This window comes from Centipeda noxia ATCC 43541, from assembly GCF_000160555.1.
GTDB lineage: Bacteria > Bacillota > Negativicutes > Selenomonadales > Selenomonadaceae > Centipeda > Centipeda noxia.
The window spans coordinates 304,433-355,668 of record NZ_GG749281.1 but is presented as its reverse complement, the minus strand read 5'-3'; the positions used below and the strand labels follow the sequence as shown (position 1 = coordinate 355,668).

Annotated in this window: 44 protein-coding genes and 1 riboswitch; of the genes, 13 read left to right on the top strand and 31 right to left on the bottom strand. The window is 60.3% G+C overall.

What is annotated here, in order from left to right; all coding sequences use genetic code 11:
* The first annotated feature begins 246 nt into the window (after window positions 1–246).
* Window positions 247–1,539 carry an ATP-dependent Clp protease ATP-binding subunit ClpX gene (gene clpX, locus HMPREF7545_RS08595; RefSeq protein WP_006695345.1) on the top strand — a complete coding sequence of 431 codons (1,293 nt, stop codon included), beginning with the start codon at window positions 247–249 and terminating at the stop codon, window positions 1,537–1,539.
* Between the two features lie 86 nt (window positions 1,540–1,625).
* Here clpX and HMPREF7545_RS08590 read toward each other — a convergent pair whose 3' ends face one another.
* On the bottom strand, window positions 1,626–3,890 hold the full coding sequence (locus HMPREF7545_RS08590) for an anaerobic ribonucleoside triphosphate reductase (protein WP_040571329.1): 2,265 nt from the start codon (window positions 3,888–3,890) through the stop codon (window positions 1,626–1,628).
* A gap of 206 nt (window positions 3,891–4,096) precedes the next feature.
* On the opposite strand from HMPREF7545_RS08590, the gene trpS reads away from it, so the two are divergent.
* From trpS to aepY, 10 genes are read left to right on the top strand one after another with little or no spacing between them, the layout of a single operon-like run.
* Complete coding sequence (trpS, locus tag HMPREF7545_RS08585) at window positions 4,097–5,107, top strand: tryptophan--tRNA ligase (protein ID WP_006696423.1); 1,011 nt, start codon at window positions 4,097–4,099, stop codon at window positions 5,105–5,107.
* Entirely contained in the window at window positions 5,107–5,841 is a 735-nt protein-coding gene (locus HMPREF7545_RS08580; protein ID WP_006695341.1) for a phosphocholine cytidylyltransferase family protein, read from the top strand. Before trpS ends, HMPREF7545_RS08580 begins: the two co-directional genes overlap by 1 nt.
* Before the next feature lie 16 nt (window positions 5,842–5,857).
* On the top strand, window positions 5,858–7,153 hold the full coding sequence (gene aepX, locus HMPREF7545_RS08575) for a phosphoenolpyruvate mutase (protein ID WP_006696425.1): 1,296 nt from the start codon (window positions 5,858–5,860) through the stop codon (window positions 7,151–7,153).
* On the top strand, window positions 7,153–7,860 hold the full coding sequence (locus HMPREF7545_RS08570; protein WP_006695339.1) for a class I SAM-dependent methyltransferase: 708 nt from the start codon (window positions 7,153–7,155) through the stop codon (window positions 7,858–7,860). Before aepX ends, HMPREF7545_RS08570 begins: the two co-directional genes overlap by 1 nt.
* A 6-nt stretch (window positions 7,861–7,866) precedes the next feature.
* Window positions 7,867–8,580 (top strand): class I SAM-dependent methyltransferase, encoded by a 714-nt coding sequence (locus HMPREF7545_RS08565; RefSeq protein WP_006695338.1) that lies wholly within the window; start codon window positions 7,867–7,869, stop codon window positions 8,578–8,580.
* Window positions 8,577–9,674 carry a 2-aminoethylphosphonate aminotransferase gene (locus HMPREF7545_RS08560; protein ID WP_006695337.1) on the top strand — a complete coding sequence of 366 codons (1,098 nt, stop codon included), beginning with the start codon at window positions 8,577–8,579 and terminating at the stop codon, window positions 9,672–9,674. The genes HMPREF7545_RS08565 and HMPREF7545_RS08560 overlap by 4 nt, the downstream gene beginning before the upstream one ends.
* A gap of 29 nt (window positions 9,675–9,703) precedes the next feature.
* Complete coding sequence (locus tag HMPREF7545_RS08555; RefSeq protein ID WP_006695336.1) at window positions 9,704–11,821, top strand: sulfatase-like hydrolase/transferase; 2,118 nt, start codon at window positions 9,704–9,706, stop codon at window positions 11,819–11,821.
* 60 nt (window positions 11,822–11,881) lie between these two features.
* Window positions 11,882–13,993, top strand: a complete 2,112-nt coding sequence (locus HMPREF7545_RS08550; RefSeq protein ID WP_050752701.1) for an alkaline phosphatase family protein — start codon at window positions 11,882–11,884, stop codon at window positions 13,991–13,993.
* Window positions 13,990–16,140: a sulfatase-like hydrolase/transferase gene (locus tag HMPREF7545_RS08545; RefSeq protein ID WP_006695334.1), complete on the top strand. Its 2,151-nt coding sequence runs from the start codon at window positions 13,990–13,992 to the stop codon at window positions 16,138–16,140. The genes HMPREF7545_RS08550 and HMPREF7545_RS08545 overlap by 4 nt, the downstream gene beginning before the upstream one ends.
* 9 nt (window positions 16,141–16,149) lie before the next feature.
* On the top strand, window positions 16,150–17,265 hold the full coding sequence (gene aepY, locus HMPREF7545_RS08540; protein WP_006695333.1) for a phosphonopyruvate decarboxylase: 1,116 nt from the start codon (window positions 16,150–16,152) through the stop codon (window positions 17,263–17,265).
* 86 nt (window positions 17,266–17,351) lie between these two features.
* Here aepY and HMPREF7545_RS08535 read toward each other — a convergent pair whose 3' ends face one another.
* The 8 genes from HMPREF7545_RS08535 to secA all read right to left on the bottom strand — a co-directional run bounded on the left by HMPREF7545_RS08535 (window position 17,352) and on the right by secA (window position 26,631).
* Window positions 17,352–17,753: a protein-export chaperone SecB gene (locus HMPREF7545_RS08535; protein WP_006695332.1), complete on the bottom strand. Its 402-nt coding sequence runs from the start codon at window positions 17,751–17,753 to the stop codon at window positions 17,352–17,354.
* An 11-nt stretch (window positions 17,754–17,764) separates the two neighbouring features.
* Entirely contained in the window at window positions 17,765–17,977 is a 213-nt protein-coding gene (locus HMPREF7545_RS08530) for a hypothetical protein (protein WP_006695331.1), read from the bottom strand.
* A complete protein-coding gene (locus tag HMPREF7545_RS08525; RefSeq protein WP_050752699.1) occupies window positions 17,974–18,567 on the bottom strand; it encodes a hypothetical protein in 594 nt (197 codons plus the stop codon). The genes HMPREF7545_RS08530 and HMPREF7545_RS08525 overlap by 4 nt, the downstream gene beginning before the upstream one ends.
* 47 nt (window positions 18,568–18,614) lie before the next feature.
* On the bottom strand, window positions 18,615–19,718 hold the full coding sequence (gene csaB, locus HMPREF7545_RS08520; protein WP_006695329.1) for a polysaccharide pyruvyl transferase CsaB: 1,104 nt from the start codon (window positions 19,716–19,718) through the stop codon (window positions 18,615–18,617).
* Between the two features lie 118 nt (window positions 19,719–19,836).
* On the bottom strand, window positions 19,837–21,885 hold the full coding sequence (locus HMPREF7545_RS08515) for a DUF5693 family protein (RefSeq protein WP_006695328.1): 2,049 nt from the start codon (window positions 21,883–21,885) through the stop codon (window positions 19,837–19,839).
* A gap of 51 nt (window positions 21,886–21,936) precedes the next feature.
* Entirely contained in the window at window positions 21,937–22,611 is a 675-nt protein-coding gene (locus HMPREF7545_RS08510; protein WP_006696436.1) for an LmeA family phospholipid-binding protein, read from the bottom strand.
* 44 nt (window positions 22,612–22,655) lie between these two features.
* Window positions 22,656–23,762 carry a peptide chain release factor 2 gene (gene prfB / locus HMPREF7545_RS08505; RefSeq protein ID WP_006695326.1) on the bottom strand — a complete coding sequence of 369 codons (1,107 nt, stop codon included), beginning with the start codon at window positions 23,760–23,762 and terminating at the stop codon, window positions 22,656–22,658.
* Window positions 23,763–23,991: 229 nt separating this feature from the next.
* Window positions 23,992–26,631 carry a preprotein translocase subunit SecA gene (gene secA, locus HMPREF7545_RS08500; RefSeq protein ID WP_006695325.1) on the bottom strand — a complete coding sequence of 880 codons (2,640 nt, stop codon included), beginning with the start codon at window positions 26,629–26,631 and terminating at the stop codon, window positions 23,992–23,994.
* Window positions 26,632–26,964: 333 nt separating this feature from the next.
* Between secA and HMPREF7545_RS08490 the strand changes: the two genes are divergently transcribed.
* Window positions 26,965–28,407, top strand: coding sequence for an ArnT family glycosyltransferase (locus tag HMPREF7545_RS08490; protein WP_050752697.1), 1,443 nt, complete (start codon window positions 26,965–26,967; stop codon window positions 28,405–28,407).
* A 75-nt stretch (window positions 28,408–28,482) separates the two neighbouring features.
* On the opposite strand, the gene HMPREF7545_RS08485 is transcribed toward HMPREF7545_RS08490, so the two are convergent.
* Window positions 28,483–29,376: a LysR family transcriptional regulator gene (locus tag HMPREF7545_RS08485; protein WP_006695322.1), complete on the bottom strand. Its 894-nt coding sequence runs from the start codon at window positions 29,374–29,376 to the stop codon at window positions 28,483–28,485.
* A gap of 237 nt (window positions 29,377–29,613) precedes the next feature.
* On the opposite strand from HMPREF7545_RS08485, the gene HMPREF7545_RS10255 reads away from it, so the two are divergent.
* The gene (locus HMPREF7545_RS10255; protein WP_006696441.1) at window positions 29,614–29,778 is read left to right on the top strand and encodes a hypothetical protein; all 165 of its coding nucleotides are present in this window, start codon (window positions 29,614–29,616) and stop codon (window positions 29,776–29,778) included.
* A 143-nt stretch (window positions 29,779–29,921) separates the two neighbouring features.
* On the opposite strand, the gene hypE is transcribed toward HMPREF7545_RS10255, so the two are convergent.
* The 21 genes from hypE to HMPREF7545_RS10430 all read right to left on the bottom strand — a co-directional run.
* Complete coding sequence (gene hypE, locus HMPREF7545_RS08475; RefSeq protein ID WP_006695320.1) at window positions 29,922–30,929, bottom strand: hydrogenase expression/formation protein HypE; 1,008 nt, start codon at window positions 30,927–30,929, stop codon at window positions 29,922–29,924.
* Entirely contained in the window at window positions 30,919–32,028 is a 1,110-nt protein-coding gene (hypD, locus tag HMPREF7545_RS08470; RefSeq protein WP_006695319.1) for a hydrogenase formation protein HypD, read from the bottom strand. The genes hypE and hypD overlap by 11 nt, the downstream gene beginning before the upstream one ends.
* Window positions 32,025–32,264 (bottom strand): HypC/HybG/HupF family hydrogenase formation chaperone, encoded by a 240-nt coding sequence (locus HMPREF7545_RS08465; protein WP_006696444.1) that lies wholly within the window; start codon window positions 32,262–32,264, stop codon window positions 32,025–32,027. Before HMPREF7545_RS08465 ends, hypD begins: the two co-directional genes overlap by 4 nt.
* 79 nt (window positions 32,265–32,343) lie before the next feature.
* The gene (gene hypF / locus HMPREF7545_RS08460; RefSeq protein ID WP_006695317.1) at window positions 32,344–34,686 is read right to left on the bottom strand and encodes a carbamoyltransferase HypF; all 2,343 of its coding nucleotides are present in this window, start codon (window positions 34,684–34,686) and stop codon (window positions 32,344–32,346) included.
* A gap of 2 nt (window positions 34,687–34,688) precedes the next feature.
* The gene (locus HMPREF7545_RS08455) at window positions 34,689–35,222 is read right to left on the bottom strand and encodes a HyaD/HybD family hydrogenase maturation endopeptidase (protein WP_006695316.1); all 534 of its coding nucleotides are present in this window, start codon (window positions 35,220–35,222) and stop codon (window positions 34,689–34,691) included.
* Window positions 35,219–35,893, bottom strand: a complete 675-nt coding sequence (gene hypB / locus HMPREF7545_RS08450; protein WP_040571343.1) for a hydrogenase nickel incorporation protein HypB — start codon at window positions 35,891–35,893, stop codon at window positions 35,219–35,221. Before hypB ends, HMPREF7545_RS08455 begins: the two co-directional genes overlap by 4 nt.
* Before the next feature lie 4 nt (window positions 35,894–35,897).
* On the bottom strand, window positions 35,898–36,236 hold the full coding sequence (locus tag HMPREF7545_RS08445; protein WP_006695314.1) for a hydrogenase maturation nickel metallochaperone HypA/HybF: 339 nt from the start codon (window positions 36,234–36,236) through the stop codon (window positions 35,898–35,900).
* Window positions 36,237–36,238: 2 nt separating this feature from the next.
* Complete coding sequence (locus HMPREF7545_RS08440; RefSeq protein ID WP_006695313.1) at window positions 36,239–36,481, bottom strand: heavy-metal-associated domain-containing protein; 243 nt, start codon at window positions 36,479–36,481, stop codon at window positions 36,239–36,241.
* Between the two features lie 225 nt (window positions 36,482–36,706).
* Complete coding sequence (gene cybH, locus HMPREF7545_RS08435) at window positions 36,707–37,390, bottom strand: Ni/Fe-hydrogenase, b-type cytochrome subunit (RefSeq protein WP_006695312.1); 684 nt, start codon at window positions 37,388–37,390, stop codon at window positions 36,707–36,709.
* A 12-nt stretch (window positions 37,391–37,402) separates the two neighbouring features.
* Window positions 37,403–39,316 carry a nickel-dependent hydrogenase large subunit gene (locus HMPREF7545_RS08430; protein ID WP_006695311.1) on the bottom strand — a complete coding sequence of 638 codons (1,914 nt, stop codon included), beginning with the start codon at window positions 39,314–39,316 and terminating at the stop codon, window positions 37,403–37,405.
* Window positions 39,313–40,401, bottom strand: a complete 1,089-nt coding sequence (locus HMPREF7545_RS08425; protein ID WP_006695310.1) for a hydrogenase small subunit — start codon at window positions 40,399–40,401, stop codon at window positions 39,313–39,315. Before HMPREF7545_RS08425 ends, HMPREF7545_RS08430 begins: the two co-directional genes overlap by 4 nt.
* A 265-nt stretch (window positions 40,402–40,666) precedes the next feature.
* Window positions 40,667–40,833, bottom strand: a riboswitch (molybdenum cofactor riboswitch).
* A gap of 101 nt (window positions 40,834–40,934) precedes the next feature.
* Window positions 40,935–41,747 carry a hypothetical protein gene (locus tag HMPREF7545_RS08420; protein WP_006695308.1) on the bottom strand — a complete coding sequence of 271 codons (813 nt, stop codon included), beginning with the start codon at window positions 41,745–41,747 and terminating at the stop codon, window positions 40,935–40,937.
* Between the two features lie 16 nt (window positions 41,748–41,763).
* The gene (locus HMPREF7545_RS08415) at window positions 41,764–42,687 is read right to left on the bottom strand and encodes a M23 family metallopeptidase (protein ID WP_006695307.1); all 924 of its coding nucleotides are present in this window, start codon (window positions 42,685–42,687) and stop codon (window positions 41,764–41,766) included.
* A 97-nt stretch (window positions 42,688–42,784) separates the two neighbouring features.
* On the bottom strand, window positions 42,785–43,306 hold the full coding sequence (locus tag HMPREF7545_RS08410; protein WP_006695306.1) for a DUF4446 family protein: 522 nt from the start codon (window positions 43,304–43,306) through the stop codon (window positions 42,785–42,787).
* 40 nt (window positions 43,307–43,346) lie between these two features.
* Window positions 43,347–44,363 carry a ParB/RepB/Spo0J family partition protein gene (locus HMPREF7545_RS08405; RefSeq protein WP_006695305.1) on the bottom strand — a complete coding sequence of 339 codons (1,017 nt, stop codon included), beginning with the start codon at window positions 44,361–44,363 and terminating at the stop codon, window positions 43,347–43,349.
* Complete coding sequence (locus HMPREF7545_RS08400; protein ID WP_006695304.1) at window positions 44,350–45,114, bottom strand: ParA family protein; 765 nt, start codon at window positions 45,112–45,114, stop codon at window positions 44,350–44,352. Before HMPREF7545_RS08400 ends, HMPREF7545_RS08405 begins: the two co-directional genes overlap by 14 nt.
* Window positions 45,115–45,176: 62 nt before the next feature.
* Window positions 45,177–46,139, bottom strand: a complete 963-nt coding sequence (pfkA, locus tag HMPREF7545_RS08395; protein WP_037372476.1) for a 6-phosphofructokinase — start codon at window positions 46,137–46,139, stop codon at window positions 45,177–45,179.
* 150 nt (window positions 46,140–46,289) lie between these two features.
* Window positions 46,290–47,612: a replicative DNA helicase gene (gene dnaB / locus HMPREF7545_RS08390; protein ID WP_006695302.1), complete on the bottom strand. Its 1,323-nt coding sequence runs from the start codon at window positions 47,610–47,612 to the stop codon at window positions 46,290–46,292.
* A gap of 39 nt (window positions 47,613–47,651) precedes the next feature.
* Window positions 47,652–49,754, bottom strand: coding sequence for a S16 family serine protease (locus HMPREF7545_RS08385; protein ID WP_006695301.1), 2,103 nt, complete (start codon window positions 49,752–49,754; stop codon window positions 47,652–47,654).
* Window positions 49,755–49,876: 122 nt separating this feature from the next.
* A complete protein-coding gene (rplI, locus tag HMPREF7545_RS08380; RefSeq protein ID WP_006695300.1) occupies window positions 49,877–50,323 on the bottom strand; it encodes a 50S ribosomal protein L9 in 447 nt (148 codons plus the stop codon).
* On the bottom strand, window positions 50,295–51,236 hold a 942-nt coding region (locus tag HMPREF7545_RS10430; RefSeq protein ID WP_006695299.1), incomplete at its 5' end, for a DHH family phosphoesterase. The genes rplI and HMPREF7545_RS10430, both read right to left, overlap by 29 nt.

The window sequence follows — 51,236 nt, the reverse complement described above, 5'->3', positions numbered from 1 at the left end:
GATCAAGACAAAAACAGTGCTCACCAAGAGCACTTTCCCGCATCAGCGCGACTGTCATAATATAACACGCTCATATTCTTTCGTCAAGTATATTTTCAAGGTTTTTCATTATTTTTGCATATTATATTTTTCTTTCCATATAATATTTATCGATTGCGCGTTGATTGTTCCTTGTTTCTTTCATTTGCCTATGGTATTCTATGATAGAATTTATCCAAGAGAAATGTCCCCTGAAAGGAAATTGATATGCCGAAAAATCCGGTAAAGCATCAGTGCAGCTTCTGCAAGCGCATCATCGACGTGCGCGATCAATACGATATGCCGATCTACGATCCGAATACAGGCTTTGCAATCTGCAAGGACTGTGTGCGTGAGATCAACCGTTTCCTCGACGAGCACGACGCGTCCGTCTCCTCGGAGGAGCGCACATCGTTCCGCATGCAGCTCGACGACGTGCTCGAAAAGACGCGCCCGCACCTCATCAAAGAGTATCTGGACTCCTATATCATCAAGCAGGATCGCGCGAAAAAGATCCTCGCCGTCGCGGTCTACAATCACTATAAGCGCATGAAGTACGGCTACGAAAAGGAAGGCGAGGAGACGGAGATCGAGAAGTCGAACGTCATTATGCTCGGGCCCTCGGGCTGCGGCAAAACGGCACTGCTCTCCCATCTCTCGAAGCTCCTCGACGTGCCGTTCACGGTGACGGACGCCTCGAGCCTCACGGAGGCGGGCTTTGTCGGCGCGGATGTCGAGGTGGCCGTGCGCAATCTCTACTACGCGGCGGACAAGGACGTGGAGCGGGCAGAGCACGGCATCATCTATCTCGACGAGTTCGACAAGATTGCGCGCAAGTCCGGCGCGAACAACTCCATCACCGCCGACCCCGGTCACGAGGGCGTACAGCAGGCACTGCTGAAGATGCTCGAGGGCAGCGTCGTGGAGTTCACGGCGCGCGGGCAGCGCAAGCATCCGGAGGCGCCGACCATCAAGGTGGACACGAAGAACATCCTATTCATCGTCGGCGGCGCGTTCGTCGGCATCGAGAAGGTGATCTCCAAGCGCCTCAAAAAGGGCAATGTCTCCATCGGTTTCGGTGCAGAGGTGCGCGGCAAGGACATCGAGAAGGAGTTCGATACGCTCATTCATCAGGTGACGCCCGAGGATCTGATGGAGTACGGCATCATCCCCGAGATCATCGGGCGTCTGCCCGTCATCTGCACGCTGGAGACGCTGGATGAGGACGCCCTCCTGCGCATTCTCACCGAGCCCATCAACGCGCCCGTACGTCAGTACGAGAAGCTGCTCGCGATGGACGGCGTGGAACTCGTCTTTACCGAGGACGCACTGCGCGCCGTCGCAAAGAAGGCGATCGAGCGCAAGACCGGCGCGCGCAGCCTCAAGGGCATCATCGAGGAGGTCATGCTCGATGTGATGTTCGACATCCCGCGCGAGACCGCCCCGCGCCGAGTCACCGTGACGAAGGAATGCATCACGGAGGGCGCGGCCCCGATCGTCGAGGTCGCAGCGGCGGGATGAGAAATTTCATCTAAAAACAGTCGACGAAAAAGAGCGCATCGCGTGCGTTGAGAATGGCACGCGATGCGCTCTTTCTGTTGATTTGTTTAGTCCTTCATACGCGGCAGGGTCATCGTGCCGAAGGCTTTTTCCTTGCGGTGGCAGTGCGGGCACTCATTCTCGATGAGTCCCGTGTAGCCGCAGACGGGATCGCGGTCGACGGGGTGGTTGATGGAGAAGTACCCCATATCCGCGTCGTGCATGGCGCGCACGACCTTCTCGAACGCCTTGACGTTCTTCGACGGATCGCCGTCCATCTCGATGTAGGCGATGTGTCCCGCGTTCTCGAGCGCGTGGTACGGTGCCTCGATTCGGATTTTGTCGTAGGCGCTGATTTCGAAGTAGACGGGCACATGGCTGGAGTTTGTCATGTAGGAGCGGTCGGTGACGCCCGGGATATTGCCGTACGCCTTCTTGTTGGCACGCTGGAACTGTCCCGCCGTGCTCTCCGCCGGGGTGCCGAACGTTGACCAGTTGCGGTGCTCCGCCTCCGTGTAGGCGTCCGTGCGTTCGCGCATATGCCCGATGATCCGAAGGCCGAGTTCCTGCGCCTCCTCGCTCTCGCCGTGATGCTTGCCCGTGAGCGCGACGAGGCACTCGGCAAGGCCGCAGAAACCGATGGAGAACGACGCGTGCTTTAAGAGGTCCTTGATGGAGTCGACGGGGCTCGCTTTCTCGCTGTCGAGCCAGACGCCCTGTCCCATGAGGAACGGATAGTTGTAGACATGTTTTTCCTCGATGACCTTCAGACGGTCGAGGAGATAGTCGTGGCAGAGTTCGATGTAGTAGTCGTAGAGCTCCCAGAATTTATCGAGATCGCCCTTTGCCTCGAGCGCGAGCTTGGGCAGGTTGATCGTCGTAAAGGAGAAGTTGCCGCGGCTGCCCGACTGCTCGGGGCCGTTGACGTTGCTCATGACGCGCGTGCGGCAGCCCATCGTCGCAACGCAGCTGTTGTAGTCGCCGGGCTTGTAGTACTGGAGGTTGTACGGCGCATCGATGTTGACGTAGTTCGGGAAGAGCCGGCGCGCACTGACGCGGCAGGACTCGATGAAGAGGTCGTAGTTCGGATCCTCGGGGTTGTAGTTGACGCCCGCCTTCAGCTGGAATACGGAGATCGGGAAGATCGCCGTCTCACCGTTGCCGAGGCCGTTCCAAATGGCGCTGAGCACCTCGCGGGTGACGAGGCGCCCCTCGGGCGAGGTGTCCATGCCGTAGTTGATGGAGCTGAACGGCACCTGAGCGCCCGCGCGCGAGTGGAGTGTGTTGAAGTTGTGGATGAGCGCCTCCATCGCCTGATGCGTCTCCTCCTCGACGCTCTCACAGGCGAGCTGATAGATCGTATCCGCATCCGCCTCGAGCTCCTGTGCGACCGGCGTCTCAAACGCTGCGCTGTAAACGACGTTCAGTGCGCGCTGCAGTTCTGCACGCGCAAGCGCCGCCCGCTCCTCGTCCTGGTTCTCCGCGTAGACGCAGACGGCGAAATCGAGCTCATGGCGCAGTGCCTTTTTGAACGCTTCATGGGTGAACTGCCCGCGTCCGAGACGGTAGAGGAGCGCCTTCCACGCCTCCTCGACGAGCGCCTTGCGGAAGGACTTTTTCACGCCGTCCGCCATCGCGTAGTCAAATGCGTTGATGCTCTGCCCGCCGAACATGTCATTCTGGTTCGACTGGATCGCGATGCACGCGAGGCTCGCGTAGGCGCGAATGGAGTTCGGTTCACGCAGGAAGCCGTGTCCCGTGGAGAAGCCGCCGTGGAAGAGCTTCAGCAGATCGATCTGGCAGCAGTTGAACGTGATGAGCGAAAAGTCCTTGTCGTGAATGTGGATGAAGTTCTCGCGGTCCGCCGTCGCGTAGCGCTCATCGAGCACATAGTTGTCGACGAAGTGCTTCGCCCCCTCCGCGCCGAGTTTCAGCATGATGCCCATGGACGCGTCCGTGTTGATGTTCGCATTGTCGCGCTTGAGGTCGGAGTCAACGGCATCGGCGAAGAAGATGTCGCGATAGCTCGCCATGAGGTGCTTTTGCGCAAGACGGCGCTGCGCGTGGCGCTGGCGATAGGTGATGTAGCGGCGCGCGATGTCGTAGAAGCCGTGCGCGAGCAGCTGCTTCTCGACGAGATCCTGGATCTCCTCGACGCTGATCTCCGCGCGGTTCTCGAACGACGCCTCGACCGCCGCCGTCACCTCGTCGATCTCGAGCGCTGTCATCGGGTGCACATACTCCTTGCTCGCCGCCGCAATCGCGTTGAGAATCTTCGCGCGGTCATAGGGCACCGCGTGCCCCGCGCGCTTCGTTACCGTCGTCACTGTCATGAATAGAACTCCTTTAAAATATACTATATCTTGTGGTTGTCGTTCCTTGATACGGAACATATTGTAACAGAGCCGCGGATGATACGCAAGATATTTTTCAATTTTTCTCTGCTGCCCGTGCACGCTCCCCTGCCATTCTTTCTTTGCGTATCATCGTCCGATGGTATATAATGAAACATTATATCATGTTAAGAGGGGATCACTTTATGAACGACACAAATGCAGCCGCCTCCCGCCGCAGGATCATCCTGAGCGGCATCCAGCCCACCGGCACATTCACCCTGGGCAATTATCTCGGGGCGGTGAAGAATTGGCGGCAGCTGCAGGAGGAGTATGACTGCTATTATTTTGTCGCCGACCTCCACGCGCTCACGGTCTACCACGATCCCGCCGCGCGCAGGAAAGCGAGCCGCGAGGCGTTCGCTCTGCTGCTTGCGTGCGGGCTCGATCCCACGAAGAGCCTCGTCTTCATCCAGAGTCACGTGCCCGCCCACGCGCAGATGGCGTGGATGCTCTCCTGCCTCAGTCCGTTCGGCGATCTCTCGCGCATGACGCAGTTCAAGGACAAGTCGGCGAAGCACCCCGAGGACATCAATGCGGGGCTCTTCACATATCCTGCGCTGATGGCAGGCGACATCCTGCTCTATCAGGCGGACTACGTGCCCGTCGGCGCGGATCAGACGCAGCATCTCGAGTTCACGCGGAACATCGCCGCGCGGTTCAACCACATCTACGGCGAGACGTTCCGCCTGCCCGAGGGGTATTTCCCGAAGACAGGTGCACGCGTCATGAGCCTCGCGGAACCGACGGCAAAGATGAGCAAGTCGGACGAGAACGCCAAGGCGACGATCTTCATCCTCGACGATGAAAAGACCATCCTGAAGAAATTCAAATCCGCCGTCACGGACAGCGAGGCCCTGGTTGCGTTCCGCGAAGGAAAAGACGGCATCAACAATCTGATGACGATCTACTCCGCCGTGACGGGGAAATCCATGGAGGCGATCGCGGACGAATTCAGCGGCAAAGGCTACGGCGACTTCAAGACAGCGGTCGGCACGGTCGTCGCCGAGGAGCTGCGCGAGATCCGCGAGAACTACGCCCGGCTCCTCAAGGATGCGGCGTATCTCGACGCCGCCATCATGGACGGCACGGAACGCGCCTCACAGATCGCAGAGAAGACGCTCCGCAAAACGATGCGCAAAATGGGCCTCGTCTGATGAGTGCGCATCGCGTGACGCGCGCCGTCATCCTCGCGGCAGGACGCGGGACACGCCTCGCACCGCTGACGGATCATATGCCGAAGCCTCTCGTCCCCGTGAACGGGCGTCCGATCATCGCGACAATTTTAGATGCGCTTAATGATGCGGGGATTTCGTCGATTACTATTGTGCGGGGCTACGCTGGCGCAGCGTTCGACATGCTCCGCGCAGAGTACCCGCATCTCTCCTACATGGACAATCCCGACTGGGCGACGGCAAACAATATTTCATCCGTTGCGCGCGCAGGGCGGGCGGGGCTTCTCGAAGACAGCTACGTGATCGAGGGCGATCTCTATCTCGCGCATCCCGCCGTCATCACATCCATGCAGGAGCGCTCAAACTACATTGCGTTTCCCGTTGCAAAGACAGACGACTGGTGTTTCGACACGGACTCGGCCGGGAAGATCACACACATCGATACGGCGAGCGATCACCCGTGCCATCAGATGCTCGGGCTGTCGTACTGGACGCCAGAGGACGGACGGCGGCTCGCAGCGTGCGCGAACGAACTTTACAAGGAGGAGCGTTACCGCCAGCTCTACTGGGATGAGATCATGCTGAAATACTATCCGCACGAATGCGACGTATATATCAGGGAATGCGCGCGGGAGGATGTGTGGGAGATCGACACCGTGGAGGAGCTCAGGGCACTCGAGGAGCGCGTAAAGGGCAGCAAAAAGCCAATGGGATAGAGGGAGAATGAAAGTTATGAAACGTGTTTACACCTGCTTCTGCACCGACATCATCCACGAGGGACACCGGAACCTCCTTCGCGCTGCGGCAGAACTGGGCGCGGTGACCGTCGGCGTGCTCTCCGATCCGGAGATGGTGCGCTACAACCGCTTTCCGACCAAGGCGCTCGCCGAGCGCATGGAGATGATCCGCGTGCTGCCCGAGGTCGCAGAGGTCGTCGTACAGGAGCACATCATGTACGACGAGATTCTCGATCAGCTGCGCCCCGACTACGTGGTGCACGGGAGCAACTGGGCGCAGGGGCCCGAGTCCTCGATCCGCAAAAACGTGCTCGCCTGCCTCGCACGCTATGGCGGCGAGCTCGTCGAGCCGCCGTATACCGAAAGCAAGGAAGTCCGCAACATCGACTGGCGCATGCGCGAGCAGCTCGCGATGCCCGAGGCGCGCCGCGGGCGCCTGCGCCGCCTGCTCGAGATCGTCCCCATTGTAAAGACAATCGAGGTCCACAACGGCCTCACAGGACTGATCGCAGAGAAAACCGTCGTTGAGAACGACGGCGGGCTCGACCAGTTCGACGCCATGTGGATCTCGAGCCTCTGTGACTCGACCTCGCGCGGCAAACCGGACATCGAGCTGATCGACCTCTCTGACCGCATCCAGACCATCAACGAGGTCATGGACGTCACGACGAAGCCCATCATCCTCGACATGGACACGGGCGGCACAGCGGAGCATTTCGCCTACAACGTCCGCACCCTCGAGCGCATCGGCGTCTCTGCCGTCATCGTCGAGGACAAGACGGGCGCAAAGCGCAACTCCCTCTTCGGCACGGAGGTCGCACAGACGCAGGACACGATCGAAAACTTCTCCGAGAAGATCGCCGCAGGCAAAGCGGCGCAGCGCACCGAGGAGTTCATGATCATTGCGCGCATCGAGAGCCTGATTCTGGAAAAGGGCATCGAGGATGCGCTCGCGCGTGCAGAGGCCTATGTTGCTGCAGGCGCAGACGGCATCATGATTCACTCGCGCGCCAAATCGCCCGATGAGGTCATCGCGTTCTGCGACGCCTTCCACACGAGCCACCCCGACGTGCCCATCGTCGCCGTCCCCTCCTCCTACAACACCATCACGGAGGCGGAGCTTGCAGCGCACGGCGTGCGCATCGTCATCTACGCAAACCAGCTCACGCGCAGCGCCTTCCCCGCGATGGAGAACGCGGCGCGCTCCATCCTCGTCCATCACCGCGCGCACGAGATCGACGCCGAGCTCCTGCCGATCAAGGACATCATCCGGCTCATCGAGGTGGTATAGTGACAAATGAATGGAAGGCGGTCTGGAACCGGCGGCAGGCGGAGACAGACACCCTCACGGGGAGCTGGCAGAACATCTTTCTCGAGCTGAAACGGCTCAACGGATTTGACGTTGTGGACGGCGGCATCCCGCTGGACTCGCTCCTGATGCAGGGACGGCGGATCAGAGAGCTGCTGCATCTGACGGAGGGCATGAGCGTCTACGACGTCGGCTGCGGCGCGGGGGCAAACCTCTATCTCCTCGCGCGCAGCGGCATCGCCGTCGGCGGCACAGACTACGCCCGTCCGCTCGTCGAGATCGCACGCAGCGTGCTTCCTGCGGCGCGCGAGCTCACCTGCGGCGAGGCGGATGCCTTCGACACAACCATAAAATATGACGCTGCACTCTCCAACAGCGTCTTTTCATATTTTCCCGATGAGGCTTTTGCCGCGCGCGTTCTCACGCGCATGCTCAAAAAAACTGCGGGCGCGATCGGCCTCATCGACATCCACGACGCAGATAAAGAAGAAGAATTCCTCGCCTACCGCCGCGCCGCCATCCCGGACTACGACGAACGCTACAAGGGCCTCGGCAAGCTCTTCTACCGCCGCAGCTTCTTTGAGGACTTCGCCCGCGCGCACGATCTTCGCATCGAGTTCCCCGCCATCGAGATGGAAGGCTATTGGAACACCCCGTTCGTCTTTCACGTATTCCTGTATCGAAAGTAGGTCACCGTGGACAATAAATGGAGAGCCATTTGGAATCGCAGAAAGCCCGGCACAGGAAAGCTGTCGGGGAACTGGGAGGACATTTTCCTCGAGCTCAAGCGCCTCAACGGTTACGATGTGATGGGAGAAGGCATCTCACTGGATGCCTTCCTCAACGAATACGCACAGACAAAAGAACTGCTCCGCCTCACCAATGATTCCAGCGTTTTTGAAGTCGGCTGCGGGACAGGTGCAAACCTCTATCTGATGCAGCGTGATGGGATGACCGTCGGCGGAACGGACTACGCCGAGGGACTTATCGAGACCGCACGCACGGTGATCTCATCCCCGGTAGAGCTATACGCCGGCGAGGCGGACGCCATCAGCGTCGATCAGAAATACGACGCCATCTTTGCCAGCGGCGTATTCCCCTACTTCCCCAATGACGACTACGCCGTCCATGTCCTCAACCTCATGCGGGAAAAGAGCCGCGGCCCCATCGGCATCATGGGGCTGCATGATATTGAAAAACGCGAAGACTACCTTGCCTTCCGTCGGGCAAATATTCCCAACTACGACGAGCTGTATAAGGGTCTGCAGCGGCACTTCTACACACACAGCCTCTTTACCGACTATGCATCGGCACATGGACTGCGCATCGCATTTCCTTCCATGGAGCTCAAGGGATACTGGAACACGCCGTTCATCTTCAACTGCTTTATGTATCGGAAGTCATCATGAATATCAAGCGAAACATTCTGCTCAACCCCGGCCCCGCAACGACCACAGACATGGTCAAGGCGGCGCAGCTCGTCCCCGATATCTGTCCGCGCGAGCGCGCGTTCGGCGATCTCATGCGTCAGCTCGGCACGGATCTCCTCAGGGTCGTCCACGCCGATGCAGCAGACTGGACGACCGTACTTTTCTGCGGGTCCGGCACGATCTGCATGGACGCCTGCGTGAGCTCGCTCGTGCCTGCGGACAAAAAACTCCTCATCGTCAACAACGGCGCCTACTCCGCACGTGCTGCGGCGATGGCGCGCGCCTATGCCGTGCCGCATATCGATCTGACCTTCCCCATTGACGAGCTGCCCGACCTCGCCGCCGTTGAGCGCACGCTCAACGAGCATCCCGACATCGCTGCCGTCTACACGACGCATCAGGAGACGGGCACGGGCATCCTGAACCCCGTGCGCGAGATCGGCGCCCTCGCCCATGCGCACGGCGCGGTCATGATCGCGGACACGATCTCCACCTATGCGATGATCCCGTTCTCCGCGGACGAGATGAACATCGACGTCTGCATGTCCTCGGCGCAAAAGGGGATCCAAGGCATGACAGGCCTCTCGTTCGTCCTCGCAAAAAAAGCGGTTCTCACGGCGGCAAAAGCCTATCCCGTACGCTCGTACTATACGAACCTCATCATGCAGTACGAGGGGTTTGAGGAGACGGGCGAGATGCGCTTCACTCCGCCCGTACAGACCGTCTACGCGGCAAAGCGCGCACTGATGGAGTACTTCGTCGAGGGAGAGGAGAAGAAATGGGCGCGCCACACGCGCGTCGCAAACGCCATCCATGAGGGGCTTGCGCAGCTCGGTCTCAGCGAAGCCATCCCGCGTGAAATCCAGTCGGGGCTCGTCGTCGCTGTGAAGTACCCGTCGGCGGACTTCGACTTTCTCCGCGTGCACGACTACTGCTATGAACGCGGCTATACCATCTACCCGGGCAAGATGCAGACGGCATCAACGTTCCGCCTCTGCGCCCTCGGCGCGATCGATGCGGCGGATATCCACGGCTTCTTCCGCGTATTCGAAGAGGCACTAAAGGCTCGATAACCAACAGGAGAACGGCAGGAGAGGGATAAATGCAGGACGATTTCACCGTATTCTGGCGCAACGACGAATACGCATATAAGCTGTTTTACGATCTCCTCGACCGCTCCGAGCACGGAGCATACGATGATGATTTCCTCGTCCAGCTCGCCGCTTACCGCGAAGCCGCCCCGGATTCCGAGCGCGCGGATATCTTTGCCGCGCGCTATTTGCTTGCGCAGAACGATCCTGCAGGCGCCGCAGTCTGCGGGATGCGCGCACATGAGAAGCGTCCCCAGAGCGCGGCGGCATGGAGCGTTCTTGCCGCTGCATACCGGCAGCTGGGGAATGCAGCGGAGGCTGCGGTATTCGAGGCCTATGCGCATCGCTTCGCCCAGGCGCCCCTGCCCGCCTGGCCAACAGAGCTGAATGACGCGGTGCTTGCGCGGCTCACGCGCGCGATGAACGGCTGCCTCGACGCGCCGCTCGCAAAGAAGCGTGCCGTAATCGAGAACCATGCACTCACACTGCGCCCCGACGTCTTTGTCGGCGAATATCTGCCGGTCACGGTTCCCGCGGGCAGCGAGCGTTTCTGGGTCGCCGCCTATGCCGATCGGGGCTTTCTCTCGGACCGCGGCTATATGATTGCGGACGCGCGGACGAAGGACTGGTTTCAGGACAACGTCTGCCGCGATTTCCCCTTTGACCTGCAAAAGGCGCGCGCGGTCAGCGGCACGGTCCAGATTGCCGTGCCCGAGGGACGCACGGCGATCCTCCCGGTCGGCGGCACGGCGCCCCTGCAGGAGCTGATCGCACAGACGCCGTCCCATGATGACCAGCTCGCCTACCTCGGCAAGTGGTCGTACAGCCATCTGCGCCTCGCGGAGACGACGACGCTGACCTGCGAGGACGGCACGTCGTTCGCCGTTGGAACGCCCATCCTCCTCGGCCACAGTCCCGCGCGGAAAAAACTCGTGCTGAACATCCTCGTGGATGCGCTCCCATGGAATGTCGTACGCGAGCATTTTGCCGCATGGATGCCGAGCATCGCACGCTTCTTTGCGCGCGGCACGATCTTCGACCAGCATTTCTCCACATCGGAGTACACGTACCCTGCGCTGCCCGCGATCGAGACGGGACGGTACGCCCATCACACGCAGCTCTTCGATGCGGAGGCAAGCCATGAGCTCGCGCCCGAGATCCTGACGCTCGCGGAGTGCATGAAGGACCTCGGCTACTATACGGCGGCGCCCATGACCTCCCCGGACGGCGTATACAACGGCGTCATGCGCGGCTATGACCGGCTCATCACCGCAACGTGGCAGCTCCCCTCACTGATCGGCGCCGACCGCATGATCCGCCATATCGAGGCATTCGGAGAGGCCGATCTCTTCGCGTTCCTCCACCTCTCCGACGTGCATCCGTGGGATGCGATGGGCTTTTGCTTTGCGCCCGCGGTCGAGACGCGTCTGCCGCTCAGCCAGCGGCTCTTTGCCTGGGAGAAGGCGACGGCGAGCGTCCGTCTGCCCGATTTCGAGATCTACAAGGCACAGTTCCATGCGGGTCTGCGCGAGGTCGACCGCAATATCGGCGGGCTTCTCTCCTATATCGAAAATCACTACGCCGACGATGAATATATTGTAAGTCTTTACTCCGATCACGGGAGCTCGGTCTTCACGCCGCGTGCGGAGGGGGCGGAGCTCGATGTCATCGGCGAGAACTCGACGTGCGCAGCGTGGATGATGCGCGGCGCGGGCGTGCCGGAGGGCGTGCGGGCACAGGAGCTGACAAGCATTGCCGACCTCTATCCGACGCTTGGGCATCTCTGCAGCTTCCCCGTCTCCCCCGACATCGACGGCCGTCTGCCGGCGGTGTTCGGCGGCCGGGGGCGCGACACGGTGTGCTCCTTCTCCATGTATCCGGGGCAGACGTACAAGCTCGCCATGCGCACGCACGAGTACGCGCTGCGCCTCGAGACGCGCGGGCCGGTTCTGGGCGACGGTACGGCGGACTTTGCGGATGCAGCGGTCGGCATCTATCCGCGCGGCCACGAGCTGGAGCATGATCACGCACTGGACAGCGCGGAGCTGCGCGCCTTCTTCTGGCCGCGGGCGCGCGATTTTGTCCGCGGTTTTGCAAACAATGCAGAGTATTTTTCGCCGCAGAATTGATCCCCGCTCCTGCTTTTGCGGCAGAAGGCAGAGCGGAACCACATCGGAAAGGAGGTCTCCATGACGGACGATTTCAGCACATTCTGGCAGAACGACGCGCGCGCTTACGCGCTGTTCCAGGACCTCCTCGGGCGGTCGGAGGACGATGCCTATGACGATGATTTCCTGGCGCAGCTTGCGGCCTATCGGGAGGCGTCGCCGGACTCCGAGCGCGCAGACATCTTTGCCGCGCAGTATCTCCTCGCCAACGGCGATGCGGAGGGCGCTGCGCTCTGCGGGGAGCGTGCATTTCGCCGCCGTCCGGTGGAGCCGGCGGTGTGGCAGGTGCTCTCGCGTGCCTATGCGGCGCTCGGACGCTATGCAGATGCGCTTGTCATGCAGGGCTATCCGCTGAATTTCTTCAAGGTGCCGATCTCCCTGAACGTACCGCCCGCGGCGCTGACGGAGGAGACGCTCGCCCGCCTCTCGCGCGCAACGGGCAAGGCAAACTACGCGCCGTACGCGCTCAGCCGCATGCGCTACACGCCGGAGGAGGGCCTGACGGCATCGTCGACCGTATTCTTCGAGGAGTTCCTGCCGGTCTCGGCGCACATCACGCCGCACTACTATGTCGGGGCCTACACGGAGCAGGAGGTGCACGGGAACAAGCGCTGGCTGATGGAGACGATCCGAAATGCGCCGGGGCTGGCAGACAATGTCGGCGGGGATTTCACATTCGACATCATGCGCGCGCAGCCGCCGGCAAACGATGTTGTCATCGCCGTCGAGGAGGGTGCGGCGGCGATCGTGCCGGTCTTCGGCACGGCAGACGGGCAGGTGCTCACGGCGAAGACGGAGACGGTGGACGACTGTATCTGGCTGAATCCCGCAACGCCGAATTATTTCCGTCTGGATGAGACGACGCAGCTTTCCTCTGCAGAGGATTTTGTCGTAGGTACGCCGATTCGCCTCGGGCACAGTTCCGCGCGCAGAAAACTGGTGCTGAATATCCTCGTGGACGCTCTCCCGTGGCAGGTGCTGCGCACATCGTTCGCCGAGCATATGCCGAACACCGCGCGATTCTTTGGGCGCGGCGCAATATTCGACCAGCATTTCTCCGTGCTCGAGTACACCTATCCCTCGCTCCCGACGATCGAGACGGGAATGTACCCGCAGCACACGGGCATATTCAGCGAGTGGGCCGCGATCGAGCTGTGTGAGGAGATTATCACGATTTCCGAGCGGGCGCGTGCGGCGGGCTATGCGACGGCGAGCCTCATGGGCGACGGCATTGGGATTTACAACGGTGTGACGCGCGGCTATGACCGCCTGCTGGTCTCGCCCTACCGCCTCCACGCCTACGAAGGCGTCGAGCGGACGATCCGCTGTCTGGACGGCTGCCAGGAGGCGGATCACTTCATCTTCCTGCATTTCGGCGATGTGCACCCGTGGGGCGGCGAGATCTTCCAGATCTCCTCGGCCGCGCAGATGCAGCTGCCGCTGGCGGGACGTCTCTCGGGCTCCAAGGAGAAGGTGACCAGCCCCTACCTGCGGCCGAGTGGCTTCTATCAGAAGGCGTTCCGACAGGCAGTGCGCGATACGGACCGCGCACTCGGCGCCCTGTTTTCCTATCTTGAGCAGCACTATGCACCTGAGGACTATCTCGTGAATCTCTGCTCGGATCACGGCGTGCCGATCTTCAGCCCGACGCACTACATTGTGGATACGCAGCTGACGGGAGCCGCGTGGATGATGCGCGGCGCCGGCGTGCCCGACGGGCTGATCGCCGATGAATTGACCAGTGCCGTCGATATCTACCCCGCGCTCGCCCGTCTCCTCGGCTTTCCCGTCGCCGAAAATGTGGACGGCGTGCTTCCGAAACTCTTTGGCGGAACAGGACGCGCGATCGCATACAGCAATTCACTCTTTCCGCACAAGCACTATCATCTCGCGGCGCGCGCCAAGGACTATACGTTCTGCCTCGATACGCTGGATCCCGTCTCGCTCAGCGGCACCGCCGATCTCGCGCGGACCAAGACGGGCATCTATCCGCGCGCGCACGAGCACGAGGAGGGCTATGAGGCGGACAGCGCGGAGCTGCGCCGCTTCTTCTACCCGCCCGTGCGGGCATTCCTGGAGGGCATCGGGAACAACGGAGAGAGATTCCCCCTGCCGGAGGAGATAACAGGATGAAGGACGATTTCAGCACATTCTGGCAGAACAATGCGCGCGCCCGTGAGCTCTTCTGCGCTCTTCTTGCGTGCGCGGAGCGCGGCGCCTACGATGACGACTTTCTCATGCAGCTCGCCGCCTATCGGGAGGAGTCGCCCGATTCCGAGCGTGCGGATATCTTTGCCGCGCGCTATTTGCTTGCGCAGGGCGATGCCGCGGGGGCGGCCGTTTGCGCGGAGCGTGCATACCGCCGCCGCCCGGTAAATTATGAGGTGTGGAAGCTGCTCGCGGAGATTTACGAGCGCCTTGATCGTCCGGTCGATGCGCTCACGATGTGCGGCAATTCCTACGGACTCTATGAGACGCCCATCCCGCTTCCCCTCGCCCGCCGCGGCGGCAGAGAGGGCCTGAGCCGCCTCTCCGTCGCCGCATGGCACGGCACGGGTGCGCCCATGACGCAGCGCCGCGCCGTATGGGACGGTGATTCGCTGGACTTTGTCCTCGACGCCTTTGTCGGGGAACATCTGCCGCTCACGCCGCCGCGGGGAAGCGCGCGTCACTGGGTCGGGGTCTATGTGGAGAACGCCTTCCTCTCGGATCGGAGCGCCCTCATCGAACAGGTGCGGCACACGGGGGTCTTCGTCGACAAGATGCAGCGCGATTTCCCGTTCCAGCTGCAGCGCGCAGAGGAGGTGCGCGGCAGTGTGGAGATCCCTGTCCCTGCAGGCGCTGAGATCATTCTCCCCGTCGCAGGAACGGAGGACTTACAGGAGCTGCGCATCGAGACAGATACGATGCCGCCTCAGGCAGCCTATCTCGGCAAGTGGGCATTCAGCCATTTCCGCCTCGCAGAGACGACACGCCTGCATTCCGCCTCCAGCGCCCCCTATGCCGTCGGCACGCCCATCCGCCTCGGACACAGCTCTGCGCGGTGCAGACTGGTGCTGAATATCCTCGTGGACGGGCTCTCATGGAACATCGCCCGCACGCGGTTCCCCGACTGTATGCCGAACATCGCGCGCTTCTTTGCGCGCGGCGTGATCTTCGACCAGCACTTCTCCACGTCCGAATGCACCTATCCGGCGCTCCCCGTCATCGAGACGGGGCGCTATCCGCAGCATACGCAGGTCTTCAACGAACGCGACAGTCACGAGATCCCGCTCGATTTCAAAACGCTTTCCGAGTGCATGACGGATCTCGGCTACTATGCCGCCGCGCCGATGGGGGCAAGCGACAGTGTCTGCTGCGGGGCGCTGCGCGGGTACGATCTCCTGAATGTGAGCGCGTGGAAACTGTCGTCCGCAGAGATGGCAGACCGCGCCATCATGCAGATCGAGGCGTTTGACGAAACGGATCAGTTCCTCTACCTGCATACGACGGATGTTCACCCGTGGAACGCAAAGGGCTTCAAATTTCACCCGGCGGTGGAAACACATCTGCCGCTCCGTCAGCGCCTCTTTGACATCGATGCACATATCGCGAGCGTTCGCCTGCCGAAGCTCCGCATCTATCAGGAGCAGTTCTGGCAGAGCCTCGCCCATGCCGACCGCAGCATCGGGCATCTCCTCACCTATATTGAGGAGCGCTTCCGCCCCGATGAATATATTGTAAGCCTCTATTCCGATCACGGCAATTCGGTATTCACGACGCCGACCGGAGGCGTCGTTGATGTCATTGGAGAAAACTCAACGCGCGCGGCGTGGATGATGCGCGGTGCAGGCATACCGGAGGGCATGGTCATTCCCGAGCTGACGAGCATTGCGGATATCTATCCAACGCTTGGCGCTCTCGCAGGATTCCCCGCAGCATCCGATATCGACGGAAATCTTCCCGCCGTCTTCGGCGGAACGGAGCGTGACGCCGTCTGCAGCGTGTCGATGTTCCCGGGGCAGACGTATAAGCTCGCTGTGCGCACGCACGAGTATACGATGCGCCTCGAGACGCGCGCGGTGCTCGACGAGGACGGAACGGCAGACTTCGCCGACGCCCGTGCAGCGATCTACCCGCGCGCCCACGAGCTCGAGGAAGGCTATGAAATCGACAGCGCGGAGCTGCGCGCGTTCTTTTACCCGCGTGCCCGCGCGTTTGTGCGGGAGACGGCAAACAACGGCGAGTTTTGGCCGGCGATGCGTGCGGCGCGCCCGGAGTGGTTTGGGGAAAAATCATAGGAGGATCGAATGAACGTCAACGAACTCATCGCTGCGCTCGGCGCGGACTTTTTCACGGGCGTGCCGGACTCGAAGCTGCGCCCGCTCGTGGATTATCTCATGGATACCTACGGGAGCGGCGGGCCGTCGCATATCATCGCCGCGAACGAGGGCAGCGCCGCGGCGCTTGCGGCGGGCTATCATCTCGCGACGGGCAAGACGCCGCTCGTCTATCTGCAGAACAGCGGACTCGGCAACATCGTGAACCCTCTGCTCTCGCTCCTGCATGAGGAGGTCTACGGCATCCCTTGCGTCTTCGTTATCGGCTGGCGCGGCGAGCCGGATCTCCATGATGAGCCGCAGCATCTCGTGCAGGGACGGCTAAGTCTGCCGCTGCTCGAGACGATGGGCATAAAGACGATGGTGCTCACGCGCGCGACGGCACCGGCAGATGCCGCTGCCTGGATAAAGGAGCAGCGCTCTCATCTCGCAGCGGGCGGGCAGTGCGCCTTCCTTGTCCGCGAAGGGGCATTGGAATACCCGAAGCGGAAATACGGGAATGCATATGCCCTGCGCCGTGAAGATGTGATCGCGCGCATCCTCGATGCGGCAGGAGACGCCGTCATCGTCGCCACCACGGGCAAGACGGGGCGCGAGCTCTTTGAGCTGCGCGAGCGGCGCGGCGAGGATCACGCACATGACTTTCTCACCGTCGGCTCGATGGGGCATGCGGGCGCGATTGCGCTCGGCATTGCGCTCCATCGTCCGGAGCAGCGTGTGCTTGTGCTCGACGGCGACGGCGCTGCGCTGATGCATATGGGCACAATGGCAACCATCGGTGCGGCCGCGCCGTCGAATCTCATGCACATCCTCCTCAACAACGAAGCACACGAGAGTGTCGGCGGCGCGCCGACCGCAGCGGCGGCGGTGCTCTTTCCCGCCGTTGCCGTGAGTCTCGGCTATCATATCGTCAAGGCGGCGGAGACGGAGGAGGAGGTCGCACGCGCCCTCGCAGAGCTGCAGAGAGCCGATGCCCTCACCTTCCTCGAGATCCGCACCGCCGTCGGCTCCCGCGCCGATCTCGGCCGCCCGACCACGACGCCTGCAGAGAACAAAGAGGCACTGATGCGCACGCTGCGCGGATGACTGCATAAGAAAAGCGATACGATTGGATTTTCAACCAATTGTACCGCTTTTTTACTATCTTATGTCGGTATCAAGGAAAAATGATCTTACGATTTTTCCAGCTCCTCAAGCATCGCAACAATATTCATGGGAGGCAAAACAATAGGAGTAACCCCTGGCTGCGCTGTCAGAGAAGTGATATAGCTGCGCAGATAGGGGAACATGATCGCAAGCGTGTTTTTTTGGATCAGTGCCTGATGCTCGGATGTCGTATGAAACAAGGCTTTACCCTTGACATGAATGTAGATTTCTTCATTTGTAGCCGAAAGTGTCAGAGACAGGGTAACGCTGTAAAGGTCGTCGCCCTGTTGTTCAATGCTGTATTGAGGGCGAATTATAAGATCAATTTCGTCAGCATCACTGTCTTTTTTTTTGAATACCCCTTCTACGATTTCCAGCATCTCCAATATGAGCGGGCTATGGTATTCAGTCATGATATTCATCTTCATGGTAATATCTCCTAACAGGCAACGGCCATGCTATCACTATTTTCAAATACACATTCATGATCAATATTATACTTGTGAGAAGAAAACATTCGCTTCACATCATCCTCTCCCAGAGGATGTACACTTCCATCGGCTTCTTCCAGCATGGGGCAATCATAGGCTTCACTAAATTCAACTCCATATTCTTCGCAGATTGCGTCAAATAGTTCTCTGTCAAATTTCACAGCACTTCCTCCTCTGCATCATAATGTACTCGTGTATCCCGAATGACCGCTTGATCTGATACACATATTTGCCTTTCATGATATTTTATTTTCAAAATACGCATAAGATCTCTTTGAATTTCAAGCTCCTCTCGACTTCGGGGAGCAGTATATCTCGCACAATCTTTTTCAAAAGTGGCAATGACCACAGCTATATCATGTGTCTTTTTATAATAGTCCAGAAAGGCAGCACGTCCAATCCCTTCTAACGAGAAGACAGGTTGCCGCCCATCAGTTTGATTCTTGCGTTCACGCACATATTGTATAACTTCCTTATAAAAAGCATCGACTTGTTTGTTATCATCGAAATTTAATACCCTACTGTCTGGAGTAAAAATCTTTGCTCGGTATATAAGGGAAGAGTATCCAGGATATTTCTTTCCAACTAATGTATCTGCCCACCATATTGCAAGATCAGCACTATCGAAAAAATAAAGTCCCTGTCCCAGCCAGTGATCCTTACGCCGTTTTGTTTTGCTCGGATCAAGACCATATTGCTCGATGGATGCTCTATGAACGGAACACGTTCCATGAAATACTGTCATCTCCACGGAAATCATCCTTGTGTATAAAGTATCGTTATACTAACACGAAATCTTTACAAATTCAACTTCCCATGCACAAGCGCCATCGCGAGCTCGGCGTTGCGCGCCGCGAGAATGCGCATCTGCGCGAGGAGGTCGGCGTTCGCAGCGGTGAATTCATGCCGCGCTTCCCATTTGCGGCGCACCTCCTTGAGGACGCTCGCCGTCGTGATGTCCTGCAGGTCGTTGACGGGCTTCTCGCCGATGGAGCGCAGGAAGCGATCGACCTTCGGATCGTAGGAGATGCCGATCATCGGGACCCCCATGACCCCGGCAAAGATGAGTGCATGCAGGCGAATCCCGATCATGAGGTCCATGTTGGCGACGAGGGAGAGCAGCTCGCTCGTTGTGTACTCATTGGTGAGAACGGTGCAGTCTTCATGCGTCCATGCAGCGACAGTCTCTGCCGTCCGTACATCCTCGGGGTACTGCATGGGGAGAAAGACGACGCGCGCATCCAGCTCGCGGACGATGGCGTCGCTGATCTCGGCAAGGATCTCCTTGTAGTGCTGCCAGCCCTGCCAGTCGCGCACGGATACGCCGATGACAGGCTTTGCCCCGTCCGCGCCGTACTGCGCGAGGATGGCGCGCCCGGCCTCGCGGCCGACGGGGCGGATCCCGAGCACGGGATCCGCTGTGCACTCCATCGGCGGGCGCGTGATGCCGAGGCGGCGGAGTTCCGCCATCGAGCCCTCGTCGCGCACGGTGATGAGCGAGACGCGGTTGCCCAGCCAGCGCATGCAGCGGCAGGCAAACCTCCCCGTAACAGGGCCGACGCCCTGTGCATAGAGCATGACGCGCCGGCCAAGGAGAAGCGCGAGGAGGATGACCGCCATATAGTAATACAGGCTGCGGCGGCTCGTAACATTCTGCAGCAGGCTGCCGCCGCCGCTGATGAGAAGATCGGCACGGCGCACGGCGCTGAAGATTTTGCCCGCATCAAGAGCCCCGACGGCATGCACGCCGTGACGGCGCTCGGTATCCTCCGGATCCGCAGAGATGACGGTGATATGAAGTTCCGGGTCCAAATCTCCGAGTACCTCCAGCATGGCCGCGAGCATTGCTTCATCGCCCGCATTCTTTGCTCCGTAGTACCCCGATACGACGATCCGCTTCATCGGGTAGAATGCCCTCCGTTCCGTTTTTCCACTTCCTGCTGCTGTCTTCCTTCACCGCTCGAGACGCTGCTTCCGCCGCAAACGGCCCGCCTCCCCGCGGCAGCGGAGAGGCTCTGCTTTACGCCCGCTTCACCCGCTCGAGCAGACGGTTCCATGCTGCAACGAGCGCGACGAGTACGGCGCCGATGATCCCCCCGAGGAATACGCCGCCGATGCCGCGTACGAATGACATCTCGATCGGCGTGCGCATATGTGCAAAGGTCTCGACCATCGACCCCTGTCCGATGGTCGCTGCGAGCACAAGCGCAAAGATGATCCACGTCCGCCAGCGCTGTGCCGCCGCATAGACGGCAAGGAGGAAGGCGGGATGTCCGATCATGAATTCCTTGGTCCGCGGGCGCGCATAGAAGAGCTGCTCGAGCGCCGCGCGCATCTTGAGCTCGATGCCGGGCACGGGCATCCCGGACGTATGTCCGCTGCGCAGGACGAGCACGACGAGCCCCCCGAGAAGGAGGAGTCCGCCGAGAAGAGAACCGACGCGCACAGGCGTCGCGAGGATCTCCCGCACCTGCCCAAGCACGCCCGCCGAGGCGTCAAACTGCCCATCAAAGATGTCAAACCGCTGCAGGAAGGCGGCGGCGACAAGAATCATCGGCAGGACAAACGTGAGCTTGATCCCGCGGAAGATGTCGAACTCCAAGAGATAGCGCGTATCCGTGAGTGCACCCGAGAGATAGGACGCGCCGATGAGAGACAGCGCGCTCGTAATGCCGAGGAGCACAAGCCCCGCGACGATGATGCGCCATGCGGGCGCATCCTTTTGGAAGCGCCGCCCGCGCAGGAGATCGAGGAGGCCGATGACGGCGAGCGCCGGGAAGAGATTCGCGCTTGCGAGCGCCGCAGCCAGCCGGATTTTGCTCCCCGCACCGATGAGGATGGGCATCATCGCGATGAGTGCCGCAACGGCGAAAAAGAGCATGAGTGCGCGTTTCCTCCGGTTGAGCGCGGGCACGACAAGCGAGAGATAGAGGACGCCCGCCGCTGCGACGCCCATGATGACGAGAGCGCGCAGAACGCGGGACGGCTCGTAGGAGCCGAACGAGCCTGCGCGGCCGATCTGAAAGCCGCGCGCCTCAAGCGCCGCGCGCGTATCGGAGAAGTACTTCAGATTCGTCTCGAGGAGCGACATGTTCGGCGCGGGCTCCTCGTAGATGCGCAGGAGATTGATGCGGATGTTCCGCTCCTCGTCCGTTGTCACCCAGCGCTCGACGGCAGCATCGATCTTGAGCTTTTTCAGCTCGTCCTTCGGGATGGAGTAGAGACGCGCGACGTGGTCGTAGCCGACGCCCGCTGCAATCTCGTCCATGCCCTGCTGGCGATAGAACTGGAGCTGCGTCACACCCTCGATAAGGCCGAGGGTCAGGCCGCGCGCACGCATCTCGTCAATCGTCGTCTGGAGTGCCTTCGGCGCGCCGAGGGTCTCCGCCCCCGAGAACACAACGTCTGAGACGCGGATCCCATCAAGGCGCGCGAAAACCGCGCGCACATCGTCGGGCGTCGCCGCATGATAGTTCGAAGGGCGTGCGATAACGTCGAATCCCGCCGCGTTGACCGCGCGCATCTCGTCTGCCGGCAGGCCGATGTCGCGCTTTTCGAATGCCTCGTAGTAGTCTTTGACCGCGATGACCTCATCCGTGCCGACCGTATGTACGGTGACGCGCGCGGGGCCGAAGCGCCGCATGAGGTCGTCCTTCAGCTCCGCATAGGCGACGGGATCCGGCCCCACGATGTAGATCTCCGTACCGACAACCCTGCCCTCCTCCACGAGGGCACGCCAGAGCGGATTGGTCATCATGCCGCTGTGATAGCGTGCGAGGATATCCGCGCCCGTGAGCGCGACCGCCTTGCCGTTGACATTGAACTTCTTGAACGTTGTCTCATAGACGGCGAGCGAGGTGATGCCCGCCTCTTTTGCCTGCGCAAGGACTTCCTCTGCAGGGAGACCCTCCCGGGCAGCGAGCTCGAGGAGCCCCTCATAGTCGATGGCGAGCTCCACCGTGCGTGAGTTCTCCTCGACGGCATGCCGCTGAAAGCCGATGACGAGGCTCGCGATGAATCCGATGAGGATTGCGGCAAGCAGTATGGGATGATAGTGAAATTTCTTCATATCAAATAATTCCTTGTTTCCTGCGGCGTACGGCTCTTGCGAACCGACACGTCACTTCCCCGCCGTCAGGACGACGATGCCGTCCTCTGCCTCAACCGTCTCGAAGGTCAGCCCAAGCGGCAGCGCATCGGCGCGTGCGACAAGCACGTCGGGGAAGAGTCCATCGAGGCTTAGCACGTTGAGTCCCATGCCGCGCGCGGTAATGCGGTTCGCCTTGTAGTAGAGATCGCCGTTCATAATGGAGAACCCGCCCTCCATCGTGACCTCGAAGGTCTGCCCGAATGCACGCGTCTTCGCCGTCGCAAGGATGCTGTCGGGATGCACGGTCACTGCGACATCGCTGAATTTATCCGCCTCGTTCGAGATGAGCCCGCGGATCGCGTCCGCATCAATGACGCCGCGCATCTCTACGCTCTCCGCCTCTGTGATGACAACATTGCGCTCGGAGAGGAGCGCGCCCATATCGAAGCGGAGATTCGTGCCCGAGACCGTCAGCTCACGCACAAAGAGCTTGCCGATGCGCCCCTGCCGCATCACGCCGTCGATCGCGCCGATCTCACCGAAGATGAGGCGCGGACTGTCAATGATTGACAGCTGCACATCCTCCGCCCCCGTGCGCGCGCGCAGGCTGTCCGTGATCATCGTCGTGACCGCGTGCGGGAGTGCAAAGACACCGCCGATGACAGCGACGATGAGGAAGATGATGACGGCAGAAACTTTCCACATGGTAAACTCCTTTGATCGGGGATAAATCGCTTCCCCAATCCATATCAAATTTCGTGATTTGCCTTTGCGTTGAGGTACGCGCGGATGAAGGGATCGATGTCCCCGTCCATGACCGCCTGCACATTGCCCGTCTCGGCGTTCGTGCGCACGTCCTTCACCATCGTATACGGCTGGAACACATAGGAGCGGATCTGGCTGCCCCACTCGATCTTCTGCTGCACGCCCTCGAGCCTCGCGATCTCCTCTTCCTTCTTCTCCTGCTCCAGCTCAAACAGCTTCGCGCGGAGCATCTTGAGACACTGCTCCTTGTTCTGGAGCTGTGAGCGCTCATTCTGGCACTGCACGACAATGCCCGTCGGCTCATGCGTCATGCGCACGGCAGACGAGGTCTTGTTGATGTGCTGCCCCCCCGCACCGCTCGCGCGGAAGTAGTCGACGCGCACATCGTCCATATTGATGGGAACCTCGACGGCATCGTCGATCTCCGGCATGACATCGCACGCGGAGAACGACGTGTGCCGCCGCGCCTGCGAGTCAAACGGCGAGATGCGCACGAGGCGGTGAACCCCCTTTTCGGATTTCAGGAATCCATAGGCGTTGTGCCCCTTGATAAAGAGGGTCGCGGACTTCACGCCCGCCTCATCGCCCGGCTGCAGGTCAGCGGTATCGACCGTGAAGCCGTGCCGCTCCGCCCAGCGGCCGTACATCCTGAGGAGCATCTGCGTCCAGTCCTGCGCCTCCGTGCCGCCTGCGCCCGCGTGGAGCGTCAGGATGGCATCGTTCGCATCGTACTCGCCCGAGAGCAGAACCTCGAGCTGGAGCGTTTCAAGGCCCTCGGAAATAAGGGTCAGCTCCGCGCGGATGTCCGCCTCCATCGAGGCATCGTTCTCCTCGATGCCCATTTCATACAGGGTCTCGGCGTCCTCGTACTTCGCCACGAGATCACGGTACGTATCAACTCCGCCCTTGAGGTCGGCCAATTCCTGATTCAGCTTCTGCGCCGCCGCCGCATCGTCCCAGAAGGACGGCTCGCCCATCTTGTACTCGAGCTCGGCGATCTTCTCCTCCTTCGCGGGGATCTCCAAAGAGATGCGCATCTGATCGAGCTTTTCGCCCAGATCATTCAGTATCGGTTTCAGATCTTCCAGCATAGTTTCCTTAAATTCTCCATTTATTTCCGTATCAGACTGACACGCGTCAAGGTGTGGGGTATACTGCCCAAAAGTGAACCCTGGGGGAGCAACCGGGAAAAGTGTGCGGTATGCCCCGGCGGATTTCGTCGTTCAACCGAAGGGCGTTTAGAAATTCGCCGGTATTTGAGCATACAAGCACGCGAACGGCTGCAGAACGAGGCGTTCACGCGGGCAGTGGCCTCCTCTTTTATTTATCCTTCCCGTGGCAGTTCTTATACTTCTTCCCGCTGCCGCAGGGGCACGGATCGTTGCGTCCGACCTTCTTGCCGTCCTCGCCCTTCTCCGCCTTTGCCTCAGCAGGCACGGACTCATCGCCGTGCGAGGCGCGGGCGTTCATGAGGTGATCCTCGAGCTTTGAGCGCTCGCGTGCGAGCAGCTGCTCGGCGCGGCGCTGTGCCCCCTCGTCCACGACAGGCGCGGGCAGAGCCTCCGCGCTGTCTGCACCCGCCTGTGATGCCGCAGGCTGCGGCGTCATGATGCTCACATGGTACATGAGGGAGGCAATCTGGTCCATGATGGACGCCTCCATCTCCTCGAACATCGTGAGCGCCTCGATCTTGTACTCGACGAGCGGGTTGCGCTGTCCGTATGCGCGCAGGTTGATGCCCTCGCGCAGCATGTCCATGTGGTCGAGGTGGTCCATCCACTTTTGATCGACAACGCGGAGCATGACGACCTTCTCCAGCTCGCGCATATTCTCCTCGCCGAACATGAGCTCGCGCGTGCGGTAGCCCTCCTCGGCGACCTTCTCGAGCTCCTCCTGGATCTCGTCGCGCGCGAGCTGTTCGAGTTCTTCCTTCTTGAGCCGCCCCTTCGGTGCATAGACCTTCTCCGCATCCTCGATGAGAGCATCGAGCTGCCACTCCTCGGGATAGAGCTTTTCGTTGGCGTACTGCGTCATCTCGTCCTTGATGATGTGCTTCACCATTGCGAGGATGTTCTCGCGCAGGTTCTCACCGAGCAGGATCTTCTTGCGCTCGCCGTAGATGACCTCGCGCTGCTGGTTCATGACGTCGTCGTACTCGAGGACGTGCTTGCGGATGTCGAAGTTGCGCGCCTCGACCTTCTTCTGCGCATGCTCGATCGACCGCGTGATGATCGTGTGCTCGATCGGCTCATCCTCCTCCATGCCGAGACGGTCCATGATGCCCGCGATGCGGTCGGAGGCAAAGAGGCGCATGAGATCGTCCTCGAGCGAGAGGAAGAACTTCGACGCGCCGGGGTCGCCCTGGCGGCCCGAGCGTCCGCGCAGCTGGTTGTCGATGCGCCGCGACTCGTGCCGCTCCGTGCCGACGATGTAGAGGCCGCCGAGCTCCTCGACGCCCTCGCCGAGCTTGATGTCCGTACCGCGGCCCGCCATGTTCGTCGCGATCGTAACCGCGCCCTTCTGTCCGGCGTTGGCGACGATCTCGGCTTCTTTTTCATGAAATTTTGCGTTCAGCACGACGTGCGGAATGCCGTTTTTCTTGAGGACGCCGGACATCTCCTCGGACTGCGTGATCGAGGTCGTACCGATGAGGATCGGCTGCCCCGTTTCGTGGATCTCCTTGACCGCGCGGCCGACGGCGCGGTACTTTGCCGCCTTCGTCTTGTAGATGACGTCCGGCTCATCGATGCGGATGACCGGCTTGTTCGTCGGGATGACGATGACCGGCAGCTTGTAGATCTTGAGGAACTCGTTCTCCTCCGTCTTTGCCGTGCCCGTCATGCCGGCCAGTTTATCGTACATGCGGAAATAGTTCTGGAACGTAATGCTCGCGAGCGTCTGCGACTCGCGCTGAATCTTGACGCCCTCCTTCGCCTCGATCGCCTGATGCAGGCCGTCCGAGTAGCGGCGGCCCTCCATGAGGCGGCCGGTGAACTCATCGACGATGACAATCTCGTCGCCGCGCACGACATAGTCGCGGTCGCGGTGCATCAGCGCCTTTGCGCGGAGCGCCGCCGTAAAGCAGTGCGACAGCTCAATGTTCTCAGGCGCATAGAGGTTCGTGATGCCGACGATCTTCTCAATTTTGGGAACGGCGCTGTCAGCGGGCGCAACGGTCTTCTGCTTCTCGTCGACCGTGTAGTCCTCGCCCTCTTTCAGATGGCGCACCGCCTCCGCCATGACGCGGTAGTTGTCCGTGGACTTCGTCCCCGGGCCAGAGATGATGAGCGGCGTGCGCGCCTCGTCGATGAGGATGGAGTCCACCTCGTCGACAATGGCGTAATGCAGAGCGCGCTGCACCATCTGTCCCTCGGAGAGTACCATGTTGTCGCGCAGGTAGTCAAAGCCGAACTCGTTGTTCGTGCCGAACGTCACGTCTGCCGCGTACGCCGCCTTGCGCTCGGGAAAGTCCATATTGTGCGCGATGAGGCCAACCGAAAGGCCGAGGTAGCGGTAGAGCTTGCCCATCCACTCGCTGTCGCGGCGCGCGAGGTAGTCGTTGACCGTAACCATGTGGACACCCTGTCCCGCGAGCGCATTGAGGTAGACCGCCGTCGTCGCGACGAGCGTCTTGCCCTCGCCCGTACGCATCTCAGCGATGCGGCCCTCGTGGAGGCAGATGCCGCCGATCAGCTGCACGTCGAAATGGCGCATGCCGAGAACACGCCGCGAGCCCTCGCGCACGACCGCGAATGCCTCGGGCAGGATCTCCTCCATCGTCGCGCCCTCTGCAAGCTGCTCGCGAAATTTCCGTGTATAGCTCGTCAGCTTGTCGTCCGTGAGATTCATCATCGCGGGCTCAAGCGCGTTGATCTGCTCCACAATCGCCGTATAGCGCGCGATCTCTTTGTCATTATTGTCGCCGAGGAATCGTTTTAATATCGAAGATATACCGAACAAGTAGTTTCACACTCCTGTATGATGATAGCGTATTGCCCAAAGGAAACGCTTTTTCAAGGCAATATTCGTTTCATTATAACACAAAGCCCCCGCCTTTGCATAATAAATGTTGACATGACGAAAGCAAAAGACTATAGTACAGGCTTAGGCACAATGACCTAGGAGTCATGACGTGATGTCTTTGCAGGACTATGTCAAAGGCGGGCGCATATTCTCTGCACAAATCAAGCTGACAAGAAAGGACATTGATGATTCCGCGTGGCTGAAACAAAAAAACATCTGGGACTTTTATGCTTGCTGTGCGCGATTTTCTTCCTCGGGAGCAGCGGGCTTGTGATCACGGATCAGGTGGAATCAAATTATGCGCTGACTGCGAAAGAGATGCTTGCCTCCGGTGATTACTTCTCACCGCGCATCTACGGCAATTACTGGTACGACAAGCCGGCATTCTTCTATTGGGAGCTGATGGCTGCCTTTTCCCTCTTCGGCACATCGGATTTTGCAGCGCGCTTTTTTCCGGGACTCTTTGCGAGCATCGGCGTCCTTCTCACCTATGGCTTCGGACGGCAGATCTATAACGCGCGCACCGGCTTCTTCGCCGCGGCCATTCTTGCGACCTCCTTTGCCTATTGGCTGGTCGGAAGGAGCGTGATTACCGACGCGACGCTGTTCGTCTTCCTGAACGGTGCACTCGTTTTCTTCTACTTCGGCTATACACGGAACCGCAGGTTCTACTACCTTGCCTACGTTTCCGCCGGACTCGCCGTGCTGACAAAAGGGCCCGTCGGCATCGTACTGCCGGGCCTCGTCATTCTTGCCTTCCTCCTCGTGCGCCGCGACCTCGGCGAGCTCCTGCGGATGAAACCGCTCGGGATTCTTCTCTTTGCACTCGTGAGCGGCATCTGGTATGCAGGAATGTATGCGCTGCACGGCATGGATTTCATCGTAGGCTTCTTCGGTGTGCACAACCTTCTGCGTGCGACGGTCGCCGAACACCCCGCTTGGAACGTCTGGTATTTCTACCCTGCCATCTTCCTCATCGGCTTCTTTCCATGGAGTTTTGCCCTCATCATTCCGCTCACCCAAAGGCTGCGCAGAGGGCTCGGAACGCTCGCCCCGCATACCCTCTTCCTGCTGATCTGGGCCCTCACGGTCAACGTGTTCTTCCAGCTGATAGCGACAAAATACGCGACGTATACGCTGCCGGGTCTCATGCCCATCGCGCTCCTCACGGCGCGCCTCCTCCTATCGCATATGCGGCTGCTGCGCAGGACGCTGTCCCTCGCCGTCGTATGCTGCGGGCTGCTCACGATCCTGCTGTACCTGCCGATCGACGCCGCGAACGGCAGGATTTCATATGCGCTTCACGTTCCGGGGCAGACGGGCTATCACGCGATCGACCTGTTCTCGGGGAAATGGCAGGCGGACGTGCTGAACCAATATGTAAAGAGCGACGACCTCATCGTCTCCTACGGCGAATATCAAACATCCGTCGTATACTATACGGGGCATATGGTCTACGATCTCATCCCCGCCTCTTCGTACGCAAAACGAACGGGCACGGACATCAACTGGCAGCGCAAATACGTCATGCCCGTTCTCACGTTCGATCAACTGCCGCACGATCGGGACATCTATCTGCTCTGGGACACGCGGCACGACAAAAAGCTCGGCAAGCTCCTGAACCGCAATGAGTGGCAGGTGCTCGCCGAGCAAAAACACGTACGCATCTATCGACGGGCGAAAGATACGCCCGCCGCATTTTCTGGAAATTAACAGCACAATGCCGCCGGACCATGCAGCATCCCCCAAATGATCTAAACCAGGGGATACGGCATGATCCGGCGCTGTTTACTTCCCGCCGCCGAGGAGCTCCTTTGTCAGCCGGCGCAGATAGCTCATGACGAGCCGCACATCGTCGAAGGTCTGACGCCCCTTCTTGGTAACAAGACCGCTGTTGATGAACATGGGGTCGATGAGGGGAATCTGTACGAGATGGTCCCCGGGAAGAACCGACGGGCGCGCGAGGAATGTCGATCCGATGCCCGCATTCACGAGGTTCTTGACCGTATGCAGATAGGGCGAGTAGTGCACGACATTCGGTTTCTCCCCGATACGCCCATAGGCATCCTGTACGAGGCGGTTGACGAAAAAGCCGCTGTCAAGCATGACGAGGGGCTCCTCCTGCAGTTCCGCGATGCTGAGGCTGTGGCGCTGCGCAAAGGGATGATCGGGGCGCGTAACGAAGGTGCACTCGCAGTCAAAGAGTTTGGAATAGCTGAGCCGTGCACTGAAATCAGCAGTGTAATTCGTCAGCGCAAGGTCGAGTTTTTCCTCCTCGACCATCTGCAGGGCGCTCACGCCGCCGGTCTCGATGATCTCGAGCTCGATCTCCGGATGTGCACGGCGAAACTCGCCCAAAATATGCGGCAAAAAGACGACGCCGAGCTGGAGGGGCATCGCAATGCGGACCTTCGCATGGCGGTGCGCCATATCGCGAATCTCATTGTCAAGGCGCGTGATCTCCGTGAGGATGGAGGATATCTTGCCGAGGAGCTTCGCCCCGTCCGTCGTAACGGTGATCTTGCGCCCTTCGCGGTGGAAGAGGTTCAGCCCCGTCTCCGCCTCGAGCGCCTGCATGGCGACGGTCACCGTCGGCTGAGAGACGTGGAGGTGCTCCGCCGCCTTCGTGATGTTCTGCCATTGACAGACCTCATAGAAATACCGCATCTGAACCAGCGTCATCCGATCATCTCCCCTCCGCACACAGGGCGGCTGCCATCCAATCAATATTTCCTATATTGCTCATTAGTTTACTATATATAGGCCAATCCGTATAGTATAAAAGTCACACTTCGTATTAAAAGTTTTAATAGTCCAAAGCTATTGTGTATCGAAAAGAAATATTTTTATTTCATCGGAAAACGTGTTAGATTGAGTCCATACAAAATCTACGACGGTCAAGAGAAGGGGAAATACCGTATGAAGATCTATTTCGCAGAGGCAGTGGAACGCTTTGTCGAGGACATGCTCGAGGCGAACGCGGACAATCTGAAGGCGTTCGAGACGAAGCCGGGCGTGTACGCAAACGTAGATCCCGAGACGCACCACGAGGTTGAAATCCCCGACGTGCATCTCACAAAGTAGATTTTGTTTCCGGAGCAAAACTTCCTTCTGAAAGACGAGCGGACGACCACCGCTCGTCTTTTTTTGTGTGCAGAAGGATGCGGATCAGATGCATTGTAAAATCGCCGCAAAGGGAATACGCATGGCAGATGCCGTCCGCCCGCTCAGCAAATCCGCGGAACGAGTTCGCCGAGCGGCATATCCACCACGCGGATGCCGCCGAGCGCGGTTCTGAGCCCCACCTCGCCGGGCGCCTCCGCCGTCGTCTGCCCGATGACGCAGGCCTCCGTGCCGTGCGGGTCCGCATGCATCACGTCGAGCACACGCTCCGTATCTGCGGGCTGCGTAAACGCGATGAGCTTGCCCTCGTTCGCGAGCGTCAGCGGGTCAAACCCGAGCAGCTCACAGACGCCCTGCACGGCAGGACGCACGGGGATTCGCTCCTCGTCGAGCAGGATGCCGACCCCCACCGCCCCCGCCAGCTCGTTCAGCGATGCCGCGGCGCCGCCGCGCGTCGGATCGCGGAGCACTGCAATGGAGGGTGCCGCTGCGAGCATTGCCGCCGTCATATGGTTAAGCGGCGCACAGTCGCTCATGATCTCCGGCGGGAGCGTCAGATTGTGCCGCGCCGCCATGACCGTCGCCGCATGATCGCCGAGCGTGCCCGAGACGATGATGTCCATGCCCGGCTTGATGTTTGCCGGCGCAATGTCAGCCCCCTCGATCATCTCGCCCACGCCTGCCGTATTGATATAGATGCCGTCCCCGCAGCCGCGCGGCACGACCTTTGTATCCCCCGTCACGATGAGGACGCCTGCCTCCTCCGCCGCCGTGCGGATGTCGCGCACGACGCGGCGCAGGGTCTCCATCGGCAGCCCTTCCTCGAGGATCACGGCCAGCGAGAGCCAGCGCGGCACCGCGCCCGTCATCGCGAGATCGTTGACCGTACCGCAGATGGCGAGCCGGCCGATGCTCCCGCCGGGGAAGAAGTGCGGCTGAACAACATAGGAATCCGTTGTAAAGGCCGCCCGCCCCGTGGGCGGAAGAACAGCGCCGTCGTGCAGAGCATTCAGGATGGTGTTGCCGAGCTCCGGCAGCACGATTTCCTCCATGAGCGCATGGCTCAGCTGACCGCCCGCACCGTGCGCGAGCGTAATGACCTCATGCTCCATAACGGAACCTCCCTCCGCCGTATTTATACCAGGCCGCGCACGTCCCCTCAACCGATACCATGCAGGGGCCGACGGCATGCTCCGGCACACACGCCCTGCCAAAGAGCGCGCAGTCCTTCGGTACGATTGCCCCGCGCAGCACCTCGCCGCAGCGGCAGCCGCGCCGCCCCTCGGTGCGTGTCTCGATGGAGAGCGGACGCACGCGCGCAAAGTCAAAACGCGCATATTCCCCGCGCATCGAGAGCCCCGATGCCGGGATTACGCCCAGCCCCCGCCACGCCGTTGCCGCCGGTTCATAGACGCGGTCGATCGCTGCCAGTGCCGCAGGATTTCCCTCCGGGCGCACCACCGTCTCATAGGCATTTTCGATGCGCGCTTCGCCATGGCTGATCTGACGGACGATCATGTGCAGCGCGCGCAGGATCTCGAGCGGCTGGAACCCGCCGACCACGCCTGGCACATGATAGTCCCGCGCGAGGAAGTCAAAGAGCCCCGTCCCCGTTACGACGGCAACGTGTCCGGGCAGGAGAAATCCGTCCACCGCCGCCGTCCCGTCATCGAGCAGGGTGTGCATCACGGGCGGGACCAGCTTCTGCGCAGACAGCAGGAAGAAGTTTCCGCATCCCTGCCGCTCCGCCGCGAGCACAGCCGCCGCCTCGGTCGGTGCAGTCGTCTCAAAGCCGACCGCGAGGAAGACCACCTGCTTTGCGGGATTCTCCGCCGCAACGGTCAGCGCGTCGAGCGGCGAGTAGACGATGCGCACGTCAGCGCCCGCCGCCTGCGCCTCAGCGAGACTGGAGTCCGTCCCCGGGACCTTCAGCATATCGCCGAACGTCGTGATGATGACATCCTCCATCCCCGCATAGGCAATCGCCGCGTCGATGTAGTCGTCGGCGGTTACGCAGACAGGACAGCCGGGGCCTGAGACAAGCTCGATCTCGGCGGGGAGAATCTGCCGGAGCCCCGCACGAAAGATCGCCACCGTATGCGTCCCACAGACCTCCATAATCCGCACAGGACGCGTGCGGTGCACGAGCAGGCGCCGCATATCCGCAACTGCCTCGGCGGTCACGGCCTGTATCTCGGCGGCCGTGCTCATGGGATCTGCTCCACCGTGCGCGGGGCTCCGCGCATCTCCGCCCGCAGGGCATGGATACGCTCCGCCTCTTCCGCATCGACGATCTGCATCGCAAAGCCCGCGTGCACGAGCACATAGTCTCCCAGCTTTGCCTCGGGCAGCAGCATGAGGCTCGCCGCACGGCGCACGCCGTTCAGTTCTACCGAGGCAAGCTGATCCTTTATTTCAACGACCTTCGCCGGAACCGCTAAACACATACATCCTCCTAAACCCATTGAACCCATCGATTGTATTTTCTCTGTCATTATACCGCGCATCGCCTGCGGGCGCAGTGTTTCAAGACACACCCCGGCCGTTTTTCATCCGCGCGAGCGCCGCGGCCGCCTGTCCGTACGCAATGCCGCCGTCGTTCGGCGGAGCGAGGTGCGGCAGGAGAACGCGATAGTCCCCGCCGATGCGGGCAAGTACCTGCTCCAATAAAAGCGCATTCTGGAACACGCCGCCCGCGAGCGCGGCTGTGCGCAGGCCTGTGTGCACTGCGAGCACGCCAAGCACCTCGGCGACGGCCGCTGCCATCGTCACATGGAAGTCCAGCGCACGTCCCGCACGCTCCTCTGCCGAGATCTGCTCCGCCCCGTCCGCGAGGGCATTGAGTACCGGCAGGAAGTCCGCCGTCATCGCGCCCGGCGCACCGCGCAGGACATAGGGCAGGATACGCCCCTCCCGCTGCGCCGTGCGCGCGCGGAGCTCCAGTTCGATTGCGGCCTGCCCCTCATAGCGGTTGACGAGGCACACGCCGAGCAGCGCCGCTGCCGCGTCGAAGAGGCGCCCCGCACTCGACGTGAGCGGCGCGGAGACCCCGGCCGCCGTTGCCTGCATCAGCAGCTGCCAGCCTGCGGGCAGCTGCGCCGCAAAGCCAGGTGCATGCATCGCCAGCCGCTCGCCATGAAGGCCGTACAGCACCCAGAGAGCCAGGCGCCACGGCTCCTCCGCCGCGCGGTCGCCGCCCGGGAGCGGAATACAGGCAAAATGCGCGAGACGCTCATAGCCCGCCATATCCGCCGCGAGGAACTCCCCGCCCCACGCCGTTCCGTCGTCGCCCCAGCCCGTCCCGTCGAGTGCTGCGCCAAGCACGCGCTCATGACATGCGTGCTCGGCAAGCACCGCCGCGATGTGCGCATGATGGTGCTGAACTCGCACAAGGGGAATCCCCTCGCGCTCTGCCCGCGCCGCGAGACAACGTCCCGATAGGTAGGCGGGATGCAGGTCAGCGGCAAGCAGCTCCGGTTTTGTCTCAAAAAACTGCTCATAGTGCGCGATCGTCTCCTCGTAGGAGGCGAGCACGCTTCTGTGCGTCAGATCGCCGATGTGCTCGCTCAGGAACGCCTCATTCCCGCGCGTCAGGCAGAACGTACTCTTCAGCTCTGCTCCGCCTGCGAGCACGGACGCCTGCGGGGCAAATGGGAGCGCAAGCGGTGTCGGCGCAAAGCCGCGGCTGCGGCGCACAATCTGCCGTCCGCCTGCCATCATGCGCAGAACCGAATCATCCACACGATGCACGATCTCCCGATTATGCATGAGGATCGCATCGGCAATCTCGGCGAGTCCCTGCTCTGCGGCGGCATCGTCATAGATAATCGGCTCGCCGCTGAGGTTTGCACTCGTCATGACCCAGAGATCGTCCGGGGCGAGCAGGAGGAAGTGTATGGGTGCGTATGGAAGCATGACGCCGAGACAAGGGTTCCCCGGGGCAACGCTCGGGGCGACCGCATCCTCCGCATCCGGCCGCCGCTGCAGCAGCACAATCGGCGCAGCAGGCGAGGCAAGCCAGCGTTCCTCCTCCTCCGAGACAGCGCACAGTCTGCGCACCGTCTCAAGCGCACCCGCCATCACGGCGAGCGCCTTCGCCTCACGCCGCTTGCGGCGGCGCAGGCGTGTGACCGCCTCGTCGCTGCGCGCGTCGCACGCGAGATGGTAGCCGCCGATGCCCTTGATCGCAACGATTCCACCCGCCGCGATAATTTCCCGCGCCTTTTCCAAAGGGTTGCCGTCCGCCGCCGCGCCCTCCGCCAGCAGCTGATAGGAGGGTCCGCAGGCAGCGCATGCATTCGGCTGCGCGTGGAAACGGCGATCCGCAGGATCGTCATATTCGTGCTGGCACGCAGGACACATGTGAAAGGCCGCCATCGAGGTCAGCGGGCGGTCATAGGGCACACCGCGAATGATCGAGTACCGCGGACCGCAGTTCGTACAATTTGTAAAGGCATAGCCCTGCCGCCGATCCGTTTCGGACAAAATCTCGCGCCGGCAGTCCGCACAGACGGCGAGATCGGGCGAGACAAGCGTTCGTGCCGGCTCCCCCGCAGGGCTCGGCAGAATACGGAACAACACCTCGCCGAGAATCGCCGTCTCCGTATACGTCACCGCCGTGACCGCAGCCGCAAGCGGCGCCTGCGTGCGCAGCGCCTCTCCAAAGGAATCAAGCGCCGCCGGCGTGCCCTCTGCCTCGATCCCGACGCCGGCGCTGTCGTTCAGCACCCATCCGCCGAGGCTGAGACGCACGGCGAGACGGTAGACAAAGGGGCGGAACCCCACCCCCTGCACAATCCCCGAGACGCGAAAGGCGCGCCGCTGGCGGGCGCACCGCTGTATATCCGCAGGAAACGCATCGCATGCCACGATCAGATGCCCTGTGCACTCTGCGGACGGCGCACGGCGGGGATTTCCCCCCAGCGCGTGAGTTCTTCCACCGCGCGCTGTGCGAATCCGGGCAGCGCCGCTGCCATCTCCGTAGTGAGCGTGAGGCCTGCCGTCAGCTCATACGGCTGCATCCCGAGCACCACAACGTTCGGAATCGGGCGGTCCGTCACCGTCAGCCACGCAAGCACATCCTGAATCCCGATCTCATGCGAGGACACCTTCTCCTGAAAATGTGCCATCACGGCATCGTTTTCAAAGCGGTAGACCGTACCGGGCGCACCGTCGCCCGACACCGCATCGAGGATGAGCAGCTTTTCCGTCCCCGTGAGGAAATGCAGCAGCTCCGGGCCGAGCGTTCCGCCGTCAAGCAGGCGGACATCGGACGAAAAACGATAGTGTTCCTCCAGATACTCTACCGCACGCACGCCGAACCCCTCATCCCGCAGGATGATGTTGCCGATGCCGAGCACCGTCACGGGCGCGACCGGAACCAGCTGGTCCTGATCCATATTCATCGCGATTCCTCCTGCGCCGCCTTCTTTGCCGCCGCCTGCGCCCGCAGCCACGCATACCACGCCGAGAGCCCCTCTCCCGTCCGGCACGAGACCGGCAGGACGGCAATTCCCGGATGCAGTGCCCTGATATCCGCACACGCCGACGCCATATCAAAATTCGTATAGGGCAGAATGTCCACCTTATTTAAGAGGGCCGCCGCCGATTCCTTGAAGATCAGCGGGTACTTCAGCGGCTTATCGTCGCCCTCCGTGATGCTCAGCACCACGGCCTTTGCATCCTCGCCAAGCGCAAATTCCGCAGGGCAGACGAGGTTGCCGACGTTCTCGATCACAATGAGATCGAGCGCCGTGAGGTCAATTTTCTCCAGCGCCGCCGCGACCATCGCCGCATCGAGATGGCAGCCGCCGCTCGTATTGATCTGCACGACCTGCGCGCCGCAGCGCTCAATGCGGGCGGCGTCCTTCGTCGTAAAGAGGTCTCCCTCGATCACCGCAATGCGCAGATCCGTTCCGAGCTCCGCAAGGGTCTGCTCGAGGAGTGAGGTCTTGCCCGCGCCGGGCGAGCCGAGGAGGTTCAGCGCATAGATTCCGCGGCGGGCAAAAAACGCCGCATTCTCCGCAGCCGCCGCATCGTTGCGGCCGAGTATATCCGCCTTGACAACTACCTTCATCATCCTATTCCATCTCTATAAAATCCACACGCATCTCGCGTCCGCCGATGATCTCCATCCCTCCGCCGCAGTCCGGGCAGAGATAGTCCTGCGGCCGTATCCGCAGTTCTCTGCCGCAGTCGTGGCAGCGTCCCATGAGAGGCACGCGCTCCCATGTGAGCGCCGCGTGCTCCGCAGGCGTCCCCTGCACGAGGGAGGAAAAACACAGCGAAAGCGCATCGGTCTCCACGCCCGACAGTTCGCCGAGCAGGAGGCCGATGCGCTCGATACGTGCTGCATCATTCTTCTGTGCATAGTCGAGCGCGATCTCCAAGATGCCCTCGGCAATCGCCATCTCGTGCATGCTCAGAGCTCCGCCGAAAGTCCGTGCGCAGCGAACGTGCCGACGAGTTCCGTCAGCTTCGTCTTTGCCGGATCATAGTCCACCGTCGTCTCGCCGTCGTGCGTGTGAATGTGCACGTAGAGGACGCCGGGCAGCCCCAGCAGCGCCTTCTCTACCGCTGCGGCATTCTCCTCAGTGTAGCCCTTGACAAAAAACTGCAGATGTGTGGTGCTCTCCGCGAGACCGCAGCCGCAATCCTTACACATAGTTTTCTCCTTTATTGATTCAGCAGCGTACTGCTACTGCCTGCGCATCATCCAAGAGCGAACCCTAGCGGCGCAAGCGGGAAAAGTGCGCGGTACGCCCCGGCGGATTTCGTCGTTCAACCGAAGGGCGTTTAGAAATTCGCCGATATTTCAGCGTACAAGCGCACGAACGCCTGCAAGCGAGGTGTTCGCGGGATATGCGCAGTCGAGTACAAAAGATGCCCTTTACTCCACGTCCTTCGCATCCACAGGCGTATGCCGCAGCAGCTTGCTACCCGCGAACATGCTCGAGACCTCGGCCTCGCCCTCCATGAACTCAGCGCGCACAACCATATAGAAGTGCCCGATCGCAAAGAGGATGATCGCCCATGCCGCATAGTGATGGACAAAATGCGTCGTGAACTCGTTGCCGAGGAGGCGGTTCACCCAGCCGAACATGACCCCGCCGATCGCCGACGGCTCTGTCATATAGTACATGGCAAATCCTGTCAGCACCTCAATCGCCACGAGGACGTAGAGTCCCGCATATGAGGCACGTGCCAGCGGGTTCCGCAGGAAAGGTGCATGGCTCGGCTTGATCAGCATGTAGTGCAGCGCCACATCCATCATATCGCGGTAGTACTGCGGCTTCCAGAAATGCGGAAACAGCCGGTCGCCGCGGTTGATGATGAAGCCGTACACACGCCCGATGAAGCCCGCGCAGAACGCAAACGCCGCAATGAAGTGGATGTTGCGCACAAGGTTCATCAGCAGCGCCGAGTTGGTCGGCTCAGAGCCGAGAATCACGGGCGGCTTCGTAATAAGGAAGCCCGTGATGAAGAGGACGACGATCGAGGCGGCCATCAGCCAGTGAAAGATGCGCAGAAAGGGGCTGAAGAGGTAGTATTCCTGCCGCTGTTCTTTTTTCATGCGGATCGCCCCCTATTCGTCCACACGCACGCCTGCGTAGGGATCCGTCGTAACGACGCGGATCTTCTCCCCCTTTGCATTGAAGAGATGCGTCGAGCAGGCCATGCACGGATCGAACGAGCGGATTGCCTTCACGATCTCGAGCGGCTTGTCGGCGATCTTCACCGGCGTATCCATCATCGACTTCTCATAGGCACCCTGTCCCGCTTTGTCATCGCGCGGGCAGGCATTCCACGTCGTCGGAACGACCGCCTGGTAGTTGGCAATCTTGCCGTCCTTGATCACGACCCAGTGGCTGAGCGCGCCGCGCGGTGCCTCGTAGAGGCCGACGCCCTTTGCCTCCTTCGGCCAGGTCGAGGGATCCCACTTGTCATTGTTCACGACGCGCGTGTCGCCGCTCTTGATGTTCGCGACGAGCTTGTCGAAGAAGTACTTGCCGAGCTCCGCCTGCAGCTGCGCCTCAAGTGCACGCGCCGCCGTGCGGCCGACCGTCGAGGGCAGCCATGCCTCGACCGGAACGCCGAGCACATTCGTCACGGCGTCGATCTGATCGACGATGATCTTCTCTGCCCAGGTGAGTTCGCCGAGGAGTCCCTGCTTCGCCTTCGTGTAGAGAACGATGTAGCGCGCGAGCGGACCGACCTCACAGAGCTTGCCGCGCCATTTCGGCGTCTTGAGCCAGGAGTACTTGCCCTGCTCGTTGAGCGCCTTCCATTCGGTCTTCGTGCCCTCCTTCGGCTCCGTGTAGTGGGGCTTCGTCACGCCCTCCCACGGATGCAGCGAGGCATTCTCCTGGCCCGGGTACTCGTACCATGCATGCTCGACGCTCTCGCTGATGCCCTCAGGATCATTGAGATCCTCCATCTTGAAGTCATAGACCTTCGCCTGCATGACGCCGCCGGCAAAGTTCTCGACGACGCCGTTGCAGCGCACGAGCAGCGTGCTGAAGAAGTCGCCGTTCGAGGTTCCGCTGAACGGTTCCTCGGGGAACATGCCGAAGCCGAGCACACGCTCCTTGGCAAGACCGCCGCCGGAGACATAGCCGTTTTTCACATAGAGATGGCCGATGGCGAGGACATCCGGCAGATAGTAGTCGTTCATCATATGGCGCGCCTGGTTGATCGAACGATCCACGATCGCAAGGCGTGCCGTATTGATCGGCGCGTTGCCGTCCTCCATCGAGATGGAGCAGGGCATGCCGCCGAGCACGTAGTGCGGATGGGGATTCTTGCCGCCGAAGACAACGTGCGGTACAACAAGATCTTTCTGCTTATCGAGCATCTCGAGGTAGTGCGAGATTGCCATGAGGTGCACCTCGGGCGGCAGCATCCGGTAGTCCGGATGATCCCACCACTGCGCAGAGAAAATGCCGAGCTGTCCGCTCTCCACGATCTTTTGGATCTTCGCCTTGATCGCCGCATAGTACTCTGGATTGGAGACGGGCACATCGTGCGGATACGCCTCCGTATCGAGTCCTGCGGGTCCGTGGAACGGCAGGCGGTAGGTGCTGAGCACCGTGTTCTGCAGCGCTGCCGTTGCCGCAGGATCGGCTTTCAGCGCCTCGAGCGGACTGACCCAGTCGAGCGCATGCAGATGATAGAAATGGATGATGTGGTCCTGATGTCCGAGGCACGCCGCGATGATGTTGCGGATGTAATGCGCGTTCTTTGGGATCGTGATGCCGAACGCATCCTCGACGGCGCGCAGGCAGCCGAGCGCATGGGAGGATGTGCACACGCCGCAGATACGCTGAATATATGCCCACGCATCGCGCGGGTCACGATCGTTCATGACGAGCTCGAGACCGCGCCAGGCCGTTCCGGAGGAGATGGCGTCCTCGACCTTGCCCGTCGCCTCATCGACCTGAATTTCAACGCGCAGATGTCCCTCAATGCGGGTGATCGGGTCTACAACAACGTGTTTCATTCATGCACCTGCTTTCCCTCTTTTTCCAGCTGCTTTTCGTGCTGCTTCTTCTGCACGAGGCTCGCTCCCGCATGCGCCGCAACACCGACCGCGGTCGCCACGGCAAGCCCCGCACCGACCATATCGACGTCGATGCCGTTGTACTCGGGCAGGCGCTTCGAGAACGGCGCCTGATCCCAGAAGTTCGCATTGCTGCAGCCGATGCACGGTGCACCCGACTGGATCGGATAGGACATGCCCTGATACCAGCGCAGATTGCCGCAGGAATTGTAGGTCTCCGGTCCGCGGCAGCCGAGATGGTAGAGGCACCAGCCGGCCTTCGCCCCCGCATCGTCGAAGCGGTCGGCAAACATGCCCGCATCGAAGAACGGCCGGCGGTAGCAGGTGTCGTGAATACGGTTGCCGTAGAACTGACGCGGGCGCCCTTCGCCGTCAAGCGGCGGCAGCGTACCGAACAGGGCAACGTGCATGACCACGCCCGTCATGACCTCGGGGATCGGCGGGCAGCCCGGCACGGCAATGTAGGGCTTTGCGCCGATATAGGAGCGGATGCCCTTGGATTCCGTCGGATTCGGCGCAGCCGCCTGAATGCCGCCCGCCGTTGCACACGTCCCGTAGGCAATGACGGCCTTTGCCCCCTCGGCGACGTGCCGCAGCGTATGGGCGAACGAATGCCCGCCCGACATGCAGGTGTACTCGTGCTCGCCCGAGGCAACCGCGCCCTCGACGGCGAGGATATACTCGCCGTAGTACTTTTTGACCGTTGCTTCAAGATGTTCCTCGAACGGCTCGCCGCAGCCCGCGCTGAGAACATGACTGTACTCGAGCGCAATGCTGTTCAGCACGAGATCCGATGCGAGCGGTGCACCCGATCGAATGAACGACTCGTCACAGCCCGTGCACTCATGCCCGTGCAGCCAGATGACAACCGGCAGCGGTTTCGCCTCGGCAGCCTCGACGACCTTCGTCAGCATCTCCGTGCTCAGTCCCATGAGCGACGTGAGCGTCACGCAGCCCTTTAAGAAGCTGCGGCGGCTCATTCCCTTTGCAAGATAAGCCTCCCACAGGCTCTCCCTCTTACTCACATGACCCCTCCTAACAAATACACAAATGTCCAATCGGGCATTTTAATAAAAGAAAATACACATGCCCATAACTTTCTTTTATTATACAGCTCATTGAACGAAAAATAAATCATTTCATTTACGCTTCCATTTATTTTCCCTTCCCTTTCACAGCGCAAAAAGGAGCTGTCTCCCGTACTCGTGGTACGACAGACAGCCCCTGCTGTACTGTACTCCGCTCAGATCGTGCACAGAACACCGGAAAAACACAGGTCCCCCTGTGACAGTAGCAATTCTGCCGCTTCCTTTTCAATACGGGAAGGCCCAGACATTTCTGCATGAACCCGGTGCACATCTCGGAGATTTCGTCTCCGCAGTGCAGACGCAATATCATAGGCTACAGGCGGCATATCCGTCGTCCTTAGATATTTTTGCTCGGAAACGCGGAACAAATGCTGAATGCATCTTTTCCCTTATATTTAATTATAAATTAATTCTAACAGGGTTATATTCTTTTGTCAATATCCGATAATTATTCTCACCATAGAGATTTTTTATTTTAGGTGACGCGCCGCCTTTTTCACGGCATCGCGTTCCTTCTCCGCCATCGTGTTCGGGCGGATCTCGGCCGCGTGGCCGTCACGGTTGCCGCTGGTGAGCTTCTGATTCTCTTCATCGTAGGCGAGTATCTCGTAGGTACGGATCGTATTCTCCTTCGGACTGAGTACGCGGCGTTGGAGTGTATAGCCGAGCTTCTCATAGTCCGTGTCGTGCATCGCCTCGGCAAACTGCGCCTTGCCGAGATCATTGTAGAGGATGAGCTGCCAGTAGGCAATGCTGCCGTCCGTATTCTTTGCCATCATGCTGCGGTCGAAAAACCAGCCGCGCCGTTCATCGCCCTCAATGAAAACCCAGTCGCCGTCCTTCAGCGTGATCGGGTCGATCGCCGTCAGGTCGCCGTGCGCTCCCGCATCATAACTGCTGCTGCGCGGATCGACGGAAAGAGGCACCGCTGTGCCGGCGTCCTTTTCCTTCTCTGCCGGGGGCGCTCCCTCCTCTTTGGATTTTTCCGGCGCGGCGCCATTCTCCTCCGTGCCCTCATACGGCAGGGGAATGATCTTTCCGTTTTCATCATGCTCATCGACGGATTCATCGCCGAGGTCATCCATTTCCTCCTCGAGCGCGGATTCTTTCTTCTCGGCGGGTGCTGCATCCGATTTTTTCTTCGCCGGGGCAGCCTTTGCTGCGGAGTGCCCATGGCCCTCCTCTGCCACCATGACGGCATGGATATCCTTCTCCGGCGCGGTCTCGCCGTATGCCGGCAGGATAAAGATCCCTGCAGCGAGCAGGAAGATGATGGATTTCATAGCATATCCTTTCCTTTTATAAATACGACGCGGGGTTGACCGGCTGGCCGCCGACACGCACCTCATAGTGCAGATGCGGCCCCGTGGAATAGCCCGTCGAGCCGACGTAGGCGATGATCTGACCGCGGCGCACCTGCTGGCCCGCAGTGACGGCGACGGCGGAGGCATGACCGTAGCGCGTCATGATGCCGCCTCCATGGTCGATATCAACCATATTGCCGTACCCCGAACTCGTCCAGCCTGCCGTTGTCACGACGCCGTCTGCCGTCGCAATGATCGGCGTTCCCGTGTCAGCCGCGATGTCGATGCCCTGATGGAACTCTGTCCCGTTAAACCGCAGCCCATAGGGCGAGCTGATATACCCCTGTGTGGGCCAGCCCGTCGGAGTAGTGACGGGCGCACTCTCTGAGAGAAAACTGCCCGCTCCCGGAAAATTCCGGTACATCTCCTGTGCAAGGAGATCAAGAGAGCTCCGGCGCGTGGTGAGGCGGCTCTCGATCATCGCAAGCGCCTCATCCACCTGATCCGTTGTGAGCGCATGCGGCGCGCCGCCCGTCGGGGCCTCCGTCCCCTCCTTCGCAGCATCCTCCTCGTCGGCTTCTGCGGGAGGCGCGCCCACGAGAGCACGCAGTCCGTCCTCCGAGCGGCGCAGACTGTCCAGATCCTGCTGCAGTGCGGAGGCTTTTTTCGAGACCTGGAGGATCTGCTCCTGCTGGATGCGGTTTGCCTCGCGCAGCTGCGCGGTCTCCGACTCGTGCAGATAGGAGTGCATGAGCGTGTAGACAGAGAGAACAGCGGCGCCGGTGAGCACGGCAACCGCTGCTCCGGCGCCGAACGCAATCATCCGCAGTCCGCGCAGAGAAAGCCGCACGGTACGCGTGACATCCGCCTCGCTGTCAATTAGCTGAATACTGTATCGTAGATTCTGTTCCTCGTTCAATGCGTTCTCCTTATTCTATCCTGATTTTTTCCATCCCCCTATCCTAGCGGAACAAAATGAAAACCTGCTGAGACTCAGCAGGTTTTCTTTGCTTTTGTCAGTATTGAATCGGAAGCGGCTGCGCCATGGCTTCCTTCAGCACGCCCTTTTCCTCATCCGTGAGCGGATAGTCCGACGCGCCGTTCTTGATGGGCTTGATATAGCTGCGCGAATCCGCGCGGGCAAAGATACTCGAGAAAATAATGCCGTCGTTGTTCGCATTGAGCATGGCCACCGCGTAGCTGAGGTCGCCGCCCATATCCTCGAACGCGCGGAACCGAACGGCGGCAACACGCACGAGCGAGCCGCGGATGAACTGACGTATCAGCTCGTTTTCCTCCAGGATGCGCGCATTCGTCGCCGCAATCCTCTCGACCTCCTTGATATGCTGAATCAGCATTCCCTCGAGGTCATTGGCCTCGGATCCGCGCATCATTGCCCGGTAACGGCTGCTCATCATGCTGACGCGGATCATCAGATAGACAACCAGAATCAATAAAAGCAGGATCAGCAGCATCGAGGCAAACAAGAGTATCGTCTCATGTGCCGCAATATCGTTTACGAGATTGTTCAGAAACAATTCTTTCTTCCCTTCTTCCCTATTATCGCGCGGGTCCGATTTACACAGTAAACTTCTGCGCGGAGAATGCGCGCAGCGCAGCGCGTTTATCCTCCTTCGCAGCACCGTCCACTGCAGAAAGGAGTTCGATCAGGCGTTCGAGGTCTTCTGCGGAGAAATAGCTGATCTCCAACCGCCCCTTCCCCTGCTCACGCCCCGCTTGAATACGGACTTTCGTCCCAAGGCTGTGTGTGAGGCGTTCCTCTGCCTCCCGCACAAAAATGTCCGCCGGCGTACGCGTCTTTTTCTGCGTCTGTGCGGCCTTCTTGAGGGCCTTCGGGTCCTTTACGAGCCGCTTCACAAGTGCCTCTGCACCGCGTGCCGAGAGTTCATGCTCCTGGATATACTCTGCCGCTTCGCGCTGAAGGGCCGCCGTCTGGAGCGCGAGGAGCGGGCGCGCCTGCCCCATCGCGAGAACGCCGTTGGCGATAAATGCCTGGACTTCCTTTGCGAGGCGCAGGAGGCGAACGCTGTTCGCAACGGCCGAGCGGCTGCGGGCAACACGCCGTGCAAGCTGTTCCTGCGAGAGCTTGAACTCTGTCAGGAGGCGCTCATAGGCGCGCGCCTCCTCAATGGGGTTGAGATCCTCGCGCTGGAGGTTCTCGATGAGCGCCATCTCCGCCATCTCCGCATCCGTTGCCGCGCGAAAGATGACGGGTACGGTTTTGAGCCCCGCGAGTTTTGCTGCGCGCAGGCGGCGTTCTCCGGCGATCAGTTCGTATTTCCCGCCGCCGATGTCGCGTACGGAAAGGGGCTGGAGGATGCCGTGCTGCGCGATGGATTCGCGCAGTTCCTCAAGCGCCGCTTCGTCGAATTCATGCCGCGGCTGAAAACGGTTGGGGCGGATCGCGTTTACGCCGAGTTCGGCCGGCGTCCCTGTCTGCATGGCGGGGGGAGTCCCCGCCGATGCTGCCGCACGCCCTGAGGCGGGCGCCTCTTTCTTTCCTGTGAGCGCGTTCTTTCCAAGTCCAAGCGCGCCAAGGCCGCGTCCGAGTCCGCCTGTTTTAGTTTTCTTCACGCTTCATCACCTCCTTCGCCAGTGCAATATACGTCTCGGCCCCGCGCGACGTGATGTCGTAGGAGGTGATCGGCTGCCCGAACGAGGGTGCCTCAGAGAGCCGTACATTGCGTGGGATCAACGTATCATAGAGTGCGGTGCCAAAGACAGAGCGCACTTCCTCCACCACCTGCGTTGCAATGCGGGTTCGGCCGTCGTACATGGTCATAACGACGCCCTGAATCCGAAGCCCCGGATTTGCGCTCTCCTGCACGAGGCCGATCGTATTCATCAGCTGTGCGACCCCCTCGAGGGCGTAAAACTCACATTGAATGGGGATGAGAACAGCATCTGCCGCCGTCAACGCATTCAGCGTCAGGAAGCCGAGCGATGGAGGACAGTCGATAAAGATGTAGTCATAGGCGCGCTCCGCCTCCGTGAGCGCATCCCGCAGGCGCGTCTCCCGGCGCTCCATCCCGGCGAGCTCCACCTCAGCCCCTGCCAGCTCGACATTGGCCGGCAGGACATCCACATCATAATCCGAGGGAACAATCGACTCCCGGAGGCTCTGTCCCTCGATCAGCACACGATAAGTCGTGGACATAAGCATGTTTTTATCGAGGCCGAATCCGCTCGTCGCATTCCCCTGCGGGTCAATGTCAACGAGGAGGACACGACGCTTTGCACGCGCGACGGCAGCAGCGAGGTTGACGGCCGTCGTCGTCTTGCCGACGCCGCCCTTTTGGCTGGCAATCGCAATGATCTTTGCCACGGGATCATCCTTTCTCCTGGAGTATGCCTCTCATCGCACCCATAATCCGGCGCACAGCACTTTTACGACAGCACCTTCGCCAGATGCAGGTACTCGGGGTCCAGTTTCTTCTTATTATTCACGGCATCATAAAGGTTGACCGAGACGACGTGGCCCTTGCTGTATCCGAGCACAACGCCCGAGATGCCTGAGATGAGAGCAAGTGCCGCCTGCTCGCCGAGCTGACTGGCGCGTACGCGGTCGATGACCGTCGGCGCTCCGCCGCGCTGGATATGACCGAGCACGGAGACGCGCGTCTCAATATCTGTATGCTTTGCGATGTAGTCACAGACATCCTGTCCCTTTGCCGCCCCCTCGGCAACGACAATGAGGATATAGCGTTTGCCGCGCTCATATGCGGCCGCGAGGCTGCTTGTAATCTCCTCCAGATCGAACTTTTCCTCGGGAACGAGAATGTACTCCGCCCCGCCCGAAATGCCTGAGACGAGTGCCAGCCACCCGCAGCTGCGCCCCATCACCTCGAGCACGATCACGCGGCGGTGTGCCGACGCGGTGTCGCGCAGTTTGTTGATCGCATCAATGATGGTATTCGCCGCCGTATCGCAGCCGATGGTATAGTCCATTCCCCAGACGTCGTTGTCAATTGTTCCCGGCAGGCCGATGATGGGAAAGCCGTACTCCTCCGACAGCAGCTGTGCTCCGCGCAGAGACCCGTCACCGCCGATCACGCAGAGACCTTCGATGCCGCGCTTCACGAGGTTCTCATGGCCGAGACGGCGTCCCTCCGGTGTCTGCCAGCGCTTGCAGCGCGCCGTCCCGAGAAAGGTTCCGCCGCGCTGGATGATATCCCCCACATCCATCGACTGCAGTTCGCGCATATCCTCTTCGAGCAGGCCGTGGTAGCCGTCGTTGATTCCCCATACATGAACGCCTTCATAGAGCGCCGTACGCGCAACCGCACGCGCCGCAGCATTCATTCCCGGGCTGTCACCCCCGCTCGTCATGACTGCGATACTCTTTAACACAACGCTTCCTCCCCTGCCCGCTTCTAAACGCACACGAATCACATGCGCCCCCATATTTCCTCCATCATAGCACAAATGACAAAAAAAATCCCCTCTTTTTTTTGAGGGGATTTCAAGAACCCGAACAATAAATGTTTCACGTGAAACAATTCATTGCTCGCGCGCAAGATCACGGAAACGCGTATATTCTTTTTGAAAGAACATCTTCACTGTATCGGTCGCACCGTTGCGATGCTTCGCAATGCTGAGCTCCGTGATGTTTGCATTCTCCGTATCCTGATTGTAATAGTCCTCGCGATAGAGGAACATGACGATGTCGGCATCCTGCTCGATGGAGCCGGATTCGCGCAGGTCAGAGAGCAGAGGGCGCTTGTCGGAGCGGCCTTCTGTTGCACGCGAAAGCTGCGAAAGGACGACAATCGGCACATTCAGCTCGCGGGCGAGCACTTTCAGTGAGCGTGTCATCTCCGCCACGGCAAGCGTGCGGTTCTCCGCACGCCCCGGTGCCTGAATCAGCTGGAGGTAATCAACGGCAATGAGGTCGAGGCCATGCTCTGCCTTGAGCCGCCGCGCACGCGTGCGGATATCAAGCACCGTCGTACTGCTCGTATCGTCGAAGTAGAGCTTCGTCTTCATCATGCGGTCCGCCACCTTGACCAGGCGGTCCCACTCTTCGTCATCCAGCTCGCCGCGCGCCAGGCGGGTCGCGTCGATCTGCCCCTCAGCGCAGAAGATGCGGTGCATCAACTGTTCACGGGGCATCTCGAGGGAAAAGAACGCGACGGTCCCGCCCTGCAGGGCCACATGCGTCGCGAGATTGAGGACGAATGCAGTCTTTCCCATTGCGGGGCGCGCAGCGACGATAATGAGGTCGGATTTCTGGAGCCCCCGCGTCACGTTGTCAAGTGTCGCAAGGCCCGTGGAAAGCCCCGTAATCCCCCCCTTTGCCTTTGCAAGTTCGCTGACGCGCTCCACGGCGGCAAAGACGACTTCCTTCGCCGGAATGAAGGCACCGGTCGTCTGTCCGCCTGCGATCGCGAGGATCTTGTTCTCGGCATCGTCAAGCTGCTCGGCAACATCCTCACTCTCATTATACGCCGCACCGGCAATCTCTGTACTCACGTCGATGAGCGCACGCAGGATCGCCTTCTCCTTTACGATCTTTGCATAGTGCGCGAGATTTGCCGTACTCGGCACAGTATTTGACAAATTCGCGAGAAAAGAGATCCCGCCCACCTGTTCGAGCATGCCGCTCTTCCTAAGAGATTCGGTTACGGTGACAATATCCACCGGCTCGCCGGCGTGCACAAGTCCCTCCATCGTCTCAAACACGAGGCGATGGGCTTGGCGGTAAAACTCATCCGCGCGCAGGAGCTCCAATGCCTGCGTAACCGCCGTCTGTTTCAGCATCATTGCGCCGAGCACAGACTGCTCCGCCTCAATATTCTGCGGCGGGACGCGTCCTTCTGCCATAGGATTCTCCTTTCACAACAAAATCATCAGAGGCACCGCTCATCTCTGCACGCTGTCCGCAGGGGGCTCAGGCCGCTGCTTCCACTTCTCATCGGCAAAGAGCAGATTAAACGCTTCTTCTGCCGTTTTAAGGCGATGAATCGTAAGCCCGAGATGATCCTCCGGGAGGTCCTTCTTGTTCTCCCACGGGATAATCAGGGTCGAGATGCCCGCCTGCCGCGCGCCGTATGCCTTCTCAAAGACACCGCCGACCGGCTTGATCTCCCCCTGCAGAGAGATCTCTCCCGTCACCGCTGTATCCTGCCGGATCGCAGAGCCGGTAACGGCGCTCACAATTGCGGCAAGGATGGCTGTACCGGCGCTGGGGCCGTCAATATTCCCCCCACCGATGACGTTGACATGAATATCGTAGTCGTGGATATCCCGGCCTGTCAGTTGGCGCATGACCGAAGCAGCATTGAACACGGAGTCCTTTGCCATACTGCCCGCCGTCTCATTGAAGCGCACGGTACCCTTGCCTTTCTCCGCTGCAGGGAAGGAGACGGCCTCGATCTCGATGATGGAGCCGAGGAATCCAGCGACGCCGAGCCCGAACACTCTGCCGACAGCAGGTGTATCGGAGGCCTTCTTTCGGCCGAATTGATGGAGGCGGCTCACCTGTGCGACCTCATAGATATCAGCTCTTGTCACCTCGAGCGGCGGTGTTTTTGTTTCACGTGAAACATTCTGTACATGATCGCGGTGGGGGACTTCGCCGAGAAATTCCGTCTCGGTTCCCATGTCATCATCCGCCGCGTTCTCCGAGATTGTTTCACGTGAAACAATACGCTTGATCTCTTCCTCCTCGAACCGATTCAGCGCGAGGCTGTACGCATCTGCAAGGATATTGATCGCCTTGCGTCCCTCAATCGTATACGCACTGATCAGTTCGGCGGCGCCCGGCGCAAGAGTGACGTTCAGACGCTCGGCTGCATTCTCGACGATCGTAAGAATATGCGCGGGGGTCAGCGGCTCAAAGTAGATCTCCGCGCAGCGCGACCGCAGCGCCGGGTTGACATGATCGGGTTCGCGCGTTGTCGCACCGATCAGCACGAAGTCCGCGGGAGCCCCTTCCTCGAAGAGTTTTCGAATATAGGGGGGGACGCGCTTGTCATCGGGATCATAGTATGCCGACTCAAAATAGGCGCGCTTATCTTCGAGCACCTTGAGCAGTTTGTTCTGGAGCATCTCATCCATCTCACCGATCTCGTCGATGAAGAGGATCCCCCCGTGCGCATCCGTCACGAGTCCCGGTTTTGGTTCCGGTACACCGCTGTCTGCGAGGTTCTTCTGGGCGCCCTGATAGATCGGATCGTGCACGGAGCCGAGCAGGGGATTCGTCATATCGCGCGGATCCCAGCGCAGGGTTGTCCCATCCGTCTCGACGAACGGTGCGTCCTCTCCAAAGGGAGAAACGGCGCGGCGCTTTGCCGCCTCGAGCACGAGACGCGCAGCCGTCGTCTTGCCGACGCCCGGCGGTCCATAGAGCAGAAGATGCTGCGGATAGGGGGAGGAGAGCTTCGCCATGAGCGAGCGCACGGCACGTTCCTGTCCGACGATCTCATCGAAATTCTGCGGACGCAGGAGCTCCATCACCGACTGCGTGAGATGGATGTTCTCCAGTGCTTCGAGTTCCTCGCGCTTCTTTTTGTCATGCGGCGACTCTGCGCCGGGGTTCTCCTCCGATATCACCTGTCGGCGAATATCCTCCACATATTCCTCATGATCCTTCTCGAGCTTCTCATTGACCTTGCGCTCGATACGGTCCTCAAGATCGCGCCGTGCAAGGATTCCCGCGACCTGCTCCGTCATACGCGCGATGATTTCAGGCAGCTCTGCCTCGGACGGCGGAGGAGAGAGCAGCGGGTCCTCCTCCAGAATACGCATGAGGGCAAGCACCCGTTCACGGCGGTCATCCGAACGCATCAGTGCCATCGCGTTCATCTTGCCCGCTTGGATGACAAGGCGCTCCGTTCCCATTGTGTCTGCGAGCATGCGAAAGATCGCGGCGATCTCCGTATCGATGCGCGCTTCCGCGGAGAGTGTCGGCGGCACACTCTTTTGCTCGCTGTTCCCTCCGAATAAATCCTTAAAAAATGACATAAACCTTCCTTTTGACAAGGGGCTGATGAAAGGATCCTCATCAGCCCGTACTTATATGTAAATGAATAAGACCGTGATCATCTCCCGTGCCGAAGGAATAGGGGAGGGGAGGCAGATTCTCCTTACGATTCCTTTTGTACGTGAACCTTGATCGTTGTGGAGATGTTCGGGTGAACCTTTACGATTGCCTCATAGAGGCCCTCGCCCGTAACCTCGCCGCGGATTGTGATCTTGCGGCGGTCCACGTCGATGTTCTTCTTCTTCAGCGCCGCGGCAACGTCCTTGCCCGTTACCGCACCGAAGAGGCGTCCGTTCTCGCCGATGCGCACGGGGATCTCTACCTCGACCTTCTCGAGCTGGGCGGCCATGAGTTTTGCCTCATCCATGGCCATGGCATCCTTGCGTGCCTTCGCGCCCGCCTGTGCCTTCGCGACATTTACATTCTCGCTGCTTGCAGGAAGGGCCAGCTTCTTCGGCAGGAGGAAATTGCGTCCGTAGCCATCCGCAACCTCTACGATCTCGCCCTTTTTCCCGATATTCTTAATGTCCGTCTGCAGTATTACCTTCACTCTGGTCACTCTCCTCTATATAGGCTCTGGCCCGTTCGACGACCCGTGCGCGCACCGCGCTGAGCGGAACGCCTTTGACCTGCGCGCCCGCAACATTGGCGTGCCCGCCGCCGCCGAACGCCTCCATAATCACTTGAACATTCATTTCCCCTGTCGAGCGTGCACTGATGCCCACCATGTCTCCGGCCATCTGGAAGACGTAGATGCTCATGCGCACGCCGTCCACGCGCAGCATGCCGTCCGCCGCCTGTGCAGCGATGATCTGTCCATTCTGCAGGCGCTCCGGAATACTGCCCACGATCAGTCCGCCGGGGAAGAACTCCGCATTCGCCTTGGCACGTGCGAGCGCCACCGTGGTCTCGTAGTCGCTCTGAAACAGCGCCCGTACGAGCACGGGGTCCGCCCCGGCGCGCCGGAGGTATGCCGCCGCGTCAAAGGTGCGGACACCCGCACCGACGTTGAAATTCTTTGTATCCACAACAACGCCCGAGTAGAGTGCCGTCGCATCGAGGCGCGTCGGGCGGACGTTCTCGCCGAAATACATCAGGAGCTCCGTCACCAGCTCGCTCGCCGAGCTCGACGACGTCTCGATGTAGACCAGCAGAGGATTCTTGACGAAATTCTCGCTGCGGCGATGATGATCAATCACGACGATCTTCGGAATGCGCTCAAGGAGGGTGGGATCGGCAAGGATGTGGGGGATATGCGCATCCACCACGACCAGGAGCGCCGAAGGGGAGACGCCGGCAACATCGCCGGCGCGGACGAAGAGGTCCTCATACCCCTCATCCTTCTGCACCATATCCACAATGCGGTCAATTCCCTCGTTCATGTCACTGAGCACAATGTGCACACGTTTCCCGAGCGCGCGCGCCATGCATGCCACGCCCATCGCCGCGCCGAAGCAGTCATA

What these genes read in the sequence shown, in the direction of transcription:
- clpX (WP_006695345.1), top strand. Translation starts at nt 247, where the DNA reads ATGCCGAAAAATCCGGTAAAGCATCAGTGCAGCTTCTGCAAGCGCATC.
- HMPREF7545_RS08590 (WP_040571329.1), bottom strand. Translation starts at nt 3,890, where the DNA reads ATGACAGTGACGACGGTAACGAAGCGCGCGGGGCACGCGGTGCCCTAT.
- trpS (WP_006696423.1), top strand. Translation starts at nt 4,097, where the DNA reads ATGAACGACACAAATGCAGCCGCCTCCCGCCGCAGGATCATCCTGAGC.
- HMPREF7545_RS08580 (WP_006695341.1), top strand. Translation starts at nt 5,107, where the DNA reads ATGAGTGCGCATCGCGTGACGCGCGCCGTCATCCTCGCGGCAGGACGC.
- aepX (WP_006696425.1), top strand. Translation starts at nt 5,858, where the DNA reads ATGAAACGTGTTTACACCTGCTTCTGCACCGACATCATCCACGAGGGA.
- HMPREF7545_RS08560 (WP_006695337.1), top strand. Translation starts at nt 8,577, where the DNA reads ATGAATATCAAGCGAAACATTCTGCTCAACCCCGGCCCCGCAACGACC.
- HMPREF7545_RS08555 (WP_006695336.1), top strand. Translation starts at nt 9,704, where the DNA reads ATGCAGGACGATTTCACCGTATTCTGGCGCAACGACGAATACGCATAT.
- HMPREF7545_RS08550 (WP_050752701.1), top strand. Translation starts at nt 11,882, where the DNA reads ATGACGGACGATTTCAGCACATTCTGGCAGAACGACGCGCGCGCTTAC.
- HMPREF7545_RS08545 (WP_006695334.1), top strand. Translation starts at nt 13,990, where the DNA reads ATGAAGGACGATTTCAGCACATTCTGGCAGAACAATGCGCGCGCCCGT.
- aepY (WP_006695333.1), top strand. Translation starts at nt 16,150, where the DNA reads ATGAACGTCAACGAACTCATCGCTGCGCTCGGCGCGGACTTTTTCACG.
- HMPREF7545_RS08535 (WP_006695332.1), bottom strand. Translation starts at nt 17,753, where the DNA reads ATGAAGATGAATATCATGACTGAATACCATAGCCCGCTCATATTGGAG.
- csaB (WP_006695329.1), bottom strand. Translation starts at nt 19,718, where the DNA reads ATGAAGCGGATCGTCGTATCGGGGTACTACGGAGCAAAGAATGCGGGC.
- HMPREF7545_RS08515 (WP_006695328.1), bottom strand. Translation starts at nt 21,885, where the DNA reads ATGAAGAAATTTCACTATCATCCCATACTGCTTGCCGCAATCCTCATC.
- HMPREF7545_RS08510 (WP_006696436.1), bottom strand. Translation starts at nt 22,611, where the DNA reads ATGTGGAAAGTTTCTGCCGTCATCATCTTCCTCATCGTCGCTGTCATC.
- prfB (WP_006695326.1), bottom strand. Translation starts at nt 23,762, where the DNA reads ATGCTGGAAGATCTGAAACCGATACTGAATGATCTGGGCGAAAAGCTC.
- HMPREF7545_RS08485 (WP_006695322.1), bottom strand. Translation starts at nt 29,376, where the DNA reads ATGACGCTGGTTCAGATGCGGTATTTCTATGAGGTCTGTCAATGGCAG.
- HMPREF7545_RS10255 (WP_006696441.1), top strand. Translation starts at nt 29,614, where the DNA reads ATGAAGATCTATTTCGCAGAGGCAGTGGAACGCTTTGTCGAGGACATG.
- hypE (WP_006695320.1), bottom strand. Translation starts at nt 30,929, where the DNA reads ATGGAGCATGAGGTCATTACGCTCGCGCACGGTGCGGGCGGTCAGCTG.
- hypD (WP_006695319.1), bottom strand. Translation starts at nt 32,028, where the DNA reads ATGAGCACGGCCGCCGAGATACAGGCCGTGACCGCCGAGGCAGTTGCG.
- HMPREF7545_RS08465 (WP_006696444.1), bottom strand. Translation starts at nt 32,264, where the DNA reads ATGTGTTTAGCGGTTCCGGCGAAGGTCGTTGAAATAAAGGATCAGCTT.
- HMPREF7545_RS08455 (WP_006695316.1), bottom strand. Translation starts at nt 35,222, where the DNA reads ATGAATATGGATCAGGACCAGCTGGTTCCGGTCGCGCCCGTGACGGTG.
- hypB (WP_040571343.1), bottom strand. Translation starts at nt 35,893, where the DNA reads ATGAAGGTAGTTGTCAAGGCGGATATACTCGGCCGCAACGATGCGGCG.
- HMPREF7545_RS08445 (WP_006695314.1), bottom strand. Translation starts at nt 36,236, where the DNA reads ATGCACGAGATGGCGATTGCCGAGGGCATCTTGGAGATCGCGCTCGAC.
- HMPREF7545_RS08440 (WP_006695313.1), bottom strand. Translation starts at nt 36,481, where the DNA reads ATGTGTAAGGATTGCGGCTGCGGTCTCGCGGAGAGCACCACACATCTG.
- cybH (WP_006695312.1), bottom strand. Translation starts at nt 37,390, where the DNA reads ATGAAAAAAGAACAGCGGCAGGAATACTACCTCTTCAGCCCCTTTCTG.
- HMPREF7545_RS08430 (WP_006695311.1), bottom strand. Translation starts at nt 39,316, where the DNA reads ATGAAACACGTTGTTGTAGACCCGATCACCCGCATTGAGGGACATCTG.
- HMPREF7545_RS08420 (WP_006695308.1), bottom strand. Translation starts at nt 41,747, where the DNA reads ATGAAATCCATCATCTTCCTGCTCGCTGCAGGGATCTTTATCCTGCCG.
- dnaB (WP_006695302.1), bottom strand. Translation starts at nt 47,612, where the DNA reads ATGGCAGAAGGACGCGTCCCGCCGCAGAATATTGAGGCGGAGCAGTCT.
- HMPREF7545_RS08385 (WP_006695301.1), bottom strand. Translation starts at nt 49,754, where the DNA reads ATGTCATTTTTTAAGGATTTATTCGGAGGGAACAGCGAGCAAAAGAGT.